The sequence below is a fragment of the Clostridium coskatii genome (genome assembly GCF_001675205.1).
GTDB classification, from domain to species: Bacteria; Bacillota; Clostridia; order Clostridiales; family Clostridiaceae; genus Clostridium_B; species Clostridium_B ljungdahlii.
This window is the reverse complement of the sequence record NZ_LROR01000045.1, coordinates 1-57,671: the sequence shown is the minus strand read 5'-3', so window position 1 is coordinate 57,671 and position 57,671 is coordinate 1. Positions and strand designations below refer to the sequence as shown.

43 protein-coding genes, 1 riboswitch and 3 other annotated features (1 of these 47 running past the window's edge) are annotated in these 57,671 nt (G+C 31.0%); of the genes, 36 read left to right on the top strand and 7 right to left on the bottom strand.

Going from position 1 to position 57,671, the window contains the following annotated elements:
• On the bottom strand, positions 1-122 hold the start of the coding sequence (cls, locus tag CLCOS_RS09565) for a cardiolipin synthase (protein WP_023162942.1). The gene continues 1,402 nt to the left of window position 1, outside the view; the window shows 122 of its 1,524 coding nt (coding positions 1-122); its start codon is at positions 120-122; its stop codon lies off the left edge, out of view.
• 62 nt (positions 123-184) lie between these two features.
• The gene (locus tag CLCOS_RS09560; protein WP_013237555.1) at positions 185-571 is read right to left on the bottom strand and encodes a zinc finger containing protein; all 387 of its coding nucleotides are present in this window, start codon (positions 569-571) and stop codon (positions 185-187) included.
• A gap of 203 nt (positions 572-774) precedes the next feature.
• Between CLCOS_RS09560 and CLCOS_RS09555 the strand changes: the two genes are divergently transcribed.
• From CLCOS_RS09555 to cutA, 11 genes are all read left to right on the top strand, one after another.
• Positions 775-2,484, top strand: a complete 1,710-nt coding sequence (locus tag CLCOS_RS09555; RefSeq protein ID WP_192847891.1) for an ABC transporter ATP-binding protein — start codon at positions 775-777, stop codon at positions 2,482-2,484.
• 5 nt (positions 2,485-2,489) lie between these two features.
• The gene (locus CLCOS_RS09550) at positions 2,490-4,331 is read left to right on the top strand and encodes an ABC transporter ATP-binding protein (RefSeq protein ID WP_063600763.1); all 1,842 of its coding nucleotides are present in this window, start codon (positions 2,490-2,492) and stop codon (positions 4,329-4,331) included.
• 125 nt (positions 4,332-4,456) lie between these two features.
• Positions 4,457-6,601: a formate dehydrogenase subunit alpha gene (gene fdhF / locus CLCOS_RS09545; RefSeq protein ID WP_063600764.1), complete on the top strand. Its 2,145-nt coding sequence runs from the start codon at positions 4,457-4,459 to the stop codon at positions 6,599-6,601.
• Between the two features lie 352 nt (positions 6,602-6,953).
• Positions 6,954-7,037, top strand: a riboswitch (cyclic di-GMP riboswitch).
• A gap of 70 nt (positions 7,038-7,107) precedes the next feature.
• Positions 7,108-8,118 (top strand): galactose ABC transporter substrate-binding protein, encoded by a 1,011-nt coding sequence (locus tag CLCOS_RS09540; protein WP_023162946.1) that lies wholly within the window; start codon positions 7,108-7,110, stop codon positions 8,116-8,118.
• A 23-nt stretch (positions 8,119-8,141) separates the two neighbouring features.
• Positions 8,142-9,845 (top strand): methyl-accepting chemotaxis protein, encoded by a 1,704-nt coding sequence (locus CLCOS_RS09535; protein WP_063600765.1) that lies wholly within the window; start codon positions 8,142-8,144, stop codon positions 9,843-9,845.
• 78 nt (positions 9,846-9,923) lie between these two features.
• Positions 9,924-9,982, top strand: a sequence feature (sodium ion sensor (DUF1646 type); this cis-regulatory element may regulate processes involved in with the transportation of sodium ions).
• A 47-nt stretch (positions 9,983-10,029) separates the two neighbouring features.
• Positions 10,030-11,220, top strand: coding sequence for a cation:proton antiporter (locus CLCOS_RS09530; RefSeq protein ID WP_063600766.1), 1,191 nt, complete (start codon positions 10,030-10,032; stop codon positions 11,218-11,220).
• Between the two features lie 44 nt (positions 11,221-11,264).
• Positions 11,265-11,708: a GNAT family N-acetyltransferase gene (locus tag CLCOS_RS09525; protein WP_023162949.1), complete on the top strand. Its 444-nt coding sequence runs from the start codon at positions 11,265-11,267 to the stop codon at positions 11,706-11,708.
• Between the two features lie 21 nt (positions 11,709-11,729).
• A complete protein-coding gene (locus CLCOS_RS09520) occupies positions 11,730-13,157 on the top strand; it encodes a transglutaminase domain-containing protein (RefSeq protein ID WP_063600767.1) in 1,428 nt (475 codons plus the stop codon).
• Between the two features lie 364 nt (positions 13,158-13,521).
• The gene (locus CLCOS_RS09515; RefSeq protein WP_023162951.1) at positions 13,522-14,046 is read left to right on the top strand and encodes an FmdE family protein; all 525 of its coding nucleotides are present in this window, start codon (positions 13,522-13,524) and stop codon (positions 14,044-14,046) included.
• A gap of 401 nt (positions 14,047-14,447) precedes the next feature.
• Positions 14,448-15,317 (top strand): DUF1002 domain-containing protein, encoded by an 870-nt coding sequence (locus CLCOS_RS09510; RefSeq protein ID WP_013237566.1) that lies wholly within the window; start codon positions 14,448-14,450, stop codon positions 15,315-15,317.
• Positions 15,318-15,683: 366 nt separating this feature from the next.
• A complete protein-coding gene (gene cutA, locus CLCOS_RS09505) occupies positions 15,684-16,019 on the top strand; it encodes a divalent cation tolerance protein CutA (protein WP_063600768.1) in 336 nt (111 codons plus the stop codon).
• 41 nt (positions 16,020-16,060) lie between these two features.
• Here the strand turns inward: cutA and CLCOS_RS09500 are convergent, their stop codons facing one another.
• The gene (locus CLCOS_RS09500) at positions 16,061-18,175 is read right to left on the bottom strand and encodes a methyl-accepting chemotaxis protein (protein WP_063600769.1); all 2,115 of its coding nucleotides are present in this window, start codon (positions 18,173-18,175) and stop codon (positions 16,061-16,063) included.
• 255 nt (positions 18,176-18,430) lie between these two features.
• Positions 18,431-18,624: a binding site (T-box leader), on the top strand.
• A 50-nt stretch (positions 18,625-18,674) separates the two neighbouring features.
• Positions 18,675-18,872 (top strand) — a binding site (T-box leader).
• A 103-nt stretch (positions 18,873-18,975) separates the two neighbouring features.
• On the opposite strand from CLCOS_RS09500, the gene CLCOS_RS09495 reads away from it, so the two are divergent.
• The 4 genes from CLCOS_RS09495 to leuB are packed head-to-tail and all read left to right on the top strand — an operon-like array spanning position 18,976 to position 23,366.
• Positions 18,976-20,511 (top strand): 2-isopropylmalate synthase, encoded by a 1,536-nt coding sequence (locus tag CLCOS_RS09495; RefSeq protein ID WP_087877532.1) that lies wholly within the window; start codon positions 18,976-18,978, stop codon positions 20,509-20,511.
• Positions 20,512-20,545: 34 nt separating this feature from the next.
• The gene (leuC, locus tag CLCOS_RS09490; RefSeq protein WP_023162955.1) at positions 20,546-21,811 is read left to right on the top strand and encodes a 3-isopropylmalate dehydratase large subunit; all 1,266 of its coding nucleotides are present in this window, start codon (positions 20,546-20,548) and stop codon (positions 21,809-21,811) included.
• Positions 21,811-22,305, top strand: coding sequence for a 3-isopropylmalate dehydratase small subunit (leuD, locus tag CLCOS_RS09485; RefSeq protein ID WP_023162956.1), 495 nt, complete (start codon positions 21,811-21,813; stop codon positions 22,303-22,305). Before leuC ends, leuD begins: the two co-directional genes overlap by 1 nt.
• A complete protein-coding gene (gene leuB / locus CLCOS_RS09480) occupies positions 22,302-23,366 on the top strand; it encodes a 3-isopropylmalate dehydrogenase (RefSeq protein WP_023162957.1) in 1,065 nt (354 codons plus the stop codon). The genes leuD and leuB overlap by 4 nt, the downstream gene beginning before the upstream one ends.
• Positions 23,367-24,155: 789 nt before the next feature.
• Here leuB and CLCOS_RS09475 read toward each other — a convergent pair.
• Genes CLCOS_RS09475 through cooS form a run of 3 tightly spaced genes read right to left on the bottom strand, consistent with a single transcriptional unit; the run spans position 24,156 to position 27,770 of the window.
• Entirely contained in the window at positions 24,156-25,418 is a 1,263-nt protein-coding gene (locus tag CLCOS_RS09475; protein WP_063600770.1) for an NAD(P)/FAD-dependent oxidoreductase, read from the bottom strand.
• Positions 25,415-25,870 (bottom strand): 4Fe-4S dicluster domain-containing protein, encoded by a 456-nt coding sequence (locus CLCOS_RS09470; RefSeq protein WP_063600771.1) that lies wholly within the window; start codon positions 25,868-25,870, stop codon positions 25,415-25,417. The genes CLCOS_RS09475 and CLCOS_RS09470 overlap by 4 nt, the downstream gene beginning before the upstream one ends.
• 19 nt (positions 25,871-25,889) lie before the next feature.
• Positions 25,890-27,770, bottom strand: a complete 1,881-nt coding sequence (gene cooS, locus CLCOS_RS09465) for an anaerobic carbon-monoxide dehydrogenase catalytic subunit (RefSeq protein ID WP_063600772.1) — start codon at positions 27,768-27,770, stop codon at positions 25,890-25,892.
• A gap of 337 nt (positions 27,771-28,107) precedes the next feature.
• Here cooS and CLCOS_RS09460 point away from each other — a divergent pair, with 337 nt between their 5' ends.
• The 20 genes from CLCOS_RS09460 (at position 28,108) to CLCOS_RS09365 (ending at position 55,121) form a co-directional block, all read left to right on the top strand.
• Entirely contained in the window at positions 28,108-29,256 is a 1,149-nt protein-coding gene (locus CLCOS_RS09460) for a DEAD/DEAH box helicase (RefSeq protein WP_023162961.1), read from the top strand.
• Between the two features lie 53 nt (positions 29,257-29,309).
• A complete protein-coding gene (gene corA / locus CLCOS_RS09455; protein WP_013237578.1) occupies positions 29,310-30,257 on the top strand; it encodes a magnesium/cobalt transporter CorA in 948 nt (315 codons plus the stop codon).
• 129 nt (positions 30,258-30,386) lie between these two features.
• Positions 30,387-31,094: a lantibiotic protection ABC transporter ATP-binding protein gene (locus CLCOS_RS09450; RefSeq protein ID WP_063600773.1), complete on the top strand. Its 708-nt coding sequence runs from the start codon at positions 30,387-30,389 to the stop codon at positions 31,092-31,094.
• Positions 31,095-31,099: 5 nt separating this feature from the next.
• Positions 31,100-31,864, top strand: a complete 765-nt coding sequence (locus CLCOS_RS09445; protein ID WP_013237580.1) for a lantibiotic immunity ABC transporter MutE/EpiE family permease subunit — start codon at positions 31,100-31,102, stop codon at positions 31,862-31,864.
• 1 nt (position 31,865) lies between these two features.
• A complete protein-coding gene (locus CLCOS_RS09440; RefSeq protein WP_063600774.1) occupies positions 31,866-32,639 on the top strand; it encodes a lantibiotic immunity ABC transporter MutG family permease subunit in 774 nt (257 codons plus the stop codon).
• A gap of 236 nt (positions 32,640-32,875) precedes the next feature.
• The gene (locus CLCOS_RS09435) at positions 32,876-33,535 is read left to right on the top strand and encodes a response regulator transcription factor (protein ID WP_063600775.1); all 660 of its coding nucleotides are present in this window, start codon (positions 32,876-32,878) and stop codon (positions 33,533-33,535) included.
• The gene (locus CLCOS_RS09430) at positions 33,526-34,899 is read left to right on the top strand and encodes a sensor histidine kinase (RefSeq protein WP_063600776.1); all 1,374 of its coding nucleotides are present in this window, start codon (positions 33,526-33,528) and stop codon (positions 34,897-34,899) included. The genes CLCOS_RS09435 and CLCOS_RS09430 overlap by 10 nt, the downstream gene beginning before the upstream one ends.
• A 165-nt stretch (positions 34,900-35,064) precedes the next feature.
• Entirely contained in the window at positions 35,065-37,014 is a 1,950-nt protein-coding gene (locus CLCOS_RS09425) for a DNA gyrase/topoisomerase IV subunit B (RefSeq protein ID WP_063600777.1), read from the top strand.
• 77 nt (positions 37,015-37,091) lie between these two features.
• Positions 37,092-39,956, top strand: coding sequence for a DNA topoisomerase IV subunit A (locus CLCOS_RS09420; protein WP_063600778.1), 2,865 nt, complete (start codon positions 37,092-37,094; stop codon positions 39,954-39,956).
• A 694-nt stretch (positions 39,957-40,650) separates the two neighbouring features.
• The gene (locus CLCOS_RS09415; RefSeq protein ID WP_013237586.1) at positions 40,651-41,640 is read left to right on the top strand and encodes a lipoate--protein ligase; all 990 of its coding nucleotides are present in this window, start codon (positions 40,651-40,653) and stop codon (positions 41,638-41,640) included.
• A 60-nt stretch (positions 41,641-41,700) separates the two neighbouring features.
• Positions 41,701-42,255: a DJ-1 family glyoxalase III gene (locus tag CLCOS_RS09410; RefSeq protein ID WP_013237587.1), complete on the top strand. Its 555-nt coding sequence runs from the start codon at positions 41,701-41,703 to the stop codon at positions 42,253-42,255.
• Between the two features lie 49 nt (positions 42,256-42,304).
• Positions 42,305-43,537 (top strand): M16 family metallopeptidase, encoded by a 1,233-nt coding sequence (locus tag CLCOS_RS09405; RefSeq protein WP_063600779.1) that lies wholly within the window; start codon positions 42,305-42,307, stop codon positions 43,535-43,537.
• A 48-nt stretch (positions 43,538-43,585) separates the two neighbouring features.
• Entirely contained in the window at positions 43,586-45,361 is a 1,776-nt protein-coding gene (gene recJ, locus CLCOS_RS09400) for a single-stranded-DNA-specific exonuclease RecJ (RefSeq protein ID WP_063600780.1), read from the top strand.
• Between the two features lie 55 nt (positions 45,362-45,416).
• Entirely contained in the window at positions 45,417-45,872 is a 456-nt protein-coding gene (locus tag CLCOS_RS09395; protein WP_013237590.1) for an arginine repressor, read from the top strand.
• A 314-nt stretch (positions 45,873-46,186) separates the two neighbouring features.
• Positions 46,187-47,560: an APC family permease gene (locus CLCOS_RS09390; protein ID WP_063600822.1), complete on the top strand. Its 1,374-nt coding sequence runs from the start codon at positions 46,187-46,189 to the stop codon at positions 47,558-47,560.
• A 374-nt stretch (positions 47,561-47,934) separates the two neighbouring features.
• Entirely contained in the window at positions 47,935-49,215 is a 1,281-nt protein-coding gene (gene arcA, locus CLCOS_RS09385) for an arginine deiminase (protein ID WP_082853522.1), read from the top strand.
• A gap of 88 nt (positions 49,216-49,303) precedes the next feature.
• A complete protein-coding gene (gene argF / locus CLCOS_RS09380; protein WP_013237593.1) occupies positions 49,304-50,305 on the top strand; it encodes an ornithine carbamoyltransferase in 1,002 nt (333 codons plus the stop codon).
• A 72-nt stretch (positions 50,306-50,377) separates the two neighbouring features.
• Positions 50,378-51,841 (top strand): arginine-ornithine antiporter, encoded by a 1,464-nt coding sequence (gene arcD / locus CLCOS_RS09375; protein ID WP_063600781.1) that lies wholly within the window; start codon positions 50,378-50,380, stop codon positions 51,839-51,841.
• Positions 51,842-51,891: 50 nt separating this feature from the next.
• A complete protein-coding gene (gene arcC / locus CLCOS_RS09370; RefSeq protein WP_013237595.1) occupies positions 51,892-52,857 on the top strand; it encodes a carbamate kinase in 966 nt (321 codons plus the stop codon).
• A 254-nt stretch (positions 52,858-53,111) separates the two neighbouring features.
• Entirely contained in the window at positions 53,112-55,121 is a 2,010-nt protein-coding gene (locus CLCOS_RS09365; protein WP_063600782.1) for a methyl-accepting chemotaxis protein, read from the top strand.
• Positions 55,122-55,217: 96 nt separating this feature from the next.
• Here the strand turns inward: CLCOS_RS09365 and CLCOS_RS09360 are convergent, their stop codons facing one another.
• Entirely contained in the window at positions 55,218-56,021 is an 804-nt protein-coding gene (locus CLCOS_RS09360) for a TrmB family transcriptional regulator (protein WP_063600783.1), read from the bottom strand.
• A 257-nt stretch (positions 56,022-56,278) separates the two neighbouring features.
• Between CLCOS_RS09360 and CLCOS_RS09355 the strand changes: the two genes are divergently transcribed.
• Positions 56,279-57,343 (top strand): undecaprenyldiphospho-muramoylpentapeptide beta-N-acetylglucosaminyltransferase, encoded by a 1,065-nt coding sequence (locus CLCOS_RS09355; protein ID WP_063600784.1) that lies wholly within the window; start codon positions 56,279-56,281, stop codon positions 57,341-57,343.
• The last annotated feature ends 328 nt before the right edge of the window (positions 57,344-57,671 follow it).

Sequence of the window (57,671 nt, the reverse complement as noted above, 5' to 3'; positions counted from 1 at the left end):
TAATATATTAAGGATATATTAAATGAATTGAAAACTAGTGCAATAGCTACAAATTGAAACATTGTCCAAAATATTAAAATTACAAATTTAAAAACTGCCACAAATATTCTTCTTTCACCCAATAGCAGCACCTACTTTTCAAGTTTTTATTCTATTTTATCATAAACTATGTTAATGAAAAAGATTAAGATTTCCTTTTAAAAGAAGTACCACAATTTTTACATGTTATGGTTATCTTTCCTTTGTGTCTAGGAACTCTTAATTTTTGGGAGCAATTTGGACACTTAAATATTTTATACTGTTTATGATTGTTCATAGAATAGGTAAACCCACTAAACCTTTTAGCTAGAGGTGAGATGAAATTTTCATAAGCCTCAAGTTCCTTGTATCTCCTGTATTTATTCCTTGAAAGGCACCTCCAGGTACTGTATATGAAAAATACAAACCCTAGTGTAGCTGTACGTCTAAATAAAGATAGAACAATTCCGCCAATATAAAGGTGGGTAGAAAGTTTATCAATACCATAACTTTCTCTAAAATAATAAGAAAGTTTATTTAAAAAATTTCTCAAAGTAATCGCCTCTTTAAATTAGATTGATATTCATAGGTTTACATAATATTCTATTTAACTTCTAGATAATTATACAGTATAATTAGTACTTTTGCATTAGACAAGAAGCTTAATTAATCTTATGTTCATAATTGAAATTGCAATTAAAAAGTAATATTATCAATAAATAAGATAAAATTTGGGGAGTGTGTCCATTGAAATATATGAAAAAATATATACATAAATACTGGAAAGGTTTTTGCCTTGCTATATTTTGTCTTGCTGTGGAAGCAATGTGTGATTTGATACAGCCTACTATAATGTCAAAAATAGTAGATATAGGTGTAGCAAATAAGAATATGGATTACATAGTTAAACACGGATTTATAATGCTGACAGTTACAGGATTAGGTGCTTTAGGTGCATCAGGACGTAATATTTTATCTGGAAGTGTATCTCAAAAATTTAGTAGGGATTTAAGGGAAGATTTATTTAAAAAAATTCAGAGTTTTTCACTTAATAGTATTGATAAATTTAAAAGCAGTTCACTTATAACACGTCTTACCAATGATGTAACTCAAGTTCAAAATTTTGTCAATGGACTTATGAGGATATTTGTAAAGGCTCCTATTGTTTGTATTGGAAGTATTATTATGGCGTCCAAGCTGAATTTACATTTAGCAGTGATATTGTTTATTATAATACCAATTATAGTTTTACTTATATTCTTAAATATGAAAATAGAATATCCCTATTTTATGAAGGTTCAAGTATCACTTGATAAAATAAATTCTGTTATGAGAGAATATTTGTCTGGAGTAAGGGTGGTAAAGGCATTTAACAGATTTAATTATGAAAGTGAAAAATTTGAAATTGCAAATAAAAATTTAGGAAAATTAACTACAACTGCAATGCGTATCATGTCTTTATTTTCTCCAGGAAGAAATTTGATTATCAATATAGGAATAGTATGTGTTTTGTGGATTGGTGGAAAGTATGTAGAGGCAGGAGATATTCAGGTAGGGAAAATAATTGCTTTTACTAATTATATGACACAAATACTTTTTTCTATTATGATGATATCTGCTATATTTAATGTATTTGCTAGATCTAAAGCTTCAGCAGTTAGAATTTTTGAGATATTGGATGAGGAGAATGACATAGAATTTAATGAAGTCTCTACAAATTTTACTGAAAAAGGGAGAATAGATTTTGAAAATGTATGCTTTTCCTATTCAGATGGACATCAAGTTATAAATAATATTAGTTTTAACTGTATGCCAGGAGAAACAATTGGTATTGTTGGACCTACAGGTTCAGGTAAAAGCAGTTTGGTGAATTTAATACCTAGATTTTATAATGTAACTTCTGGAATCATAAAAATTGATGGAGTGAATATACAGAATATAGATCAAAAAACTTTGATGGATAAAATAGCGTTAGTGCCTCAAAAAACAACATTATTTACTGGAACTGTTATTGAGAATATAAGATGGGGCAAAGAAAATGCTTCTCTAGAAGAAGTAAAAAAAGTTTGTGAAATTGCAGAAGCTAATGAATTTATAGATAGATTTCCTGAAAAATATGATACTAAAATTGGACAAGAAGGAATCAATTTTTCAGGTGGGCAAAAACAGAGGATTTCCATAGCACGTGCACTTATTAAAAGCCCTGAAGTACTTATATTTGATGACTGTACAAGTGCATTAGATGCAGTTACAGAAGCTAAGATAAGAGAAAATTTAAGAAAAGGTTTAGAAAATTTAACGTGTATCATAATTTCACAGAAAATATCTTCTATAATGTGGGCAGATAAAATACTTGTAATTGATGGTGGAAAATTAATAGGTATTGGAAAACATGATGAACTTGTGAAAACCTGTAAGACTTATGAAGACATATTAATATCTCAGTTTGGAAAGGAGAATATATAGAGGATATGGGAAAATATGATAGAAATAATATAACAGTTCCTTTAGGTGCTAGAAAGAGAGGAAGGGGAAGAAGACTTGGACCTGTAGAAAAACCAAAAAATTTAAGAAAAACGATTCTAAGACTGTGGAAATATTTTGGAAGTGAGAGAAAATTACTAGTTATAATACTCATATCTGTAATAATAGATTCTGTAGTAGGACTTATAGGACCTTATCTTATAGGAAGAGCTATTGATGCCATGTCAGAATCCTATGGAAAAGTAAACTTTAATATGCTTTGGATAATGATTATGTTGCTTTTATTAACTTATGTAGTGGATACTATTTTAACTTTTTTTCAGGGATGGATTATGTCAGGGGTAGCCCAGCGGATAATAATGGGTCTTAGAAAAAATTTATTTGGCAAACTTCAAAAGCTTCCACTATCTTTTTTTGATATGAATACTCACGGAGAAATTATGAGCAGACTTACAAACGATGTAGAAAATGTAAGTAGTACTATATCACAATCTACGGTTCAGCTTATGTCAGGAGTAATAACAGTTTTAGGATCTTTTGTAATGATGCTTATATTAAGTCCGTTTCTTACTTTTGTGACTTTAATTACAGTGCCTATGGTTTTTTTATTAACTAAGAGTATAGCAAAAAAAACAAATCCGCTGTTTAAAGATCAACAGATAGAACTTGGAAAACTTAATGGACATATAGAAGAAACAATATCTGGGATTCAAGTAGTAAAAGCTTTTAATCATGGTGAAAAGTGTATAGAGGAGTTTAATAAAATAAATTCTTCCCTATGTGAAGTAGGGTTAAAAGCTCAAATTTGGTCAGGGTTTTTAATGCCAATAATGAATGTAATAAACAATATAGGTTTTGCAGCTGTAGCAGGTGTAGGGGGAGTGTTAGCTTTAAAGAATATTATAACAGTGGGAATTATAGCTAGTTTTTTAAGTTACTCAAGACAATTTGCAAGACCATTAAATGATATAGCTAGTATATTTAATACACTCCAATCAGCAGCAGCAGGTGCAGAAAGAGTATTTGAAGTACTAGATGAAAAAGAGGAGTTGGAAGACATTTCTGATGCAAAGGTATTTGATCATGTAAAAGGACGGGTTAGCTTTGAAAACGTAAGCTTTTGCTATAGAAAAGGTGTTAAAATATTAAAAAACATAAGTTTTGATATAAGTCCTGGTACAAAAGTTGCCCTTGTTGGACCTACAGGAGCTGGTAAAACAACTATTGTAAATTTGGTCACTAGATTTTATGATGTATCAGCTGGTAAAATTTTAATTGATGGAGAGGATATAAGAAATTATAAGAGAGATAGTCTTAGAAAATGTTTTGGTATAGTTCTTCAGGATACGTATCTTTTTGCGGGAACAATACTTGAAAATATAAGATATGGTAAGTTAGATGCAGATTTTACTGAAATTAAGCAGGCAGTTAGGTTTGCTAATGCAGAGACATTTATTGAGAAACTTCCACAAAAATATAATACTTTAATTCATGAGGGAGGAAACAATTTAAGTCAAGGCGAAAGACAGCTTATAGCTATATCAAGAGCAATACTTTCAAATCCCGCAATACTTGTTCTAGATGAAGCTACTAGTAATGTGGATACACTAACAGAACTTAAAATAGAGGATGCTATGAATAAACTTATGAAGGGGAGAACTAGTTTTATTATTGCTCATAGATTAAGTACTATTAAAAATTCAGACATTATAATGGTAGTAGATAAGGGAGAAATAGTAGAGAAAGGAAGTCATAAAGATTTAATTAAAAAGAAGAGTATGTACTACAATATGTATAATAACCAATTTTACAGAAAAGAGCCACTATAAAAAATTTTAATACTACTAATAACAACGAATAAGTATTTCTTATAGTCTTTGAATTGCACACTTTTTTAGTGATATATTAAATATAGAAAGATTCAAAAAATATAAAAAATAATGGGGTAGTTATTATGGAGAATAAAGTATTAACTGTATGTCCTTACTGTGGTGCTGGTTGCAGACTGTATTTAGTGGTTGAAGATGGGAAAATTAAGAGAGCTGAGCCTGCTATGGGCAGAACAAATGAGGGAGAGCTTTGTCTTAAAGGTTATTATGGATGGGATTATTTAAATGATCCTAAGCTTTTAACTCCACGTATAAGGAAGCCTAAGATACGAAAAAATGGCAAGCTCGAAGAAGTTACTTGGGATGAAGCTATCAGTTTTACTGCAAAAAGATTGGGAGAAATAAGAGACAAGTATGGCGCTGATTCTATAATGGGTACTGGTTGTTCTAGAGGTCCTGGAAATGAAGCTAACTATATTATGCAAAAATTTATGAGGGCTGTTATTGGAACAAATAATGTGGACAACTGTGCTAGAGTTTGTCATGGACCTTCTGTAGCTGGACTTGCTAAAGTGTTGGGAAATGGTGCAATGTCTAATAGCATTCCTGAAATTGATAATGCAGACTTGGTATTTATTTTTGGGTATAATCCTGCAGAATCTCATCCTATGGTAGCAAGAAGAATAGTTAAGGCAAGACAAAAAGGTGCAAAAATAGTAGTAGTGGACCCTAGGGTAACAGAAAGTGTAAGAATTTCAGATTTATGGCTTCCGATAAAGGGTGGTACTAATATGGCACTTGTAAACGGTTTTGCCAATGTTCTTATTAATGAAGGTTTATACAATAAAGATTATGTAGAAAAATATACAGAAGGATTCGATGAATATATTAAAGTTATAAAGAAATATACACCTGAATATGTAGAAAAAATAGTAAATGTACCAGCAGAAAAGATTAAAAAAGCTATGGAAATGTATGCTTCAGCTAAAAACCCAATGATACTTTATGGTATGGGAGTATGTCAATTTGGTCAAGCTGTAGATGTGGTAAAAGGATTAGCTGGTTTGGCACTACTAACAGGAAATTATGGAAGGCCAAGTGTTGGAATAGGCCCTGTAAGAGGACAAAATAATGTTCAGGGAGCCTGTGATATGGGAGCACTTCCAAATAATTTTCCAGGATATCAGAGTGTTACAGATAAAAATGTGAGAGAAAAATTTGAAAAAGCTTGGGGAGTAAAAAATCTTCCAGACAAAATTGGCTATCATTTGACTGAAGTACCTAAAGCAGTACTGGAGGAACATAAATTAAAGGCATATTATATTATGGGTGAAGATTGTGTTCAAAGTGATCCAAATTCAAATGAAGTAAGGGAGGCTTTGGATGAGCTTGAATTTGTAGTAGTTCAGGACATATTTATGAATAAAACTACATTACATGCAGATGTAATTTTGCCAGCAACTGCCTGGGGAGAACATGAAGGGGTATATAGTGCTGCAGATAGAGGATTGCAAAAGTTTAACAAGGCAGTTGAACCAATTGGTGAAGCAAAACCTGATTGGCAGATAATTTGCGAGTTATCTTCAGCTATGGGATATAAAATGCACTATAATAATACAAAGGAAATATGGGATGAAATGAGAAGCCTTTCACCTAAATTTGCAGGTGCAACTTATGAGAAAATGGAAACTTTAGATGGTGTACTTTGGCCATGTCCTACAGAAGATCATCCAGGAACTCCTGTTTTGTATGAAAACAACGAGTTTAGTACTCCGAGCAAAAAGGGTATTTTATTTGCTTCAGAATGGAGACCTACAGAAGAATCACCAGATGAAAAATATCCGCTTAGTTTGTGTACAGTTAGAGAAATAGGGCATTACTCTGTAAGGACAATGACAGGAAATTGTCGTGCTCTACAGCAGCTAGAAGATGAACCTGGAAAAATACAGATGAGTATAGAAGATGCAGAAGAACTTGGAATTAAAACAGGAGATTTAGTTAGAGTATCTTCAAAAAGAGATTCTGTAGTAACAAGGGCAAATGTTACAGATAGAGTTTTAAAAGGAGCTACTTATATGACTTATCAATGGTGGATTGGTGCCTGCAATGAACTTACAGTAGATAATCTGGACCCTATATCAAAAACTCCAGAATATAAATACTGTGCAGTTAAGGTTGAGGCAATAGAAGATCAAGATAAAGCTGAAAAGTATATTGATGATACTTATAAAGCTTTGCGTGAAAAGTTGGGTATTGTAACTGCAAATTAACTTTTATCAAGTGATTCTTAGGTTCAGGTGTAGTTTGCTTGTAAGGACGACTTTATCCAGATGAACCTTATTAACAGTATTCTTAGTGTCTTTAGCACTTATAATACGTTATCCTTTAGGGGAAGAACTTATTCAGGCACGTAGCAGTACTTATCCCCCATTTTGGTAGAAAAGCAGATATTCCAAATCTTTGATTTGGCGATAGTCGCTTTCGTTGTGTGCGATGGGGGTGTTAGTAATGGTGGCGATTGGATAAAAATAGAGCCAAAAGTGTAAACTTTTCACTTTTGGCTCTATTTTATTGATTATTTTCAATTTTAGCAGTAAAATTAAATAATAATTTAGTATGTTTTTAAAAGTTGGAAACAATGAAAAATTCTCTATAATTGGGCACCTGGAGAGTTTGGAGTTAGTGGTGCAACCTGCCAATAATCGATTAATTTTAATCGATTATTGGCAGGTTGCATATAAGGGAAAAATTTAGATATTTTTAGGGGGCTTTGATTGTGAAGAAATGTATGAAATCAATTGCTGTTACTGGTCTATTAACTATTATTTTGGGGACAGGCTGTTCAAATTCTTTATCTTCAAATAAAAATGAACCTGTAATTGGTTTTGTTGCCTATGAGTTTAATAATACATGGATAACTGAACTTAAGAATGAGATGTATAAGGTATCTAATGGAAAAGCTAGAGTTGATATTTGGAATGGAAATAATATCCAAACAGTTGAAAATGACAAGATAAGTCTCTTTATAAATAGAAAAGTCGATGTACTTGATATAAATCCAGTGGATGTTAATGCTGCAGGGCAGATTATTGAAAAATGTAAAAAAGCAAATATACCTACAGTATTTGTAAATCGCCAGCCTAAAAAAGAAGATGTGGAAAAATGGAATAAAGTTTACTATGTAGGTGCTAAAGCAGAGCAATCTGGAACAATACAGGGGCAGATGCTTGTAAATTATTTTAAAGGCCATCCTACTCAAGATGGCACTATTAGATATATTATGCTAAAAGGGGAAATGAGAAATCAAGATGCTGAAAAGAGAACACAATATTCTATAAAAGCTCTTGAAGATTCAGGTTTTAAGGTGCAAAAGGTGGCAGAAGATACTGCTATGTGGGATCGTACAAAGGCTCAGGAAAAAATGACCTCGTTTATCTCGTCATATGGTCCAAATTTTGACTGTGTAATAGCAAACAATGATGACATGGCCCTTGGAGCTGTTGATGCCCTAAAAGCAGCTGGATATTTTAATGGAGGAAAATATGTACCTGTAGTAGGTGTAGATGCTACGGCACCGGCAGTTAAAGCTGTTGAAGATGGCACCCTTTTCGGGACTGTTTTAAATGATGCTGCAAAACAGGGAGATGCTGCTTTTGATTTATCATATATACTTTCCAAGGGGAAAATTCCTGATGAAAGTAATTTTAAGTATAAGATTACAGATGGAAAATACATCTGGATTGATTACAAAATGATTACAAAAGAAAATGTGCAGGATGCAAAATAGGATTATTAATGGGGGAGAGTATTGTGATAAAAAATGTAAAAGTTAAAACTAAAATTTTTGTAGGATTTAGTATTATTTTGATAATGATGTTTTTAGCTACAATAGGTGCTTTTTTTAATTTTAATCGCATTGAAAAATCTACAGATAGAGTTTCAAAAGATGTTATTCCAATAGGCAATATTATGTCCCAAATTAGCAGTGAACTGATAAATGAAGAGTCAGGAGTCAGAGGTTATATTGCAAGCGATGGAGATAACAGATTTCTAGAGTCCTACGATTCAAGTGAAGAAAATATTCAAAAGAATATAAAAAATATAAAAAGTTATTATTATGTAGATGATAATTTAGCCATTACTATAAAAAATGAAGTTATACCAAATATTCAGGTAATAGATAATTATTTTAGAGATCAAATAAACTTAGTTAAGTCGGGAAAAATTCAAATAGCACGAGATAGACTTCAAGATGGAAAAGTATATATGGATGATTATAAATATGTGTATACTAAACTTAGTAATATGATAAATGAAATTACAAATAATGCATGGACACAGACTAGAAATGCAGGCTCTAGAGCAAAATGGATTATGGGTATTATATTCTTAATAAGTATTGCAGCCAGTATTTTTGCAGCAATGAAAATTTCTAATAAAATTGTATTAAGGCTTGATAAGTGTGTAGATTCCCTGGGACAGATATCTGATGGAAATTTGATAGTTGAACCTATAAAAATAGAGGAAAAGGATGAAATAGGAGAACTGGCTACTTCAATTAATATAATGGCACAAAATTTAAAAAATATTGTAAGACTGGTTCTAAATGTTTCTAATGAGGTAACTGAAGCTTCAGAAGAACTTTATAATAACGCCCATCAGTTAAACGATACTGTAGGACATGTGAATGATGCCATTATCAAGGTGGCTGAAGGAGCTGAAAATCAATCTAAATCTTCAGGAGAAGCATCTGCAGTAGTTGAGCAAATTTCCGCAAGTTCTGAGGAAGTGGCTGCTAATTCTCAGGAAGTAGCAAATGCTGCAAGTAATGCATCTTCAGCAGCTAAAAAAGGCAGTGATGTTATATTACAGGCTGTTAGCCAGATGGAATCTATTAAAAATTCAACGGAAATAGTAAAAGATTCAGTGGAAAAGCTTAATCGTGATTCTATGGCTATTGGAGAAATTGTAAATACTATTTCAGATATTGCAGATCAAACTAATTTATTGGCTTTAAACGCATCTATCGAGGCTGCACGTGCTGGAGAGCAGGGAAAAGGATTTTCAGTTGTAGCAGAAGAAGTACGTGAACTTGCAGAGGAATCAGGTGAATCTGCAGATAAAATTGCAAAACTTATTCAGCAAGTTAAAGAAAATATTCAAGGAGCTACTGTTTCTATGAAGAGTAGTATGGACAATGTAAATGATGGGACGAAAGTAGTGAACAATGCGGGGAATTCATTTAATGAAATATTAAAGCTTGTAAATGATGTTTCTTTGCAAATTCAGAGTACTTCTGAAACTTTACAGCAGCTTGCAGAAGGTAGTGAACAAATTGTTTTAAATGTAGAGACAATTGATAAGATATCAAAGGACACTGCATCTCAAAGTCAAACAGTATCTGGAGAAACCGAAGAATTATATGCATCTATGGAGGAAATAACTTCTTCTAGTCAGAATTTAGCAAATTTATCTGAACAGCTTAAACGAGCTGTAAATAAATTTAAAATTTAATAAAACAATTTATATGTTGAGTAATTGACATAATTGTGATATTATGTCTATATTAAAATTAAAAATAGTGTATATTTCGGTTGGACAAATATTTATTTGTTTTCAAGATGATAATATGACTTTTGGGGTGGAAAGTCCTTTAGGGGGGGCTTTCCACTTTTTTAGCTAAAATAAGGAGGTTATAATGGAAAAAACTTTATTAGATATAGTGTTAATTCTTATATGTACAAAGATAGGTGGAATTATTAGTAGAAAGTTGAAGATGCCAGAGGTTTTGGGGGCACTCATTGCAGGTGTAATACTTGGTCCTGTTATTTTAAATGTTGTTCAGTATGATGATAATATAAAACTTCTCTCAAATTTAGGAGTAATTATGCTCATGTTTCTTGCAGGTCTTGAGACTAATATTGAAGAATTTAAAAAAGCAGGTTTATCTTCTTTTATAATTGCCATGTGCGGAATTATTTTACCTTTTATTTTAGGAACTTTAAGTGCCTATATGTTTTTTAATAATTTCTTAGAAAATGTATTTGTTGGAGTTATTTTAACGGCCACTAGCGTAAGTATTAGTGTGGAAACTCTTAAGGAACTTGGTAAGCTAAATACAAGGGCTGGTATAAATATTTTGGGAGCTGCTGTAATAGATGATGTTTTAGGGCTTATGCTCATATCTATAGTACTTGCAGTAGCCCAAAGCTCTGGTTCTGGGGCCTCAGCTTCCGGGATGATGTCACTTGTTTTTGTTTTTGTAAAAATAATTTTATTTTGTGGATTTTCTATATTGGGCATAGTGTGTTTACCTAAGTATATAAATAAATTTACCAGGGATGTAAAGCCAGGTAAAGAGATGCTTACTTTTTCACTGGCATTTGCACTTTTAATAGCATGTATTGCAGAGTATCTTGGAATAGCGGCTATTACAGGAGCATATATATGTGGACTTGTACTTTCTTCTATTGAGCATAAAAAGTATTTAGAAAGAAATATCAAAGCAATTTCTTCTGGATTTTTATCACTTATATTTTTTGCAAGTGTGGGCATTGAAGCAAATTTAAAGGGTCTCAATCTAGAAGTACTAATTATTACTTTAGTTATGTTTGTTATTGCAGTTGTTGGAAAAATAATTGGATGTGGTGGTGCGGCTAGAGTTCTTAAAATGAGTAAAAGTGAGTCTTTACAAATTGGAGTAGGTATGATCTCTAGAGGAGAAGTTGCTATAATTACTGCAAATATAGGATTACAAAAAAATATTATATCGGAGGAAATATTTCTTCCAACTTTAATGGTTGTAATACTTACGACAATTATAACTCCTGTGCTTTTAAAAGTGGCTTTTTCTCATAAAAGTGAATCTTTGTCTAAGCTAGATATTTAAAATTCACAAATTGTGAATTGATTATGATATTAGGAGATGTTGTAATGATAAGAAGAGGAAATATAAAAGATCTGGACACTATAGTAAAATACAATTATAATTTAGCTAAAGAAACAGAAAATCTGGAATTAGATAAAGAAATATTGAAAAAAGGTGTAAGAACTGCACTAGAAGACAATGGAAATGGAATTTATTTTGTATATGAAAAGGACGACATGGTAGTGGGACAGATCATGATAACTAAAGAATGGAGTGATTGGAGAAACGGAGATTATTGGTGGATACAGAGTGTATATGTAAACAAAGATTATAGAGGACAAGGAATATTTACACAATTGTTTGATTATGTGAAATATCTTGCTGAACGCAGCAATAATGTGTGCAGTTTGAGATTATATGTAGAAAAGAAAAATGAAAGAGCTAAAGATACTTATAAGTCCAAAGGAATGAAAGAAACGCATTATCTAATGTATGAAATTAAAAAATAATTGTTGTTGGGAGATGGTATTGTGTTTAAGAAAATAGGTAAATTTATTGTGGTAGCTGTGGTGTGTGGATTTCTATTTGTGGGTAAAGATTGCTATGCTGCAGAAAATTATAAAATTTGGAATAACGATGCCACCTCTAATGTAGCCAATAACAAGACATGGACAATAAGTTTTAATAAAAATATTGATATAAATTCAGCAAAAAACTCTATTAAAGTATATGAGCAGGACAATAATCAATCAGTAGCAGTTAATGTAGTGAGTTCAAAATCAGATGTTGTGCAGGTTTCACCTGAAAATCCCTACACTTCTGGCGAAAAATACGTTTTGGTAATAGATAATAACTTAAAATCTACTGATGGCAAGCAATTAAATGAAGGAGTAAAATATAATTTTACAGTAAATGGGCAAAATGGATCCAATGGTGAAATTTCAATACAAAATTATACTCAGTATTACAATGCTGTAAAGGATGCACTTTCTAATTATAAGGATACTTTAGTTTTAAACATAACAAACTATGATAGAAGTACTTATAATTTGGGTGTCATAGATAAGATTTTGAAAGACAATCCAAATTTAAGAGATTGGTATTCAAGTGCAGGAAGTAATGTTGAGAGTTCCAGTTCTACTAAAATGACTATAAATTTTAAGTATGACGATACTAAGCAAAATTTAATAGCTAAGGAAAATGCAATACAGCAAAAAGTCGATCAAGTAGTAAACAGTGTCACAACGCCTCAAATGAAAGACTATGAAAAAGAATTGGCACTTCACGATTATGTGGTAAATAATACAGAATATGATCAAAGGGCAGGTACAGCAGATATGCCTGATGATTCCTATACTGCTTATGGAGTTTTAGTGAATAAAACAGCAGTTTGTCAGGGTTATGCAGATGCTATGGACAGGCTTCTTACAGCTGCTGGTATAGAATGTAAAATGGTAATAGGACGGGGAAATGATGGAGATGGATGGATAAGCCATGCCTGGAATATAGTAAAAATACAGGGGCAGTATTATCAGATGGATTCTACCTGGGATGATCCTGTTACAAATGATGGATCCAAGCTCCTTTCACATTCTTACTTCAATATAACTGATTCTCAGATTGAAAAAAATCATGAGTGGGATAAATCAGATTACCCTGAATGTAACAGTACTGACTATAGTTTTGAAAAGTTAAATGTGACGGAGAAAGATAGATATGGTAATGATATAAATGTTGTAGATAATTATAATGACTTTTACAATGCATTAAAAAATTATGTAACTAGTCAGAGGCAATCTTTTAGTATTAAAATATTAAACTATAATTCTACAGATTATAATGTTCCAAAAACGTTAAAGCAAATAGTTATCAAATATAGCATTTATGGAGACTATAGTTTAACCTATTATTCGGATGAAATATCAGGTGCAGAAGTTTTCACAATAGTAAAATCTTAATTAAAGAAAGTAAGGTGGTCTCTGACTCCCTTACTTTCTTTAATTGTTACATATACTTGAAATGAATTATATTATTGTAAAGTTTTATATAAACAGAGTTCTTGGCTTCAGGTGGAGCTTTTTTCTCCATCTGAAACTTATTAACAGGATTCTTAGTGCTTCAGCACTTAGAAGGCGTTATCCTTTAGGAGAAATCGTTATCCAGGGGCGTAGCAGCCGTTATGCACAGCATAAGAACTCTAAATCGATGAAGCTCAAGAGTTCTAATATCCCCCACTTTATAAGAAGATGTGGTATTACGGCTGGTAGCCATCGGATAAATGACGTATAATTTATATAAACAATTTAGTCAGGAGGGAATAAAATGGATAAAGAACTATGGGAAAAATGTGTTGAATTTCATGGACATTTATGTCCTGGACTTGCAATAGGCTATAAGGCCAGTGAGGCAGCTAAAGAAAAAATGGATATTTCCTTTTCAAAAGATGAGGAAATAGTGTGCATAACTGAAAACGATGCCTGTGGAGTAGATGCAGTCCAGGTGATAACAGGGTGTACCATGGGAAAGGGAAACTTAATTTATAGAGACCGCGGTAAAATGGCATTTAGTTTTTTTAATAGAAAAAATGGTGATGCCCTGAGAGTGGTATTAAAAAATTGGCCGAGAAGTGGAGACAGACAAAAAGATATTGATTATTTGCTAAACTGCCCTTGTGAAAAATTATTTTATTATAAAAAACCAGGATTTTCTGTGCCGGAAAAGGCTAGGTCATTTAATAACATAGTATGTGAAAATTGTGGAGAAGATACAGCTGAACATAGAATTAGAATAATGAATGGAAAAAAGGTATGTTTAGATTGTTTTAAAGAGTATTCAAGGAAAGAATAAATATCTTAATAATATATTAAAATTTTATATTTGGTTATAATTTTATACTTCTTTTATTCATAAATATAGTATATTATATTTATAATATGTATTAATATTTATCTCAACTTTCGCAGTTTAAAAAAATTATGAAGCAAAGCTTCACAAGTTAAGAATTAATAATGAAAAATTAATAGTGAAGGATGATTTTTAGCTGTCGCAAAAAATCTTTAAATTTATATAAATCAGCAATGTTTCGCTTTAGCGAAATGAGTGGTGAAAAGCTTAATCAAAGATTTTTTGTAGTGTAATGGAAAAAATCTACATTAACTATTAATTTTTCATTCTTAACTATTAATTAAAAAAGTTTTATATGTGCGAGAGTTGGGTATTTATAAAACTAAAAAAAGGAGTTTAAACACATGAAATTTAAAACAATTTTTAGTAAGTTATTGATAGTGCTTATGGCTATAACTGTAGTTTTACCTATTTCAGGAAATAGAGTTTATGCAGATGCCTATAAAGTTGTAACCTTAGGAGGAGATCTAACAGATAGCCAAAAACAAGAAATGCTTAAGTATTTTGGGGTTACTAGACAGGATGCTAATGTAATAGATGTCAATATAGATGAAGAGAAAAAATATTTAGGAGATGTTGCAAGCAGTGATAAAATAGGTACAAAATCTATATCCTGTGCTTATGTAGAACCAACGTCCAGTGGTGGATTAAATGTATCTACAAATAACATATATTGGGTAAGCAGCAGCATGATAAAGAATGCACTTATTACTGCAGGAATAAAAAATGCAAATGTTAAGGCATCAGCTCCTTTTAATGTATCTGGAACAGCAGCTCTTACTGGAATTTTAAAGGGGTTTGAAAATAGTGCAAACGGCGGCAAAATTGATGAAAATAAAAAGAAAGCTGCCAATGACGAATTGGTTACTACAGGAGAGTTAGGTGACAAGATAGGGAAAGACAAAGCTGCTGGTGTAATGAATGATATAAAAACACAAGTAGTTAAAGATAAGCCTAAAACTGAAGCCGGGGTAAGAAAGATAGTTGAAAATGTAACTAATAACTATAATTTAAATTTGAGTACCGGAGATATTGATAAAATAACTAATGTTATGAATAAAATAAATGGTTTAAATTTGAATTTTGGAGATATAAAAAGTCAGTTAGGTAGTGTTGCAGATCAGTTAAAGGGTACTTTATCTAGCGAACAGACTCAAGGATTTTTTGCTAAAATTATTAATGCAGTTAAAAACTTTTTTTCTAATCTATTTTAGTATAGTTTAGAATTGAGAGTGGATAATTGAAAGCTATCATTTACTTTCAATTATCCACTTTAAACTTCTAACTTAAGGTATTTGAAAGAAAATAACAAGTCAAAGATGCGACGAATATTTTTTATCCGATGACTAACCCGCTCTAATACTCACACTTTTTCAAGTGTGAGTAAAGAGCGGTTATGTCCCTGGATAACAATTTCTAAGCATCAGTTGCTAAGAACTTTGTTTATCAGACAAGGAGGCAGGCTCCGCAGATAGTGAATCCTATCTAAGGGTTCTACCGACGCAGTATGATAAAAAATAGGCTAGTATACTGACTAGTTATTTCTTTGAAAATGCCTAAACATAATTGGGGGAATAATTTTGGAATATAAAAATTATAAGATGGAAACTTTTATACCTGAGGAATATGTGACAAAACTTCGGGAGAGTTTGAACGATATAGGAGCATTAACTATAGGTGGAAATTATGACAACTGTATGTCAGTTTCTAAAGTTACAGGGTATTGGAGACCACTTTCAGGAGCAAATCCATTTAAAGGAGAAAAAGGCGAAGTAAGTGAAGAAGAGGAATGTAAAGTAGAGTTTTGCTGTAAGAGTGACATAGTAGAAAAAGCTATAAGCACTATAAGAAAGGTTCATCCTTATGATGAACCGGTTATAAATGTAATACCACTTTCGAATTTTGTAAAATATTAAAAAGCATGAAGTTCTAGTAACTTCATGCTTTTTGATATATATCATATTTTTAATTTTGAAACTAATCCTTTAAGATTTTCATTTCTTTCTTTAGCATATTCTGAAAGATGCTTAGCTTTCTCTGATTTTTCTACTATTGTGTTAGTTTTTTCAGCAATGGTAGTAGTTCCATTTGCACCTTCATTTGCAGCGGTTGTTACACCATTTATTATTTCCGATAAATTTTTAATTGAATCAAGAATTTGGTTTGATGCATCATCAAATTCTGAAACCATGTTTTTAATTGAATTTGCATCTAAACTGTACTTATCTGCTGCGTCAAGCATAGTTTGGTAATCTAGTTTAACGTTATTTGTCATATAATCCATCATACCATTTGCACTTTGCGCAAGATTATTTACTGAAGCTATTACTTTTTCTGTTATTTGTTTAATTTTTGAAACTGCATTAGAAGAATCATCTGCAAGTTTTGCTATCTCATCTGCAACTACTGAAAAACCTTTACCGGCTTCTCCGGCTCTTGCGGCTTCTATTGCTGCATTAAGAGCTAGAAGACTAGTTTGTTCGGTTATTTCCATTATAGTGTTTGAAAGAACAGTAATTTCATCAACAGATTTTGATTGTTCTAAAGCATTTTTAAGTTTTTCACTTGTTTCTTCATAAATTTCAAGTCTTTTTTTCTCTGATTCTAAAAAGTTTGCCTTCAATTTTTTAGCAGTATCATCAATTTCTTTAGCTGATACCGCACCTTCTTTAGCCTTGTGGGCTATAACTTCCACTGATTTCTCTATTTCGTTTGATGTAGCATTCATTTCTTCTGTAGATGCTGCTGTTTCTTCCATAGTTGCTGATAACTCTTCAGTAGTTGAAGCAACATCTTCTATATTTGAATTTAATTCTTCCATATGTTTTACAGTATCTATAACTGCACCCTCTACATTTGAGGACTCTTCTTTGACCCCTAGAACAAGCTCTCCAATGGAACCTTGCATTTTATCAATGGATTTTGCAAGTATACCTATTTCGTCTTCCTTATGTAAAAATTCTTCTGGTATTTTTTCAGTAAAATCGGCATTTGAAAGTACTTCCAGGTGATTACATGCCACAGTTACAGGATAAATATTTCTTTTAATAAGAATAAACATTAATGCAATTACTGCTAGGGTAATAATTATAGTCATAAGCATTATTATCCTGAAAAGTTGGGTATATTCAACATACATTTGTTTGTCTGAAATCATTGAGGCAAAGGTCCATTTGTTAGCTACTCCATTTAAAGTTATTGGAGAGTATGCTTTTAGTGATAAAGTTCCTGTAGCTATAGCTTTTTTGTGCGTTTGAAAGCTTTCACCATTAGAAATTTTATCCAAAATGTCTTTTTCGCTTTTATCCAAATCAACTATATTTTTATTCACTAATTCTTGATTGTTACCATTTGCAACAATTTTACCTGTATTTGTAATTATTGATGCATAACCACCCATAGGTTTTGCTTTGTTGACAGTTTGTTGTAGATTTTGGAGTTTAATATCTGCTCCTACCACTCCTAAAAAGTTTCCACTATCATCAAGTATAGGCATTGTTAGCGAAGTGATTAAAGTGTCTTTGCCATTTATTTTATATGTATATGGTTCTATTAAACAAGTTTTTTTCGTTTCCTTTGGAAGAAAATAATAACTTCCACTACTTTCATCATTATAACCTGTGCAAGGTTCTAGTTTTATGCTTCCATTTTCTCGTACGAGATAGGGAACGAATCTACCAGTAGCATCATGACCATCCTTATTTATATAGGAACTATCTTTACCGTCAAATGTATTAGGTTCCCAAGCTGTGTATAATCCTAGTATATCGCTATTTTTTTCTAGTGTAGTTTTTAAAAGTTCAATTACTTGTTCTCTGCTTAAACTTCCTGATTTTTTACAATATAGGACAGTATTCCTTATTCCTTCCACAGTGGTCTGTGATACTTTAAAGTCTACTTGTATATCTTTTGCGAAAGCATTTGACACCTGCTTTGCTTGTTCACTGGCTTGGTTATAAGAACTTTGTTGAACTTTTTTTAGTGTAACTCCTTCAATAATAGCAATTCCTAAAAGCACTACTATGCCAAGTGTAATACTTAATTTAGTTGCTAGATTTAATTTTTTAAACATCTGTGACTCCTTTCAAATTTTATAGGATAATTAATAACATAATTATCCTATACTTCTGTATTTTTCTTTTACCTATATTTATTCGTTATGTATGAGTGAAAAAATTAGTGTAAATATTAAATTTTGTGTAAAATTTTGTAGATAATTTATATGTTATGTATTGTATATACTAAAAAAATAGGTGAACATAAAAATGAAATTAACAGTTGACAACAAAAATGAATTGTACTATACTTACAACATAATAATTTTTAGATAAAAACTTAGATAGGGATCAGTAGATTTGTATTATATTTTAAGAGAGTGGTGTAGGGTGTAAATCCACATATAGTATATTTTGAACTCGCCCTGGAGTTGTAGGCTGAATTACAGTAAGCTGAGCCGGCGAAAGCCGTTATTAAATTGAGTATAAATTTGGATGGTACCGCGACAGACTTCTCGCTCCAAGAGAAGTCTGTTTTTTATATTATAATTTTGCGGTATATAAAAAATTGAAAATAAGAAAACTGTGATAGGAAATAGTAAATGTAAATTATATTTTAAAGAGAGTGGGAAAAGGTGAAAACCCATAGATGTTGTACATTGAACTCATCCTTGAGTTATAGGCTGAAATTACAGTAAGCTGTATCGGCAAAATGCCGTTATTGAATTGAGTAATAATTTGGGTGGTACCGCGAACAGACTTCTCGCCCCAAGAGAGGCCTGTTTTTTTATACCCCTCAATATAAAAAAATTGAAATAGAAGTTTTTTTACTGGCCAGCAAAAAACTTGTGTTATATAAAAATTTTAGGAGGTTTTAATCATGAGTAAGATAAATATATTTGATACTACACTTAGGGATGGAGAACAGACACCAAATGTCAGTTTAAATATAAATGATAAACTCACTATTGCAAAACAACTTCAAAAATTATCAGTAGATGTTATAGAAGCTGGGTTTCCAAGAGCCTCGGAAGGAGATTTTGAAGCAGTTAAGGCTATTGCACAAAATATAGAAGGACCTGTTATAGTTGGTCTTGCAAGAGCTGTAAAAGATGATATATGTGAGGCTTGGGAAGCTCTTAAATATTCTAAAAAGCCTAGAATTCATGTTTTCATTGCTACATCAGATTTGCATATGAAATATAAACTTAAAATGGAACCTGATGAAGTTTTAAAGCAAGCAGTGGAAATGGTAACCTATGCTAAAAGTTTGTGTCCCAGCATAGAATTTTCTCCAGAAGATGCTACAAGGACTAGACCTGAGTTTTTATATAAAGTAGTAGAAGCTGTTATAGATGCAGGGGCAGATGTGGTAAATATACCGGATACAGTGGGTTATACTACTCCAAGTGAATATGGAGCACTTATAAAAGGAATTAAAGATAATGTGCCAAATATAGACAAAGCCACAATAAGTGTTCATTGTCACAATGATCTAGGTCTTGCCGTGGCAAACTCCCTGGCAGCTGTTGAAAATGGAGCACAGCAAGTTGAATGTGCAGTAAACGGCTTAGGGGAGAGAGCAGGAAATGCAGCACTTGAAGAAATAGTAATGGCAATTAAAACCAGATCTGATTGTTTTAATTGCGAAACAGGTATTGTAACAGAAGAAATAACAAGAACTAGTAATCTTGTAAGTCATATAACTGGGATGCAGGTTCAAAATAATAAAGCTGTAGTAGGTGCAAATGCCTTTGCCCATGAATCAGGTATACATCAACATGGTGTTTTAAATTGTAGGGAAACCTATGAAATTATGACACCTGAATCTGTAGGACTTAAGAAAAGCCTTATAGTACTAGGAAAACATTCAGGAAGGCATGCTTTTGTAGAACGTCTTGAAGAATTGGGATATAAGAATTTAAGCAAAGAAAAAATAGATGAAATATTCAAAGAATTCAAAGATTTAGCTGATAAGAAGAAACATGTTTCAGATGAAGACATAGAAAGTCTTGTAAAAAATGAAATTTTCCAGGTTCCTGAAGTATTTAACTTAAAATACTATCAGGTTTCTACAGGAAATACAGTAACATCAACTTCTACTGTGGAAATAGAGTATGATGGTAAAAATATAAAGGAAGCTTCCTGTGGTGATGGTCCTGTAGATGCTACTTTTAAGGCTATTGAAAAAGCTATAGGAATAGATGTTACATTAAATGACTATTTTATAAAATCTGTAGGATATGGTAAAGATGCACTAGGAGAGGCTACTATAAAGATTGAAAAAGAAGGTAAAATTTTTTCTGCTAAAGGAGTAAGTACAGATATAGTGGAAGCAAGTGGCAAAGCATTTATAAATGCTATGAACAAAATTCATTATGAAAATTCTCTAAAAAAAGTTGAAGAATGCTAATATATAATATAAATTTTGATAGGAGTTGATAAACATGGGCATGACCATGACGCAAAAAATACTAGCTCACCATGCGAAAATGGATGAAGTAAAGGCAGGACAATTAATAAAAGTTAAATTGGATTTAGTACTTGGAAATGATATAACTACGCCAGTAGCTATAAATGAATTTAATAAAATTGGTCTTAACAATGTTTTTGACAAAAATAAAATAGCAATTGTCCCTGACCATTTTACACCAAATAAAGATATAAAATCTGCAGAGCAGTGTAAATATGTTAGAGAGTTTGTAAAGAAGATGGAAATCAAAAATTATTTTGAAGTTGGAAGAATGGGAATTGAGCATGCTTTAATTCCAGAAAAAGGTCTTGCAGTTTGTGGAGATGTAGTAATAGGTGCAGATTCTCATACTTGTACTTATGGAGCTTTAGGTGCATTTTCTACAGGAATTGGTAGTACAGATATGGCAGCAGGTATGGCTACAGGAGAAGCTTGGTTTAAGGTTCCAGAAGCTATAAAATTTGTTCTTAAAGGAAAGCTTACTAAATGGGTAAGTGGAAAAGACGTAATACTTCATATTATTGGCATGATAGGAGTAGATGGGGCACTTTATAAATCCATGGAATTTACTGGTGAAGGAGTAAGTTCACTTACTATGGATGATCGTTTTACCATATGTAATATGGCCATTGAAGCAGGAGCTAAAAACGGAATTTTCCCTGTAGATGAAAATACTATAAATTATGTAAAAGAACATTCAAAGAAAAATTATACTGTATATGAAGCAGATAGTGATGCTGAGTATAGCCAGGTTATAGAAATAGATCTATCAAAAATTCGTCCTACAGTGGCATTTCCACATATACCTGAAAATACAAAGACCATTGATGAGGTAGGAGACATAAGAATAGATCAAGTTGTCATAGGTTCCTGTACTAATGGCAGAATAGGAGATTTAAGGGCAGCCGCTAGCATTTTAAAAGGAAGAAAAGTTAATGAAAATGTAAGAGCTATTATTTTCCCTGCTACTCAAGCTATATATCTTCAGGCAATGAAAGAAGGACTTATTGAAATATTCATAGAAGCAGGGGCAGTGGTAAGTACTCCTACCTGTGGACCTTGTCTTGGTGGACATATGGGAATATTGGCAGAAGGAGAAAGGGCAGTTTCCACTACTAATAGAAATTTTGTAGGTAGAATGGGACATGTAAAGAGTGAAGTATACCTGGCAAGTCCAGAAGTAGCAGCAGCTTCAGCAGTAACAGGTAAAATTTCATCACCAGAGGAGGTAGTAAAGTAATGATAAAAGGAAAGGCAATTAAGTATGGAGATAATGTAGATACGGATGTTATAATTCCAGCTAGATATCTAAACACCAGTGACCATAAGGAGCTTGCTTCTCACTGTATGGAGGATATAGATAAAGATTTCTCAAAGAAAATAAGTAAAGGGGATATAATGATAGCTGGTAAAAATTTTGGATGTGGTTCTTCTAGAGAACATGCACCTATAGCTATTAAAGCTTCTGGAATAAGCTGTATTATTGCTGAAACTTTTGCTAGAATATTTTTTAGAAATTCCATAAATATAGGACTTCCTATAATGGAATGTGAAGAAGCTGCAAAGGACATAGATGAAAAAGATGAAGTATCTGTAGATACAGTTTCTGGAGTAATAACAAATATAACTAAAAATAAAACTTATAAAGCTGTTCCTTTCCCTGAATTTATGCATAAGATTATAAAATCAGAGGGACTTATAAACTATATAAAAGAAGAGGTGGAAAACAAGTGAAGATAGCTATAATACCAGGAGACGGAATTGGAAAAGAGATAATTGAACAGGCAAAAAAAGTATTAAAGGCAGCCTCTGCAAAATATAATTTTGATTTTGAATGTGAGGAGGTACTTTTAGGCGGTGCAGCAGTGGATGCCACAGGAGTTCCTCTTCCAGATAAGACTGTTGAAGTTTGCAAAAAAAGTGATGCTGTACTTTTAGGTGCAGTAGGTGGACCTAAATGGGATAGTTTGCCTAGCAAACTTAGACCAGAAGCTGGTCTTTTGGGTATAAGAAAGGCCCTTGGGGTATTTGCAAATTTAAGGCCTGCCATACTATTTCCAGAACTTATAGCAGCTTCAAATTTGAAGCCAGAAGTACTTGGCGGCGGTCTAGATATTATGATAGTAAGAGAATTAATAGGTGGGGCGTATTTTGGAGAGAAAAACAGAATAGATATTGAAGGTGGAAAAAAAGCTTGGGATACTATAAGTTATACCAGCTTTGAAATAGATAGAATTACCAGAAAGGCTTTTGAAATTGCAAGAAAGAGGAGTAACAGACTTACTTTAGTAGATAAGGCAAATGTACTTGAAAGTTCCAAGCTGTGGAGAGAAGTAGTGGGAAACATAGCAAAGGAATATGAGGATGTAGAAATAAATTATATGTATGTGGACAATGCTTCCATGCAGCTTATAAGAGATCCTAAACAATTTGATGTAATTTTAACTGAAAATATGTTTGGAGACATTTTAAGTGATGAAGCTTCAATGCTTACGGGTTCTCTTGGAATGCTGCCTTCTGCAAGTGTAAGGGGAGATTCCTTTGGATTATATGAACCTGTACATGGCTCTGCACCAGATATTGCAGGACAAAATAAGGCAAATCCGATTGGAACAATCATGAGTGTTGCTATGATGCTTAAGTATAGTTTTGATATGGAACAGGCCTATGTGGATATAAAAAATGCCATATCAAAAGTGCTTAAAGAAGGTTACAGAACAGGTGATATAGCAAAAGAAGATTCAAAATTAGTTGGTACAGAAGAAATGGGAGACTTAATAGTTAAGAATTTATAGGTCATAGAGTTTCTAAGTAAAAAGTTTACTTATACCAGCCATATACTAACAAAAATCATCACACTAAAAACTTTTTATAAGTCTAAAGTTCGGTATTTTGAAAATCTAAAGAAGCTTATATAAACTCGTACCTCAGACACATATAAGCTTCTAAGATTTTCTAAAATACCTCACTAAGACTTATAAAAAAAGTTTTTAAGTGTGATTTCAATTTTGTTAGTATATTTTATGTATAAGTTAAAATTTTATTAGAATTACTATAGAATTTATAAATTATGTTCCAATTATTAAAATAAATGTATATTAAATATTCTATGTGTGATTTAATTTTTCACGATGTTATTGTATACTGGAAAGAATAAATATCATTAACAGTATGAAAATTATTTAAATAGGTAGTAGCTCTACAATTAAACTTACCCAAATTGCCAATTTGATTTAAATGCTAAATGTATCAATTCAGCCGAGATTTATAATTAACAATTTTGAGTAATTATGAATTTAATTTTTAATTTTATGATCTATAGCGTTTCTAACTTAAAAATAAAACTTATACGTAGAAATATTTTACAATAAACAAACACATTTAAATATTTTGTGTATAAGTCTTAGTAGAAAATTTGTAAAAAAACTTAGACCTTTTGAATTGTCTGAGGTACGAGTTTTCAAAAGGCCTTAGTTTTTATAAATTTTCTTCTTAGACTTATCAAAATATTTAACCGTGTTTGTGGTTGTAAAAATATTCGGAGTATAAGTTTTATTTTTTGCTTAGAAACTCTATAAGGTAATTTACCTCAATTGATAACTATATTGTCCATCTTCTTCAACATTGTAAAAATCAGAATAATCTATGTCAAAAATATTTTTATGGATATTGCTTATATTTACTTTATTTTTTATGAGATATCCCAGTACACCGCAGTAAGATATATCTCCAACTAGAAGTGCGCCGTAGATTACTCCATCTTTGTGAACTATTTTTTGATAAACTCTATCTCCTTCTAATGTATCCACAGCATAACTTTCATCTGCTATATTTACATTACCAAGGGATACACATGGAAGGTTAAATAAATTCATTGAGTTCTTCATGCCAAAAGTGTCATTTAACTCTCTATTTATACCTACCATGTTGTAGGCAGCAGTCATTCCCTGTTTTACAGCTATAGGCCATATAGGAGCAGTAAAAGTAACATCTCCGGCAGCATATATATTATCTACAGTGGTTTTACAATGTTTGTCTATGACAATGCCTTTTTCAACTTTTATCCTGCTGTCTTTTATAAAGTTTACATTTGGTCTAACACCAGCAGCAACTATTATCATATCGCAATCTATAGCAGTTGAATTTGATAGTACGGCTTTACTTACAAAGCCATCTTTATTTAAAACTACCTCTTCCAATTTAACTGAAGTAAATACATCTATACCTTTTTCTTTTAACAACTTTTCATATATAGAGGATGCGGCTTTATCCAGTTGAAGTGGGAGAATTCTATCTCCCATTTCTACAACTGAAATCTTTATATTTTTTACCATAAGCCCTAAAAGAGCATCAATTCCTACAAGACCTGCACCAAGTATTACTACTCGTTTTGTGCTTTTAAGTTTGTCTTGTATAGCAGTTACATCTTCAAAATTTCTGAGGGAGTATACTCCTTTAGCTTCTCTTAAATTTTTAACTGGGGGAATAAAGGAGGAAGCACCAGAAGCTATAAGGAGTTTGTCAAATTTGAAGCTGCTGTTGTCTTGAAGTAAGACTTTTTTCTTGTCAATATCAATATTGCTTACATCTGCATCTTTTATCCATTCTATATTATTTTTTTCAAAGAAATCTGCATCTACAAAATTTATAGCCTCTAAATTTCTACTTCCTTCAATTACCTTGTGGAGCATACATCTTGAATAAACTGCATCATCCTTTGAAATAATAGTTATTTTGGAGGACTTATCTAACTTTCTTAAAGTTTTAGCAGCATTTATTCCAGCAGCACTGGCTCCTATTATTACATATTTTGTATGAAAAAATATTTTTATCGTTAAACCACTCATAGGAGATCTGCCTCCTTTTCAATATAAATTGCTCCTGTTGGACAATTTTCAACGCATCTAGGTGTATCTCTGTCACCACATAGGTCACATTTAACTACTTTACTTTTGGTCTGAGTATCTGGTTTCAATACTCCGTAAGGACAGGACATGACGCACATAAAGCAGCTGGCACATTTATGCTCATCATAGGATACTATACCGCTTTCAGGATCTTTAGTCATGGCACCACTCATACATGTCATTACACACTCAGGTTCGTCACAGTGACGGCAAAATATAGGAAGCTTGTTTCCATTATCATCTTTAGATATATGATTTCTACTTTCAAGAAATTTGTTGCTGAGATCAAGATCATAAAAAGATTTCCCATCTTCATTGTGCTCTGCCATACAAGCTAAAGTACAATTTAAACATCCGGTACATAAATCCTTATTTATCATTATTCTTTTCATAAAGACCACCTTCTAAATTTTAATTAAGACCTAAGCTTTTCCTTCTTGCAAGTATGGTTTCTTCTAATTTATCTGCAGCTTTTATTATATCGTCTTCTATTATAAGCTTGCCGCCTGTTAGATTTTCCATGTCTTCACATAAAACTTTTGTTACCACTTTACTTCCACCAATAAAAGGAGATATAGCAAGGTGAAGTGGTAATCCAAGGGCAAGACCAAAACTTCCATCTGCTAATGCTTGTTCTTCAAGCCATTGAGGTGCAGAAAGTACAAGTGGAAGCTGTGGAATATCTATTTTTAGATATTCTGCTAGTTCTTTTGCTACAATTTCCAATCTTCCAATAGCAAGACATGGACCAAAATTTAGTACAGGTGGTATTCCTAGGCTCTTACATACTTCTTTTAAGCTATCTCCTGCAAGTTTAGCAGCTCCTGGAGACATAAGTCCTACATTTTCAAGTCCACCACTTGAACAACCTGCAGAAAGCACAATTATATTTCTCTTTATAAGTTCTTTTGTAAGTTCTACTGTAAATACATCATGACCTTTGGCAGTTAAGTTTGAACAACCTACTATTCCAGCAACACCTTTAATTTTTCCAGCAGCAATTAAGTCTACTAGAGGTTTCCAGCTGCCACCTAAGAAAGATTTTAAGGAACCTTCACTTACACCTGTTATGACGTCATCAAAGCCATGGTTTTTAGGAATATTCATTGTAACTTTAGATCTTCTGTTCTTATAGCTTTCAATAGCTGTATCTATAACATGGTTGCTTATTTTTTCTCTATCTTTAAAGGAATATTCTACATATTCTGCATTTGATTTTTTAGAAACGTCATCTAGGCATATCATTTTAACCATGAACTTATCAGCTATTGGCTCGATGCCAGGAAGAGTACAGTTGAATTCAGATACTATTGCATCTATACCTCCAGTTGCTATTAAGGCTTCACTTGTAAAATTATTTCCTGCATGGCCGGAGAAAACATCAGTATAGTATTTACCTCTTAACTGTAAATCCTGTCCTACACAGGTACATCCAACTAGTTTGAATCCTTTAGCACCAACTGCTTGGGCCTTTTTTACAGCTTCAGGTTTTACAAGTTCTTCTTGAAGATGGGCAATCATGGAGTGCTGGTGGCCTGTTATCATCAAATTTATATAATCCGTATCTACAACTTTAAAACCAACTTTTGCAGGTCTTATAGCAGGTTCACCTAAAACTATGTCATTTAATAAATTTGTAAGGGTAAGTCCATAAATTCCAGTGGATATTCCAAGTTTTAAACAATTTAGAAGCATATCTACAGGGTCACTGTTTAGATTTGTAGAAGTTTTTACTACACCATCAAAAACTTCTGATTTTGCACCGCCAGGCATTATATTTAATTTGTTCCAATTTTCTAGTCTAGGTGCATAAGCTAATTTATTTATAACTTCCATTTTTTCAAATTTTGGTTTGTATAAGTCCTTTAATACGGCATCAGCTACTAGTACAGCTTTTTTATGTGGGTCAGATTCTGTTATACCTAATTTTTCTGCCAGTGTATTGAGAGCATTCATTCCTTTTATCTCGCCGCCGGTTTCACCTATGGATTTTACGTTTCTAGCTGTATTTTCGACTATATGAATATAACATCCACTGCCGGCAGCTACAGCTCTAAGAAAGTTTCTTGCAACCATGGTATCAGCACTAGCACCACATACTCCTCTTGGAGCTTTAGGTGTTATCCTACAGGGACCGTTTGCACAGAGTCTACAGCAGACTCCTAGCTGACCAAAACCACATTTAACACTTTGGCTTTCTACCCTATGATGAGAAGTTTCTACACCATCTAGAGAACCTATAAACTTTTCAAGTACCTTATCTGCTGATTTACAAATTTTGTTATTTGACATAATAAAACCTCCAAAATATACTATTTAAGTATACTATTAAATTATTAGAACTACTGATTAGGATTATTCTCCTAAAGGATAACGTATTCTAAGTGCTAAAGATACTAAGAATACTTATACTAAGAATCAAAAACTGCAATAGTTTAATAATATTAATTAATACTATTTATTTACAAGTACGACTAACTAAAGAATAATTGTTATCCAATAACAATAATATAAACCTTTTCGGTTTCCTTGTCAATATAAAATATAAAATAATTCTTATTTGATTGAAAATTATTTTATATTGATATAATAGAAGAATAGATGTATTAAAAATTAAGGAGAAAAATATATGACAAAAGTTTTGTTTAATGAATTAGGTATAAATGGAGAAATAACAGAAGGACTAAAAAAAGAAGGCATTGAATATGCTGCAGAAATACAATATAAGGCCATTCCAGAAGCTCTTTTAGGTAAAGATATAGTAGGAGAATCAGAAACAGGCAGTGGAAAAACTTTAGCTTATATTGTTCCTATATTTCAAAAAATTGATTTCGAAAGTAAAGATGTTCAGGCATATATACTTGCACCTACACATGAACTTGTAATTCAAATACATAATGTAATAAAAGACTTAGCTTGCAATTCAGATATTCCAGTTAGATCTGCAGCTATAATAGGAAATGTAAATATAAAAAGACAGGTGGAAATTTTAAAAAATGAAAAGCCGCATATAGTAGTGGGTTCCACAGGAAGAATACTTCAACTTATTAAAATGAAAAAACTAAAATCCCATAATGTCAAAATCATTGTAGTAGATGAAGCAGATAAACTTCTAGATAAGAACAACATAAATGATGTTAAAGCTATAATAAAAACTACATTAAAAGAAAGACAATTAATGTTTTTTTCAGCTACAATAGATGATAGAACTTTAGATATAGCAAGGGACTTAATGAAAGATTACAAATTTATAAAGGCAGAACAAAAAACTTCTATGAATGAAAATATAAAACATATGTGTTTTATGTGTGAAAGAAGAGATAAAATATTGATTCTAAGGAAACTTGTGCATATATTAAATCCAAAGAGGGCCATTGTATTTGTAAATAAGCCAGATGAAATAGAAATACTTACAGAAAAATTAAAATATCATGAATTAAGAGCAGAAGCTATATATGGAGCAGAAGACAAGAAAGATCGTAAAAGAGCTTTGGAAAGTTTTAAATTAGGTAAAATTAATTTATTAGTAGCTTCAGATATAGCAGCAAGAGGACTTGATATAGAAGATGTAGATTATGTTTTCAGTTATGATATACCAGAAGATGCCGACAATTATTTACATAGAGCAGGGAGAACAGCAAGAGCTGGCAAGGAAGGTACGTCTATATGCATAATCACAAATAAAGAGCAGAAATTATTAAAACAATATGAAAAGGCATTTAATATAAAAATAAATTTAAAAGATATGTACAAAGGAAAAATAATAGAGCATAGATAAAAAATTGTTTTATAGCATACTAAAAATTTTTTATACACAGGGGGATTGTAATATTGGTTACATTAATTAAAAATACATTAAAAGAATTTGAAAGTTTAGAAAAAGCTATATTTGAAGCTGAAAATACTAAAGAACCTTATTGGATTGATATAAATATGCCGCAAGAACATGAGTTTTCAATATTAAAAAAACATTTTCATTTTCATCCTATTACAATTCAAAATTGCACGCAAAAAATTAAAAGATCTAAAATTCATGATTATAATGAATATCATTTTATAACCATTACATCAAGTGGAGATTTAGTAAAAGGATTTTTTCCTTATAAAAATATACATATATTTATAAATAAAGACTTTATAATAACGATTCATTATAATGAAAATAAAATAATTAAAAAAATATTTACTGAATTAAAGAAAAAATCAAATGCATGCATTAAAGGTACTGATTTCATACTATATAATATTTTAGATGAAATTGTGGATCAGTATTTTATATTGACGGATAAGCTGGAAAATCATATAGATATTTTAGAGGAAAAAGCAATGATGAGACCTGTTCAACAAACAGCAGCTGAAATAATGAAATTGAAAAAAAACATTATGAAATTAAGGCATACAGTATCTCCAATTAGAGAATTGTTAAGTACATTATTGAGACATGATGATATAATCTCTGAAACTAATAGAATATACTATTCAGATATATATGACCATATTTTAAGAATATATGATTTAATAGAATCAGAGCAAGAAATGATAACATCCTGTTTGGAATTGTATTCATCACAGCTTTCAAATTCCATGAACAAGGTAATGAAACTTTTAACCATTATTACTACAATTATGATGCCTCTTACAATAATAACAGGGGTGTATGGAATGAATTTTGAATACATGCCTGAATTACATTGCAGGTATGCTTATTTTATAGTTTTATTTGTAATGGCACTTATTACAATATGTGAGATAATATTCTTTAAGAAAAAAGGTTATTAACTATATTAAAGTTTGCAAAAAATGATCTCAGTGATGAAAAGTCACTGAGATCATTTTTTTAAATCCTTATAAAATCCTTAAAATTAGTATTTACAATTAACGTGAATTGATAAGGGAGGATTTATAAAGATGGAAAAATACATTTTACAAACAAAAAATTTATGTAAAAATTTTAAGGGACAGCTAGCGGCAAATAATATTTCGCTTGCAATAAAAGAAAATTCTGTTTATGGATTGCTTGGTCCTAATGGTGCCGGAAAATCTACTACATTAAAAATGATTACAGGGATACTTAAGAAAACTTCAGGTGAAATTATTTTTGAAGGACATCCCTGGAGCAGAAAAGATTTAAAGGATATTGGGGCACTAATTGAAGCTCCTCCACTATATGAGAATTTAACTGCAAGGGAAAATCTAAAGGTCAGAACTACACTACTTGGACTTAAGAAATCACGTATTGATGAAGTACTCCAAACGGTTGATTTAACAGACACAGGTAAAAAGCGTGCAGGTCAATTTTCCATGGGTATGAAGCAGAGACTTGGAATTGCTATTGCACTACTTAATCATCCTAAACTTTTAATTTTAGATGAACCTACTAACGGACTAGATCCTATTGGTATTCAAGATTTGAGAAATCTTATTCGTTCTTTTCCAGAGCAGGGTATAACAGTTATTTTATCTAGCCACATATTGTCTGAGGTAGAGCTTATTGCAGATCACATTGGAATTATTAGTAATGGAATTTTAGGATATGAAGCAAAAATTAATCCGGGTGAGGATCTAGAATCACTCTTCATGGAAGTAGTTAAAAAATCTAAAAGGGAAATGAGGTAATTAAAATGAGTTCATATTTGAAGGCAGAGAACTTAAAGTTAAAAAGGACGATGACTAAAAAACTTGTTTTGATTTTCCCAATTGTCACACTTTTTTTTGGTTTTATGACAGGAGTTTATTATCAATTAAATACATTTAATTGGTGGTACATGCTTATGCTGCCGGGAGGTGTTTCACTTTTCTGTGCACTTGTAAATCAAAAAGAAGAGAAAAAAATTAAATATAGAGCGGTTTTCTCTATGCCTATTGATTTAAAAAAAGTTTGGATTTCAAAGGTTATTCTTATAGCTGTTTATGTTTTATTTTCTTGCATTCTTTTGGCGTTAGGAGTTGGTATAGTAGGAAAATATGTCTTGCCAAAAGTTATTTCAAGTTTTGCTTTAAATTCTATAGTTACTATTCCAGGTATAAATGCAATTACAGCAGCTATTGTTATTGCAATAACGTCACTATGGCAAATTCCACTTTGTCTATTTTTAGCTAAGAAATTTGGGTTTTTTGTACCGGTTATTTTAAATGTTGCAGTAGGTATAGGCCTTAATGGAGCGATGGCTGTGAAATCCATCTGGTGGCTGTGTCCGTATAGTTGGACGAGTCGTCTTATGTGTCCTATACTCGGTATACTTCCAAATGGGCAGTTGCCAGTAGGAAAAGATACAATAATGCTTAGACCAGATGTTATTCCAGTAGGAATTGTGTTATCTATTTTACTATTTGTTGTACTACTTACTGTTACATCAAGTTGGTTTAAAAATCAGGAGGTGGTATAAAATGCTGTCATTATTTAGAGCTTTACGGGCTGACTTTCAAAAGTTAAAACATACTCAAATATTTTGGATTCACATTGTAATTCCAATAATAGGTGCATTATTTTTTCTGTTCTGTTACAATTTATTTAACAAGGTAGAGACTATTGAAAAGCACGTACTTTATTTTGAATTACTTGGCATGGTTTTTCCACTTCTAATTGGAATAATTTGCAGCATGGTTGTTTCACAGGAAGAACAAGCAGGTCAATTTCAAGTATTGCTCGGCAGCACAAAATCAAGAAGTATTTCATGTTTAAGTAAGCTAATTACCTTGATTTTTATGGGAATGTTTTCTTTATTTTTAGCTCTTGGTATAGTACTTTTGGGATTAAAATTGTTTTTACATGTATCCAACGTTCCTTATTTATTATATTTTCAGGTGTTTGGATGGCTTATTTTTAGTAATATATTTATTTATATATTAAGTTTTTTTGTCAGTTTAAAGTTTGGCAGGGGAGCATCTATTTTTTTAGGAATTGCAGGTATGCTCATTGCTGCGCTAATGATTACAGGACTTGGAGATAGATGTTGGATGTATCTTCCATGGGCATGGGGTGTAAGGTTTTGTGATTTTGCTACTTTGAATTTTATGTCTTCAGCTATGCATAAAGAAATTCCTTATCTTTTACATAATATTCAAAAAGCATCGTGCATTAAAGGTGCATATACTTTGGGAATATTGATGCTGCAACTTTTATGGTTTGAGTTTTGGGAAGGACGTAAGTCTGAAGAATAATATTTTTATACAGATTAAAAATATTGCAATGCAATATTTTAAATAACAAAGTACAAAGTTCAAATATCAGATAAGGATAATTTTCTTTCTGACGTTGGAAAATATTAAAATTATAGGTTTCCTGAGGTACGAGGGAAATCATCTTTATCTGTTCTTTGCTATTTTTACTTTGTTATTTAAAAAAATTTGTATATTAGAAAGTTGAGTTCTTAACTAATTCGAGGGGGGGTAGCTGTATGGCCAAGATTCTTGTAATAGACGATGAAGAGGACATTTTAGTGCTTGTGAAAAATGTTCTTGCGAAAGATGGACATGTTGTTACAATTGTCAATAATCCAAAAAAAATTCTGCTTAATGAGTACGCAAAATATGATCTTATTTTATTGGATGTTATGATGCCGGATATAGATGGTTTTGAATTATGTGAGAAAATTCGTGATATAGTAGACTGCCCAATTTTGTTTTTAACTGCTAAAACTATGGAAAATGACGTAATGTTTGGACTTGGAATAGGTGGGGATGATTATATAAAAAAACCTTTTAGTACAGGAGAACTTCGTGCTAGGGTAAATGCCCACCTGAGGAGAGAAAAAAGAGAAAAGCACAGTATGATTTCTATCTCTGGTATGAAATTTAATTTGGCAAGCAAGGAAATTATTATAAAAGATAAAAAAGTACCTATGACAAAAAGTGAATATGCTATTTGTGAATTTCTTGTACGCAGTAAGGGACAGGTATTTACAAAAGAGCAAATTTATGAAGCTGTATACGGATATGAAAGGGAAAGCGACAGCTCAGGTATTGCAGAGCATATAAAAAACATAAGGGCAAAGCTTGCTATTTTTGATTTATCTCCAATTAAAACAGTTTGGGGGATTGGCTATAAATGGGAATAAATAAAAAATCAGTTACAATGAGAGGAGTTTTTTTTAGATATTTAGTAACTTTAGCTGTTACATTTATTGTTGTTTCAGCATTGTATCTTAAATTTGTTTTTTTGCTTATAAAAGGTAATGTATTTTTACCTGCAAATTATAGTGAAAATTTAGCTTTAAATGTAAAATCTAAACTTCAATCAGCACAGACTATAACAGAAAATATGATCCCTAAAGGATGTAAATTTGTTGTTTTTGACAAAAGTTATAGAGTAGTCAAAACAGATTTAAATTCTAAAGATTTAGATGAAGCAAAAAGGTATGCGAAGGGGCAGGGATATAATAACCATTGGGCGACGAAGCAGTATTATATCATACAAAGAAAAGATGGTTTATGCATACTTCAGTATTATATTATAATGAGGTACAGCTCTGACTTTTTAAATAGTAATTTACCTAATCCTCAAGGAATGTTTGTTTTAATGTATATCTTTTTATTTGTTACCATCATTTTTATAATTTCAACAATTTATGCACGAAGGCTAAAAAAGCAGTTAAATCCCTTACTTGAAGTATCAGAAAAAATCAAGGAACAGGATTTGGATTTTGATATAACTCATTCAGGTATAAAAGAATTTGACAGTGTTTTATTGTCGCTGTCAGATATGAAAGAAGAATTAAAAAAATCCCTAAAAGAGCAGTGGCATATTGAACAGGATAAAAGAAAGCAGGTTTCAGCTCTTGCCCATGATATAAAAACACCACTAGCTGTTATTAAGGGCAATGCAGAATTATTAATAGATTCACCTTTAAATGAGGAACAGAAGGAATATACAGCATTTATTCATAAAAATTCCAATCAAATTGAGAAATATATAAAAATGCTTATTGAATTATCTAAAGCAGAAGAAGGCTTTTGCATACAGCTAAGTAAAGTGAACACAGAAAAGTTTGTAGAAAATATTCATAATCAATTAAATGCACTTGCATGTACAAAAAAGTTACAAGTTGAATTTGAGAAAGAGTGTTTGCCGCAAGAAATTATAATTGATCAAAGTTTACTATACAGAGCAATTATGAATGTCATTTCTAATGGTGTGGATTACTCACCAGATAACGGTAAAATTTGTTTTAAAGCCGCAGGTTTTCAGGATAACATATGCTTTACTATTACTGATAGTGGTAAAGGCTTTTCAAATAGAGACATTAAATTTGCTACAGGACAATTCTATATGGGTGATAATAGCAGAACGTCTAAAACACATTATGGTATGGGATTATTTATTGCCTGTTCTATCTTAAAACAGCATAAAGGAGAGATCCATATTGGTAATTCACCTATTACAGGAGGAGGGCAAGTTACTCTTAAAATTCCAGTAGAATGAAATTTATATGACATTTTTTGAAAATAAATTTGCATAATTTAAATATTACTTATATAATAATTTTGAAGTTAGCTACCTTCTTTTTTGAGAAGGTTTTTTTTCGTAAATATGATGGAAATGTAGAATTATTAATTATGAATATAAATATTTGAAAGGGGAAATTTTATGGAGGGCAAAGAAAGAAATGTCTATGATGTAAACTCCTTAACTTCATTGGAGAAACTTGAACCAGTACGTGTTAGACCGGGAATGTACATAGGATCAACTGGCAGTAAAGGTCTCCATCATTGCATATGGGAGCTTTTGGACAATGCTATAGATGAAATTTCCAATGGATTTGGAGATAGGTCATATGTTACCTTAAACAAGGATGGCAGCGTGTCTGTGCAGGATAATGGAAGAGGAATACCTACTGGAATTCATCCTGTAAAGAAAAAAAATGGAGTGGAAATGGTGTTTACCGAACTTCATACAGGAGGAAAATTCAATAATTCAGTGTACAAGACTTCAGGAGGTCTTCATGGTGTAGGGGCAGCAGTAGTGAATGCTCTGTCTACTTGGATGGAAGTAGAAGTCAAGCAAAATGGACATATATATAAGCAGAGATTTGAATATGCCTATGATAAGTCACTAAAGAAAAATATGCCAGGTACACCAGTAACACCTATTAAAGTAATAGGAGATACAAGTGATACTGGTACAAAAGTAACATTTATGCCTGATAATACGGTATTTTCCACAACTGATTTTAAAATTGATATAATAGATGAAAGGTTAAAAGAGTTAGCCTTCCAAAATAAAGGTATAACTTTAAAATTAATTGATAATACGGGAAAAGAAAGCATAGAAAGGGAGTACCATTCAGAAAGGGGACTTCTAGATTTTATAGATTATTTAAATGAGAGTAAAACACCTATTCATAAAGATCCAATATTATTTGAAGGAGAAAGAAAGATAAATGATTTAAGTATGCATGGAGAGGTGTGCATGCAGTTTACGGATTCTACTACCTACCATATAGCAAGTTATGTAAATAATATTCCTACTACAGAATCGGGAACTCATGAAAGTGGATTTAAAACAGGTATGACCAGGGCTTTCAAAGAGTGGGCTAAAAAATTAAATTTGCTCAAAGAAAAAGATAAAGAATTTGAAGGGGATGACTTAAGAGAAGGGATGACAGCTATAGTTAAGATAAAAATAACTAATCCTATATTTGAAGGTCAAACAAAGACAAAGCTTGGAAATACGGAAGCCTATACTATGATGAATGATCTTGCCTATACAAAGCTTTCAGAATGGATAGAAGATAATAAAGAGATAGCATCTGCTATAATAAATAATGCTCTTCATGCTGCAGCAAGAAGAGAGAAGATAAAAAAGATAAATGATGCGGAAAAGAAAAAGATAGGTAAAGGTGCGGCCCCTCTTGCAGGAAAAGTTGCCGTATGCACATTAAAGGATTCTTCAAAATGTGAATTTATAGTAGTTGAAGGTGATTCTGCTGGAGGCTCTGCAAAACAGGCTAGAGATAGAAGATTTCAGACTATAATGCCTTCTAAGGGTAAAATTATGAATACGGAAAAACAGAAGCTTGAAAACGTACTTGGAAGTGAAGAACTTAAGATATTTAATACTGCTATAGGTACTGGAATACTTGAAAATTATAATGAAAGTGATTTGAGATATGATAAAATTATAATTTTAAGTGATGCAGATGTAGATGGATATCATATAAGGTCCCTTTGGATGACCTATATATATAGATATATGAGACAGCTTATTTCAAATGGGCACCTTTATATAGCACTTCCACCTCTTTATAAAGTATATAAGCAGAATAAAGGTAAAGAGGTAATTAAGTATGCTTATAGTGATGAGACACTGCCAGATGCAAAAAAGAAAATAGGAAAAGGTGTGCTTGTACAGAGATACAAAGGACTTGGTGAAATGAATCCAGACCAGCTTTGGGAAACTACTTTAAATCCTGAAACGAGAACACTGCAGCAAATAACTATAGATGATGCTGCTAAAGCTGAAAAGATGGTATCACTTTTAATGGGAGATGTAGTTGCACCTAGGAAAAGATATATGTATAAATATGCACAATTTTAGATAATGCATAATTCACAGTTAATGAAAGTTTATTAGATAACCTATAGCCTAAAGTGAAAGAATCGGAGGAAATGGATTTGGTTAAGAACACAGTAATTCCAAAAGATAACAATATAATAAAAATTCCTATAGAAGAAGCTATGCCGGACAATTATCTTCCTTATGCAGTAGAAGTTGCAAAGGACAGGGCACTTCCTGATGTCAGAGATGGGTTAAAACCTGTACATAGAAGAATAATATATGGGTCATATATGTTAAAGGCGTTTCCAGACAAACCATATTATAAGTCTGCCAGGATAGTAGGAGACATTCTTGGAAAATATCATCCTCATGGAGATACTTCTGTATATGACGCCATGGTAATACTAGCCCAGGATTTTACAACTAGGATGCCAATTATAGATGGTCATGGAAATTGGGGAAGTCAGGATGGAGATAGTGCAGCCGCCATGCGTTATACAGAAGCAAGACTTACACCTATTGCTATGGAAATGATAAGAGATATAGAAAAAGGTGTAGTAAATATGGTGGATAATTATTCTGGATCTGAAAAGGAACCGGAAGTTCTTCCTGCAAGATATCCCAACTTACTTGTAAATGGAGCTTTTGGAATAGCTGTAGGTCTTGCCACTAACATACCCCCACATAATTTGAGAGAAGTAATAGATGCTACTGTAGCATATATTGATAATAGAGATATAACTGTAGAAGGACTTATGAATTACATAAAGGGACCGGATTTACCTACAGGAGGAATAATTATAGGTAAAAAATCTATGATTTCAGCCTATGAAACAGGAGAAGGAAAAGTTACATTAAGGGCCAAGACTTCCATAGAGAAATTGGACAGCGGAAGACTTGGAATAGTTATTACAGAGTTTCCTTATAGAAGGAGTAAGGCAAAATTACTTCAGGTAATTTCTGAAATGACTGCAGACAAAAGGTATGCAAGGGCACTAGAGCCTATATCAGACATAAGAGATGAATCTGATAGAAGTGGTATAAGAGCAGTAATAGAATTTAAAAAATCTACAGATATGAAATTGGCTCAGAAGATTTTAAAATATTTACTGAAGAAAACGGACCTTCAATGCAATATATCTTTTAACATGGTAGCATTAGGAGATGGAAAGCCAATAACTATGGGATTAAAACTCATATTGAAATATTATGTGGAATACCAAAAAGAAATCATAACAAAGAGAACTAAAAGGGAATTGGAAGAAGCAAAAAAGAGATTTCATATTGTAGAGGGATTTATAAAAGCTCTGGGAATAATGGATGAAATTATAAAGACTATTAGAAGTTCTAAATCGAAAAAAGATGCGGCTTCAAACCTTATGGAACAGTTTGATTTTACATACCCCCAGGCGGAGGCTATACTGGAGCTTATGCTGTACAGGCTCACTGGACTTGAAATAGATTCTTTTGAAAAAGAACATGAAAAACTTTTGAAAGTTATAAAAAAACTTACTAAAATATTGGAAAGTGAGAAGGAAATTCTGAAAGTTATAAAAAAAGAACTTATTGAAGTTGGAGAAAAATATGGAGACGATAGAAGAACTGCTATTGTTGAAGAAGATGAGAAGGCAAAAATAGATGTAGATGAAATTATAATAGATGAAGATATAGTTATTACTATGTCAAAAGAGGGATATATAAAGAGGACCTCTTTAAAAAGTTATAATCGCTCTAGTGGAAAAGTTGAAGACATAGAATATAGAGAAGGAGATTTTAACGAGTATTTCATAAATTCCAGCACAAAAGATACCCTTATGTTCTTTACAGATTCCGGTGATATGTATAGGATTAGAGGAATGGATATCCCTGAGTTTAAGTGGAAGGAAAAAGGAGAAAAGCTGGATAATTTAATAAAGGGAATTGATTTAGAAAAAAATCATATAACTGCAGTATATAGTATAAAAGATTTTAATTTGCAAAAGGATTTTGTGTTTTTTACTAGCATTGGTGGAATAAAGAGAACAGGAATTGAGTCATTCGTCACAAATTATACAAAACTTATGGCATTGAAATTAAAAAATGGGGAAAAACTTATAGGGGTAGAACTTGTTGATAGAAGTGCAAATGTAGAATTTATAAAAGTAGAAACTAAGTCCGGACTTGAGTTTACAGTAAGAAGTCCAGAAATTAATTTAGAAGATAGAAATATAGTTACTACACCACTTGTTACATTACAAGGGGAAGATTTTGCGGTAAAGATGGATTTTTCAACAGAACCAGAATATAAAGAGTTTTACATAAACATAAATAAGTCTGGAATAATTAAAGTTTTAAATTCAGGAAAATCTTCTAAAAGTGTGTTTACCAATTCTTCAAGTTACATATTGATATTTACATTAGATGGAGAAGTTCTTTCTATACCTGCTTTTATGCTTCAGAACGTAGATAATAGTGGCATAGATATTAAGGTACTTATGAAGAATATAGACGTAGGTAACATATTAAAGATAATTTCTGTGGAAGACTTTGATTGTGGATATGTATACTTTTTTACCCAATATGGTATGGTAAAAAAGACCGCATTAATGGAATTTAAGCAGATTGCTGGATGTTCTACTGCTTATAAATTTAAGGATAAAAAAGATTCTCTTGTAAATGTAGAATACAGTGACAAGGAAGAAATAGAAATATTTTTAATAACTGAAAGAGGGATGGGAATAAAGTTTAAAGCAAATACCGTAAATACTATGGGAAAATTAGCTGCAGGTGTTACAGCTATAAGTTTAAAGGAAGATGATAAGGTAGCATATTGTTTTCTTATAGATGGTAATGATAGTAAAGATTATAAGCTAAATCTAATTTCTGAAAAAGGAAACAAAGAGCAGATAAATGTAAAAGATGTAGTTCTTCAGAATAGAGCAGGAAGGGGAAAAAGCATTATGCTCATAGTTATGGATGATAAGGTTAAAAAAGTTTATTAAATACTCAACTTTCGCACATGAAATTAACTTAATATAAAAATAATGCGAAGCAAAGCTTCGCAAGTTAAGAATTAATAATGAAAAATTAATAGTGAAGGATGATTTTTAGCTATCGCAAAAAATCTTTAAATTTATATAAGTCAGCTCTTAGTAATGTTTTGCTTTAGCAAAACGAATGGTGAAAATCTTAATCAAAGATTTTTTGTAGTGTAACGAAAAAAATCCACATTAACTATTAATTCTTCATTCTTAACTATTAATTGAAAATATTGCTTTGCAAAATTTTTAAACTGCCAAATTTAAAGAGAGTCATACTTTAAAAGAACTAACATAACTGGTTCTTTTAAAGTATGACTCTTTTCTGTGAGTTTTAAAATAAATAAGATAAAGATATTAAATACTCAACTTTTTAATAATAAACTATATATAGTATAATTGAGTTATAGTAAAAAACTATTAAATAGGTATTCTATTTAATAGTAAATTTATGCTTAGAAATATTTTTACAATAATGAAGCACATTTAAATATTTTGCATATAAGCCTTAGTAAAAAATTTGTAAAAAACTTAGAATTTTTTACTTAGATTTATCAAAATATTTAACTGGCTAAAGGTTGTAAAAATATTCGGAGAATAAATTAATTTTCAATCTAGAAATCATTATGTATTACATATGCGAAAAGGAGAAAAAATAATGATAAACGTTGTTAATAACTCAAATAATCCATATTTTAACCTTGCCCTTGAGGAATATTTTGTGAAATATAAAGATTTAGGGGAAGATATATTAATATTGTGGCAGAATGAACCAGTTATAGTAGTTGGCAAAAATCAAAATACTTATGAAGAATTAGATCTGGAATATGTAGATAAAAACAATATTAAAGTTGTGAGAAGATTGTCTGGTGGAGGTGCAGTATACCATGATCTTGGCAATTTGAATTTTACTATAATAAAAAATAAATCCAAACTGCATAAAAACGATTTCTCTTTCTTTTCACTGCCAGTAGTATCCTGTCTAAATAAGCTGGGAGTTAAAGCAACTTTCAGCGGCAGAAATGACATTTTAATAGATGGAAAAAAGTTTTCTGGTAATTCACAGTATTTTCATAAGGAAAAGTTATTGCATCATGGAACTATTTTATTTTCAAGTGATTTAACTATATTGTCAAAGGCATTAAAAGTAAAAAAAGAAAAATTTGAATCTAAGGGAATCAAATCGGTAAAAAGCAGAGTTACAAATATAAGTGAACATATTGATAAAGGATTATCTCTTATAAAATTTAAAGATATGTTAATTCAATGCTTTTTTGAAAGCAGAAAAGAAAATCCTAAAACTTATGTTTTAAGTGAAGAAGATACGAAAAATATAAATGAACTTGTTAACAATAAATATGGCACCTGGGAATGGAATTTTGGAAAATCTCCTAAGTTTAATTATAATAAAGAAATGAGATTTGATGCAGGAAGTATATGTGTAAAGGTAAATGTAATTGATGGAATAATGAAAGAATTTAAAGTAGAGGGCGACTTCTTTGAGGAAAATCCTATAAAGGAAATGGAAGATCTATTTATTGATAAAAAGTTTAATATTGAAGATATAAAAAATATTATAGAAAAAAATGATGTGTCAAAATATATTTTAAAACTAACTAATGATGACTTTATGAAATTATTTTTATGATTTTACATGTATAATTATAAATTTAATACTGTGTTATAATTTATTTGAGGTGGTTGTGTTATGAAAAAGGCTATAGTTTTACTTGCAAGAGGTTTTGAAGAAGTAGAGGCTTTAACTTGTGTAGATGTTTTGAGAAGAGGAGGGGTACACTGTATAACTTGTTCTATAAATTCTGAAGATGATGTAATGGGTACCCATGAGATACATGTAAAAGCTAACAGCTTATTAGAAAAAACAAATACTGATAAATATGATGCTTTAATAATACCTGGTGGAATGCCTGGAGCAGCTAATTTGAGGGATAACCCTGAGGTTATACAAGTTGTAAAAGACTTCAATAATTCTAACAAGATAGTAGGTGCTATTTGTGCAGGACCTATAGTATTAAAAAAGGCAGGTATTATTGAGAATAAAAAGGTAACTTCCTATCCAGGATATGAAAATGATATAGCACCTGTAAGCTATAGTGAGGATGTAGTGGTTCAAGATGGAAATATTATAACAAGTAGAGGTCCTGCTACTGCCATGCATTTTGCTTTTAAAGTTTTAGAAAATTTGGCAGATAAGAGGACTGTGGAAAAATTAAAGAAAGATATGCTTTTTAATTTAGTTTGACAGTATTATAATGTAAATAGAAAATATGAAATACATATGGAGGCAAAACTTGCAAGAATATATGCTGGATAATGGGTTGAAATTGTTATATGAATATAGAGAAGGAAAAGTAACTTCCCTCTGTATAGGTTTTAATGCAGGGGCACTGGAAGAAGAAAAAAAATTTCATTTAGGTACAGCTCATGCAGTAGAACACCTTATATCTAAGGGAAGTAAAAATAGAAGTGAAAATCAGATAAATTCTGAACTTGAAGGTATATTTGGATTTGAAAATGCTATGACAAATTATCCCTACACAATTTATTATGGTACATGTCTCTCAGAGGATTTGGAAAGAGCAGTTGAACTTTACAGCGACCTGCTCTTGAATCCTCTTTTTTCAACTAAAGGTTTTAGGGAAGAGATAAATGTAATACTTCAGGAAGTTAAAGAATGGGAAGACGATATGTATAGGCATTGTGAGAGTACTCTTTTTAGAAATTCCTTTAAAAAAAGGAGGATAAGAGAACTTATAGTAGGCAATAGAAGCAGCATAGAATCAATTACTTTGGATGAAATAAAAAGTTTTTATGATGATTTTTATTTTCCTGAAAATTGTACCATTTGTGTATGTTCGCCTTTAAATATTAGCTTTATAAGGGACATAATAAGCACGTATTTTGGATTATGGAAAAGTGATTTAAAAAAATATGTGCATGAAAAAAGTTTGTGCGAAGCAGTGAGAAATGGAGTGTTTGAAGAAATTGTACCAGGTATAACTGGAGCTAAAATTCAATATATATTTGATATACAAAAATTAAATCATAAGGAATTCAAAGCGCTGCTTCTTCTTAATGCTGCTTTTGGACAGGGCACAGATAGTATTCTTTTTAATAAGATAAGGACAGAAAACGCACTGGCCTATGAGGTTAGAAGCAGCATAAAAAATGAAAGGGGAATAAAACTTCTTTCTATAAATATGGGCACTTCTTTTGAAAGTGTAAAAAGAGCGATTTCTATAACTTCAGACACAATAGACAGATTGAAATGTTTAAAAGGGTACTTTACTGGGACTAAAATAAAGGCTTTAAGTAAAAGTATAAATTTAAAAAGAGAAATAAAATTTGAAAGATCCATTGAATTTTGTAAAGAAGTTGTTACTTCTGAACTTATGCAAAGAGGGTGCAGGTATGATGGTTATTCAAATATATATAATTTAGATGATGTTCGGGAAGAAGATATAATTGAAGTTGCAAACAAGGTTATGGTTAAACCCTCTATACAGATTTTAACTGGAAACTAAATTAATTCACAAATTGTGAATTGATTACTAAAAAAGGGGGTGTTGTTATTGCAGGCAAGGTGGATGTTAAAAAGGTGTAAAAAAGATGTAAAAGCTATTGCCAAAATGGCAGGAATAAGTGAAGTTGTAGCTTCAATTCTTGTAAATAGGGAAATAGAAACACAGGGAGAGATAAAAAGTTTTATAAATCCCTCTATGAGAGATCTCCAGAATCCGCTGCTCATGAAAGATATGGAAAGTGGTGTGGATATAATATATAGTGCTATAAAAGAGAAAAAAAATATAGCAGTATATGGAGACTATGATGTAGATGGAGTAATGAGCACCTATATATTATACTGTGGACTTTTAAGGTGTGGTGCTATGGTAAAATATCATATTCCAGACAGAATTACAGAAGGCTATGGAATAAATATTCATAGTATAGAAAAACTCAAAGAAGATGGAATTCAGCTTATAATAACTTGTGACAATGGAATTTCGGCACTAGAGCAAATTAAAAGGGCTATGGAATTAAATATGCAGGTAGTCATAACTGACCATCATGATATACCTTTTTCAGATGATGAAGATGGGAAAAGAAAATTCTTAATTCCTGAAGCAGATGCTGTTATTGACCCAAAACAGGAAGACTGCAAATATCCTTTTAAAAAACTTTGTGGAGCAGGGGTTGCCTTTAAATTTATTCAGGTGCTTTATGATAAATTTAATATAAAAAAGGAAGAGGCACTTAAATTTATCGAGTATGCAGCTATTGGAACTATATGTGATGTGGTGGATCTCATAGGTGAAAATAGAGTTATAGCTAAAAAAGGACTTGAAATGTTAAATAACACAGAAAATTTAGGAATAAGGGAACTTATAAAAGAGACCTCATTAGAAGATAAAACCTTGAATTCTTATCATATAGGATTTGTAATAGGACCTTGTATAAATGCTACGGGAAGACTTGAAAGTGCAGCTTTAGCACTGGAACTTTTACTTTGCAAAGATCCGGACAGGGCACATGAACTTGCCAAAAAACTTCATGAATTAAATATTCATAGGCAGGATATGACGATTAACAGTTTAAATAAAATAATAGATAAAGTTGAAAAGTCAGATTTGAAAAAGGACAAAGTACTTGTGGTATATGAAAAAGGAGTACATGAAAGTATAGCAGGAATAGTTGCAGGAAGGCTTAAAGAAAGATATAATGTACCATCTATTGTAATAACTAATGGAAAAGACTTTTCTAAAGGCTCAGGTAGATCTATTGAAGGCTATAATATGTTTGAAGAACTTGTAAAATGCAAGGAGTTAATGTTCCAATTTGGAGGTCATCCTTTGGCAGCAGGGTTGTCTATAGAAGAAGAAAATATAGATAAGCTTAGAGATAGATTAAATAAAAATTGCAAACTTACAGATAAGGATATAATACCTAAGATTAGAATAGATAAACAGGTTCCCTTAAATAGCATATCTTTTAAAATGATAGAAGATATAAAGAGATTAGAGCCTTTTGGCAAAGGAAATTCTACACCTGTATTTGGAGAAAAAAATGTGGATGTATTTAGGGTTTATTTCATAGGCAAGGACAAAAATACTTTAAAACTATTCTGCAGGCTGAAAAATAGTTTAAACAAAATTGATGCACTGTCTTTTGATGGAGGCGAAAAGTTTAGACAATTGATATTTAAAGCTTATGGAAGTGGGGCAGCCTATAAAATTTTAAATAATGATTTTAAAAATCTAAAAATGGATTTTATATATTTGCCTTCTGCTAATGAGTATAAAGGGAATAGGAATATACAGCTTATATTGAAAGATTTTAGATTAGCATGAAGTAGAAATAAAGCTTGATTTATATTTTTAAAATTGATAAATGGAGAGATTATATATGAAAACTGAGAGACATACAAAAATACTTGAAATTATTAATTCAAAGGATATAGAAACACAGGAGGAGTTAGTAGAAGAGCTTAAGAGTGCGGGAATAGAAGTAACTCAAGCCACTGTGTCAAGAGATATAAAGAAATTAAAAATTACAAAAGTAGTGGGCCAAAATGGGAAATCGAAATATTCTGTTGTAAGGCATACAGGAAAACTATTTCCTGATAAAATAGTAGCTATATTTTCACAAACAATTATTGATGTACAAACTATGAAAAATTTTGTTGTAATAAAAACTTTATCTGGTTCAGCCAAGGCAGCAGCAGAAGCTGCAGACTCTTTAGCTTTCAGCGGGGTTATTGGCACTGTAGCTGGCAATAATACATTATTTGTAATAACAACAGATGAAAAAGCAGCCTTGAGTTTGGCTAAAAAAATTAAAAACATGATTTCTAATCAATAATATTTCTTAGAAAGCTCAATTCATAAAATAAGACTTTTTTTGACTTTTATCATAGTAATTTTTAAAATATTTGCTAAAAAATGCTCTGTAAGGTATAATTATTCTGTAAAATATGATAACTACTGTAGTGGTTATCATATTTTACAGAATAGTTGTATATTGGTAATGTTCAAATATAGTAAGAGTGTTACAGTAGGTAGCCATAATATGAATATTTTAATATTATCAATAATTAGGAGGAGTATTCTGTGAACTTTATTAAAAAAAGAAGTGAAAACGATTTTAGAAATTCCAGTAAAAGTTATGGATATTTTATGGGCTTATTTCGAAAAAGAAATGTAAATAATCTTGAAAATTCTGTAGAAGCCAATGGATTAAAAAGAAAATTAAATGCTATTGATATAGCAGCGCTTGGACTTGGAGCAGTAATTGGAACTGGAATATTTGTCGTAACTGGACAAGGGGCGCATATGGCAGGACCAGCAGTTGTAATTTCCTACTTAATCGCAGCAATAACTAGTACTTTATGTGCACTTACTTATGCAGAACTTGCTACTATGTTTCCGGTTTCAGGAAGTACATATTCTTATTGTTACGTTGCCTTTGGAGAAATAATAGCATGGATTGTAGGGTGGAATTTAATACTTGAGTACCTAGTATCTGCAGCTATAGTAGCGTCAGGATGGTCCTCAGTATTTGTAGGAATTTTAAAATTATACAATATATATTTGCCCGATAGTATTACCAAATCTCTTCTGTCAGGTGGCATAATTGATTTGCCATCTGTACTTCTTATTATTTTTATAACATATGTGTTGTATAAAGGTGTTTCAGAGAGTAGTAAAATAAATAATATTACTGTAATTATTAAAATTGCTGTAATCGTTATTTTTATAGCATTAGGTGTACCACATATAAATGTAAAAAATTATCATCCATTTGCGCCATTTGGATTAAAAGGAATAATGACAGCTTCTTCTGTTATATTCTTTGCTTATATAGGTTTTGATACAGTTTCAACTTCTGCAGAGGAAAGTATTAATCCTAAAAGAGATGTTCCAATTGGACTTATGATTTGTATGACAGTAATTGTTATATTATATTTGGCTATTTCCTTAGTATTGACTGGAATAGTTCCATTTATGAAAATAGATGTAAACAATGCGCTCCCTTTTTCATTAGCACAAATAGGAATTAATTGGGGATCTGTATTAGTTAGTGTAGGAGCTGTGGTAGGTATGGTTTCAACATTACTTGTAACATTATACGGTCAAATTAGAATATTTATGACTATGTCAAGAGATGGATTAATTCCTAGTGCATTTTCTAAGATAACAAGTAGAAATGGGATACCAGGTATATGTACAATACTTACAGGTATTATAACGGGAATACTTTCAGGTTTTTTGCCATTCAATATACTTATGGATTTATGTAATATAGGGACATTATCTGCATTTGTTATGGTATCTATAGGTGTAATAATTTTGAGAAAAACAATGCCAAACGCTGAGAGAAAGTTTAGATGTCCAGGAGTTCCATTTACACCAATTTTAACAGTAGCTTTTTGTTTGTATTTAATGGCTGGTTTACAACCTTTAACATGGATGAGGTTTCTAATTTGGACAATAGTTGGTTTAGCAATTTACTTTTTATATGGAATTAAGCATAGTACTTTAAATTATTAAAATATGTATAATTTCTAAAATAAAATTTAGGAGGATATCTTAAGATTATCTTCCTAAATTTTATTTTTTTATAAAAAATTTTTTGAATATTTATAAAAAATATGCATATGAAAATCCAGTAGGAATAATAAATGTCATTTTTATGAATAATAAACATTCAAATACATGTATAAGTATGTCAAAAAATCAAAAAAAATAGAAAAATAAGGATTGACAACGTTATCTTATTAACATACAATAATAACCGTAGTAACCACCTAGATGGTTACTAATGCGATTAGTACTATAGCATTATTAAATGAGACTTTAATATACATACTTTGAAATTAAGTAATGTTGAGTTATCCAAATATTAGATGGGAGGAAAAATTAAGATGGAAACTAAAGTTTTAAGAAAAGATTCAGAAGTTAATTCTGAAGGCGGAACTTCAAAAACAGCTTTAAATGTTACTTCAGAAATAGGAAAATTAAAAACAGTTTTATTGCATAGACCAGGCCAAGAGATAGAAAATCTTACTCCAGAATTATTAAATAGGCTATTATTTGATGATATTCCTTACTTGAAAATAGCCCAGCAGGAACATGATGCATTTGCTGATATATTAAGAAATAAAGGTGTTGAAGTTCTTTACTTGGAGAATTTGGCAGCAGAATCTCTATATGACACAGATACTAAACTTAATTTTATTAGCGAATTTATAGATGAAGCTAAAGTAGAAAGCCCTGCATTAAAAGAGGCGCTTACAGAGTATTTTTTAAGATTATCTAATAAAGATATGATTGATAAAATGATGGCAGGAGTTAGAAAAGAAGAGCTCAAAGATTATAAGAGGTTTTCCTTATATGATCAAGTAAATGATTCATATCCATTTATATGTGACCCAATGCCAAATCTATATTTTACAAGAGATCCATTTGCAACTATAGGAAATGGTATTACATTAAACCATATGAGAACAGAAACTAGAAATAGAGAAACTATATTTGCTAAATATATATTTAGATATCATCCTAGATTTAAGGATTGTAATATACCACTTTGGTTTGATAGAGACGAAAATACATCTATTGAAGGTGGAGACGAATTAATATTAAATAAGGAAACTTTGGCTATTGGAATTTCTCAGAGAACTGATTCTGCTTCAATAGAAAAAGTTTGTAGAAAATTGTTCTGTAAAGGAAATAGCTTTAAGACAATTTTAGCATTCCAGATTCCTGTATCGAGGGCATTTATGCATTTAGATACTGTGTTCACTATGGTTGATTATGATAAGTTTACTGTTCATCCTGAAATTGAAGGACCTTTGGTTGTTTATGAAATAACAAAAGATAAAGATAGTTCAAGTGGATTAAAAGTAGTAAAACAAAATATTGAATTAGAAGAAGTATTGGAAAAATATCTTGGAAGAAAGATTACGTTAATAAGATGTGGCGGTGGTGACAAAATACATGCTGCAAGAGAACAGTGGAATGATGGTTCCAATACATTAGCTATTGCCCCAGGTGAAGTAGTAGTTTATTCTAGAAATCATGTTACAAATAAGCTGCTTGAAGAGTATGGAGTAAAACTTAATATTATGCCATCATCAGAGTTGTCAAGAGGAAGAGGCGGCCCAAGATGTATGAGTATGCCACTTTGGAGAGAAAATTTATAATTTCAATAGTTAATATAGTATAACAAGATAAGTTATAACAAATTAGAAAATAAAATTTAAAACAATTACCGAATAAGGAGAAATTGACATGGGATTTAATTTAAGAAATAGAAGCTTTTTAACATTAATGGACTTTTCACAGAAAGAAATAAACTTTATGCTTGATCTTGCTAGAGATTTAAAGAGAGCTAAATACCTAGGAAATGAAGAACAAAAGTTAAAGGGAAAAAATGTAGTTCTTTTATTTGAAAAAGATTCTACAAGAACAAGATGTTCATTTCAGGTTGCTGCACAGGATCAAGGAGCTCATGTTACTTATCTTGGACCAACAGGAAGTCAAATGGGAAAGAAAGAGTCCGCTGCAGATACTGCAAGAGTTTTAGGAAAGATGTTTGATGGTATAGAATACAGAGGATATGCACAAGAAACTGTTGAAGATTTAGCAAAATATTCAGGAGTTCCAGTTTGGAATGGATTGACAGACGCAGATCATCCAACACAAGTTTTAGCTGACTTTTTAACAGCTAGTGAACATTTAAATAAGCCATATAATAAGATGACATTTGTTTATTCTGGTGATGGAAGAAATAACGTTGCAAATGCACTTATGATTGGTGCTTCTAAAATGGGAATGGATTTTAGAATAGTAACACCAAAAGAATTATTCCCAAAAGAAGAATTAGTAAATAAATGCAAAGAAGAAGCTGCAAAGAGCGGAGCTAAAATAACAATAACTGATGATGTTGCTAAAGGTGTAAAAGGTGCAGATGTCCTTTATACTGATGTTTGGGTATCAATGGGTGAACCTGATGAAGTTTGGGAACAGAGAATAAAACTATTGAAACCTTATCAGATTAACATGGATATGATAAAGATGACAGGAAATGAAAAAGTTATATTTGAACATTGCCTTCCTGCATTTCATGATTTAAAAACTAAAGTTGGAAAACAAATACATGATAAATTTGGTTTAAATGAAATGGAAGTTACAGATGAAGTATTTGAAAGTAAATATTCTGTAGTATTTGATGAAGCAGAAAATAGAATGCACACAATAAAAGCTGTCATGGTTGCTACTTTAGGAGATTAATAAAATAGTTTATGAACTATATTGTTATAAAAATAACAATATAGTTCATAAAACAATTAGGAGGTTTTATTTGTGGAAGATAATAAACTAGTAGAAGATAATGAATTGTCAGAAAATAATAAATTGGGGTTATTTTCACTTATAGCATTAGTTATCGGCTCAATGATTGGTGGAGGAGCGTTTTCGCTACCAGGTGATATGGCAAAAGGAGCTAGTGCAGGTGCAATTATTATAGGATGGTTAATTACTGGAATTGGTATGATAGCATTAGCTTTTGTATATCAAAATCTTTCAATGAAAAGACCAGATTTAAATGGTGGTATATATAGTTATGCTAAAGCTGGTTTTGGAGATTACATGGGATTTAATTCAGCTTGGGGATATTGGTTAAGTGCATTAATTGGTAATGTATCTTATTTGGTAATGATGTTTGGAGCTGTTGGATACTTTTTTCCTGTATTCGGAAAAGGAAATAATTTAGCATCTGTTGTTTGTGCATCTATTATGTTGTGGCTTATTCAAGGTTTGATATTAAAAGGAGTAAAACAAGCTGCTATAGTAAATGTTATCACTACAATTGCAAAGTTAGTGCCAATATTCCTATTTATAATTATAGCTATCATAATGTTTAAAGTTAATATATTTACCTTAGATTTTTGGGGTGGTTCTACTCCTAGCCTAGGGGGAGTTGTAGCTCAAGTTAAAAGTACCATGTTAGTAACATTATGGGTTTTTATAGGAATTGAAGGAGCTGTAGTTGTTTCAGGTAGAGCTAAAAGAAGAAGTGATGTAGGAAAAGCTACAGTAATAGGCTTGGTTGGAACATTAGTCATATATATTTTAATAACACTATTATCTTTAGGAATAATGAATAGGGCTCGCCTTTCTGCTTTAGACACTCCATCAATGGCATATGTACTTGAAAGTGTTGTTGGAAAGTGGGGAGCAATCGTAATAAATTTAGGATTGGTAATTTCTTTGTTAGGAGCAACTTTAGGTTGGACTCTTTTGGCAGCAGAAATTCCGTATATAGCTGCAAAAGATGGTATGTTCCCGAAAGTATTTGCTAAAGAAAATAAAAATGGATCAGCAGTAAATTCTTTATGGATTACTAATATATTAGTAGAAATTTCACTTATACTAACACTGTTTTCTAGTAGTACCTATCAAATACTATATTCAATAGCAAGTGGAGCTATATTAATTCCTTATTTTCTTAGTGCACTGTTTGGGCTAAAATTTGAATTAATGAGTAAAGAAGAAAATGGAAGAACTAAAAATATTATAATTGCATCAGTTGCAACTATATACACAGCATGGTTAGTATATGCAGCAGGGTTAAAATACGTTTTGTTAGAAACTATACTTTTTGCTATTGGCATAGTTGCATTTACAATTGCCAGCAAAGAGAACAATAGTAATAAGAAGAAAGATTATATTTTCTTATCATATGAGAAAGTGATAGCACTAATTTTCTTAGTAGCAGGAATAGTTGCAGTAGTTATGCTAGCAACAGGTAAATTGTCAATAAGTTGATAAATAAAGAGACGTATTGTTAAATATATTTTGATTTAGGAGGAGTAATAATGAAAATAGTAGTAGCTTTAGGCGGAAATGCACTGCAAAAAGAAGGAGCACCAGCTACAGCTGAAGCACAATTGGATGTAATAAAAAAGACAGCAGTTTATTTAGCAGATATGATTGAAGAAGGACATCAGATTGTAATTGTCCATGGTAATGGGCCACAAGTTGGGAGAATAGTTATACAAAATGAATATGCTAGTAAAGTAACACCAGCTATGCCTTTTGATGTATGTGGAGCCATGAGTCAGGGAATGATAGGATATCATATTCAACAGGCACTAAGATGTGAATTGGTAAAGAGAGGTATAAGTAAACCAGTTACTTCTGTAGTTACTCAAGTTGTTGTGGATAAAGATGACGAAGGATTTAAAAATCCAACAAAACCAATTGGACCTTTCTATACTAAAGAAGAAGCTGAAAAAATTGTTAGTGAAAAAGGATATAAGATGAAGGAAGATGCAGGAAGAGGCTATAGAAGAGTTGTAGCATCGCCACAACCTAAGGAAATAGTAGAGATTAGTACTATTAAAAAGTTATTTAACGATGGACAAGTATTAATTACCGTTGGTGGCGGTGGAGTACCTGTAGTTAAAAATAGAAATGATGAACTAGAAGGAGTAGCAGCAGTTATAGATAAAGATTTTGCTGCAGAAAAACTTGCAGAAGATTTGGATGCAGATGTACTTATGATTTTAACAGCAGTAGACAAAATTGCAATTAATTTTGGCAAACCAAATCAAATTGATTTAGATACGATGACAATAGAAGAAGGAAAAAAATATATAGAAGAAAGCCAATTTGCTCCTGGAAGTATGCTGCCTAAAGTTAAAGCTACCATGAAGTTTGTTTCTTCTAAAGAAGGAAGAAAAGCTATAATAGCATCACTTGATAAAACAAAAGATGCGTTAAATGGAAAAAGTGGAACAACAATAAAATCAACAGATAGAGTATTATGTGCTAGCATATAGGCATAACAACGTATAAAAAATCTTTTGGATAAAAGGCTTATTTAAATGAAATTTAAACACATCTTTTATATTTTTCACATTCCTATGAGTTCATTTTTCTAAATATATGTGTACTTTTAGGAATTTCAAAATCAAATTTAAAATTGAACTACTAGGATACAATTTTTGGGAACATTTCTACATTGGGGCTATAATTATACAATTTTAGTATACCAAAAGAAATGTTCCTATTGTTTATAGAGGGGATATGAATTTTGAAAATTAAGTTAAATTCTTTAAAATTTAAGGGAACTGCTATAATTATTATAGTGTACTTTATTTGTTTACTACTAAGTTCTGTCATAAGCTTTAATGTATGCGAAAAGATATTATACGACCAATTTAATCAAAAGGCTTCTATATCATGTAGCAATGTTTCTAATAATATAAATAATTGGATTGAAGGTCAAGGAAAAGCTATAGAACAAATGGCTGAAGATATACAGTTTTATAATAATTTTGATGCAACCAATATGAAAGATTATTTACATATGAAACAACAATCGCAAAAATATGTTATTGCTTATTACGTTGGCCTTAGTGATAAAAGATATTTTGGAAGTGATAATTGGATACCACCACAAGGTTATGATGTGACAAAACAAAAATGGTATAGCCAAGCTGTGAATGAAAATAAGCTAGTGTATACAAAACCATATATAGATGAAGCTACCAAAAAAAGTATTATTTCTATTTTGATGCCTATCAAAATTAATGGGAAAATTGTAGGCGTTATAGGTGAGGATTTATATTTGGACTACCTTATGAATATTACACAAAAATATAAAATTGGTGAAAATGACTATGTATTTTTAGTTGATGCAGATAATGATTTTATTATTCATAAGAATAAAAATTTTTTGCCATCTTCAAATAAGAATGTAAATATGGGTAGTGTAAAAAATTATACTTATACAAGTATAGCCAATAAATCTAAAAATGAAAGTAAAGGATTAATTAAAGGAAAGGATTATGATTCACAAAACAAGTATTTTGTCTATGATAAAATAAGTTCTACAGGATGGCTTCTTGTGTTATCTATTCCTGAAATAGAAATAATAAAGCCTTTATCAAAACTTATCTTAGGATTTATTATTTCGTTTATTATTTCTATCATTATAAGTTCTTTAATTTCAATATATATTATTAATAGAATTTTAAAAGCAATATTTAGATTTAAGGAGCAAACTAAATTATTAGCTGATGGAGATTACAGAGAAACGCTAGATATTAAAGCTAAAGATGAAATAGGTGATCTTGTTGGCAGTTTTAATACCATGATTACTAAACAGCAAAAATTTATAAAAAATGTAAAACAAATGATTTACAATTTACAGACTGAAAACGATGAGTCAGATAAAAGCATATGTGAAGTTACAGAGACAAGTAAAATTGTTACAGATTCTATGGAGGAAATATCAAATGGAAGTGTAGAACAAGCTAAAAATATGACAATTACCTTAGAAAAAGTTAATTCTCTAGGAAAAAGCATAAATAATATAGATAGTAATGTGAGAAGTATGGTTAATGAAACAAATAAAAGCAAAGATAAAAATGAACTTGGATTAACTGCTGCTAGAGAACTTAAAGCAAAATTTGAGGAAAATAATAATTCCATTAGGGTTATGAGTGAAAAAGTAAAGGATTTAACAGAAAAATTTAAATATCTGGAAGATATTAATCAAGTTATAGAGTCCATATCTAAAGAAACTAACCTTTTGTCATTGAATGCTTCTATTGAAGCTGTAAAAGTAGGAGATGCAGGTAAAGGTTTTGGAGTAGTGGCTGATGAAATAAGAAAATTGTCTAATGATTCTTCAGATTCATCAAAAAAAATAAAAAGTGCTATAAATGAAATTGATGATATAATTAATTTGGTAAAAGTTCAAATGGCTAATACTACCGCTATATCGGAAAGTACAAATGTAAAGCTAAAAAGTACAATTAATAATTTTGAGGATGTAATAAGTTGTTCTAATAATTTAATACGTCAAATCAATTTGCTAAATGATGAAACTGATAATATGAGAAAGAGTAAAATAGAAGTAATTGAAAATATGGAGAATGTATCTAATATTAGTGAGCAGCAATCAGCAGCATCGGAAGAGGTAAGCGCCTCAATGCAGGAACAGTTTGCTAGTATGGAAAAGATATCTAACAATATAAGAAAAATTAATAATATGAGTAAAAAGTTGTTAGAAACAATCCAGCTATTTAAAACGTGATGAAATTGAACAAAGAAATTGTCAAAGCAATGTTATGTAACAGTTGAAGTGCATTCACATGGTATAATTAAGGTGATAATTGGAAATAAGATAATGTTAGCCTATTTCCAGATTATCCCTTATACTTTTTAGATTAGGACCAAATTCTTTATCAAGTTCTTTTTTGTGCTTGGAATATATTTCTGAAATAAATATATCATGAGTTATAAAACATTCAGTTACAAGCATAAAAGGCTTATTTTGGGTCCATATACAGTAGCTTGTGTTGTCGGCTTGAAATATTGAAAACAAACATTCTTTATGATCTATTACTAAGCTAAGCCATCTTCCATTTAATGCAGCATCTTCTTTCATGCCATCCATTTCATGATAAAATACTTTTCCTATTTCATCAACTTTACCATATAGTACGGAAACTATTTTAATATTTCTTTTTTTAGCATCTAATAATTCATCATATAAATTATTGTAATCTTTACTCCAAATATCCAGATATATTGATTCATTTGCGTTTCTTATCATAGATGTAATTTTATCTTTTATTTGTTCTGTATCATTGAAGTGCCACAGGTAATTTATGGATTCTAAATCATTTATACTATTTAAATTATCTTCTAGATAACTTATTGTAGATTTAGTATCTTTTTTATATATATCTAAGAATTCTTTTAAAGACAACGCTATGTATTTACAAGGGTTATAGCCATTTTTAATAATTACATTTTTATTTAAAAGCGACTTTACTGTATCGTATACCTTTGATTGAGGAACGCCTGATCGCTTGCTAGCTTCATAAGCTGTAATTTCTTGATTTCTCAATAAAGTTAAATATATCATAGCTTCATATTTGTTAAATCCTATTTTTACTAATTTAGCGATAAGTTCTTTTTCTAATTCCATTAGTTTGACCTCCATGCAAGATTTTCATTTATTATTATACACATTACTGTTAAAGTTGTCACTCTATTTTTTTAATGGTAATTAAATAGAACTATGTTAAAATAGTAGCTTGTACGATGTTGAACTAAAATTTTAATATACATATTTATAAGTTTTAAGTAATAAATATGTATATTGCTTCTATTGTTGTACAAAGTATAAATAATTACTATAATAAATCTAGGAGTTGGAAAAATTGTACGAGGAGGAAATAGAACTTGAAAAAAATAATACTTACAGGTGGAGGCTCTGCTGGACATGTTACGCCTAATCTGGCCTTAGTTCCAAGATTAAAAGAACTAGGATATAACATACAGTATATAGGAACCGAAAACGGAATTGAAAGAAAAATAATAGAAGATCAAAAAATAGAATATCATATAATATCCAGTGGTAAACTTCGAAGATATTTTGATATAAAGAATTTTACTGATCCATTTAAAGTTTTAAAGGGAATACTTCAAGCTATACTTATAATAAGAAAGGAAAAACCTAACATAGTGTTTTCAAAAGGTGGATTTGTTTCAGTTCCTGTAGTAATTGCTGCACATATAAATAAAGTACCTGTCATTGCCCATGAATCAGATATAACTCCCGGACTTGCAAATAGATTGTCTGCACCTTACTGCACTAAGATTTGTGCTACATTTCCAGAGTCTTTAAAAAACATAAAGGGTAATAACTCAGTTCTAACAGGAACTCCTATAAGGAAGGAACTTCTAGATGGAAGTAGGATAATAGGCAGGAGAATGTGTGGATTTGATAATGAGAAGCCAGTACTTCTCATAATAGGTGGAAGTCTAGGGTCTACGTTTATAAATAATACGGTTAGAAATTCACTAAATGAGCTTTTGAAAAATTATAATATAGTTCACATATGTGGAAAGGGGAATTTAGATAAGTCCCTTAAAGAGAGAAAGGGATATGTACAGTTTGAGTACATAAATGAAGAATTGCCGCATATAATGAATGCAGCGGATATAGTTATATCTAGAGCTGGTGCAAATGTAATATTTGAATTACTTGCTTTAAAAAAGCCAAACTTGCTAATTCCACTATCTAAAAAATCTAGTAGAGGAGATCAAATTTTAAATGCAGCCTCTTTTGAAAAAAGTGGATATAGTATGGTCCTCCAGGAAGAGGAACTTACTTCTCAGGTACTTTTAGATAGGGTTTTTAAACTCTATAGCTCTAGAAATGAATATATAAACAATATGGAGGCAAGTCCTGTGCAGGATGCAGTAGGTAAAATCATAAATTTAATAGAGAAATACAGTATATAAGGTTAATGTTAAAAATTTATAGTATAACTTTAAAAAACTGTCTTAAAAAGTTGTTATATAAAAAATGTTGACAATTAAACAGCTATTTAGTGCAAAACAACCATAAAAATTTAAAAAATACCATAAATTACTTGAAAAATAGTTGATAATAATGTAGAGTTATAAACAAAGGTGAAAAGCATTACTTGTATTCTTTTTTATATATTATTATAAATTAAAATGAAGCTGTATTAGAAAAAATACACACCTGTAATATAAAATTTTAAATTAATTTTTAATTTTTTCAAAATGTATTTTACATGTTTAGAATTTTGATGTATATTAAAAT

Bases quoted from the DNA above. Each gene is read 5' to 3' on its own strand.
- arcC (WP_013237595.1), top strand. From the start codon at position 51,892: ATGAAAATAGTAGTAGCTTTAGGCGGAAATGCACTGCAAAAAGAAGGA.
- CLCOS_RS09445 (WP_013237580.1), top strand. From the start codon at position 31,100: ATGAGTTCATATTTGAAGGCAGAGAACTTAAAGTTAAAAAGGACGATG.
- CLCOS_RS09510 (WP_013237566.1), top strand. From the start codon at position 14,448: ATGAAATTTAAAACAATTTTTAGTAAGTTATTGATAGTGCTTATGGCT.
- CLCOS_RS09390 (WP_063600822.1), top strand. From the start codon at position 46,187: ATGGGCTTATTTCGAAAAAGAAATGTAAATAATCTTGAAAATTCTGTA.
- CLCOS_RS09410 (WP_013237587.1), top strand. From the start codon at position 41,701: ATGAAAAAGGCTATAGTTTTACTTGCAAGAGGTTTTGAAGAAGTAGAG.
- CLCOS_RS09415 (WP_013237586.1), top strand. From the start codon at position 40,651: ATGATAAACGTTGTTAATAACTCAAATAATCCATATTTTAACCTTGCC.
- argF (WP_013237593.1), top strand. From the start codon at position 49,304: ATGGGATTTAATTTAAGAAATAGAAGCTTTTTAACATTAATGGACTTT.
- CLCOS_RS09550 (WP_063600763.1), top strand. From the start codon at position 2,490: ATGGGAAAATATGATAGAAATAATATAACAGTTCCTTTAGGTGCTAGA.
- CLCOS_RS09425 (WP_063600777.1), top strand. From the start codon at position 35,065: ATGGAGGGCAAAGAAAGAAATGTCTATGATGTAAACTCCTTAACTTCA.
- CLCOS_RS09395 (WP_013237590.1), top strand. From the start codon at position 45,417: ATGAAAACTGAGAGACATACAAAAATACTTGAAATTATTAATTCAAAG.
- cooS (WP_063600772.1), bottom strand. From the start codon at position 27,770: ATGTCAAATAACAAAATTTGTAAATCAGCAGATAAGGTACTTGAAAAG.
- CLCOS_RS09360 (WP_063600783.1), bottom strand. From the start codon at position 56,021: ATGGAATTAGAAAAAGAACTTATCGCTAAATTAGTAAAAATAGGATTT.
- CLCOS_RS09530 (WP_063600766.1), top strand. From the start codon at position 10,030: ATGGAAAAAACTTTATTAGATATAGTGTTAATTCTTATATGTACAAAG.
- CLCOS_RS09460 (WP_023162961.1), top strand. From the start codon at position 28,108: ATGACAAAAGTTTTGTTTAATGAATTAGGTATAAATGGAGAAATAACA.
- CLCOS_RS09525 (WP_023162949.1), top strand. From the start codon at position 11,265: ATGATAAGAAGAGGAAATATAAAAGATCTGGACACTATAGTAAAATAC.
- CLCOS_RS09430 (WP_063600776.1), top strand. From the start codon at position 33,526: ATGGGAATAAATAAAAAATCAGTTACAATGAGAGGAGTTTTTTTTAGA.
- CLCOS_RS09475 (WP_063600770.1), bottom strand. From the start codon at position 25,418: ATGAGTGGTTTAACGATAAAAATATTTTTTCATACAAAATATGTAATA.
- CLCOS_RS09470 (WP_063600771.1), bottom strand. From the start codon at position 25,870: ATGAAAAGAATAATGATAAATAAGGATTTATGTACCGGATGTTTAAAT.
- CLCOS_RS09440 (WP_063600774.1), top strand. From the start codon at position 31,866: ATGCTGTCATTATTTAGAGCTTTACGGGCTGACTTTCAAAAGTTAAAA.
- CLCOS_RS09500 (WP_063600769.1), bottom strand. From the start codon at position 18,175: ATGTTTAAAAAATTAAATCTAGCAACTAAATTAAGTATTACACTTGGC.
- CLCOS_RS09515 (WP_023162951.1), top strand. From the start codon at position 13,522: ATGGATAAAGAACTATGGGAAAAATGTGTTGAATTTCATGGACATTTA.
- fdhF (WP_063600764.1), top strand. From the start codon at position 4,457: ATGGAGAATAAAGTATTAACTGTATGTCCTTACTGTGGTGCTGGTTGC.
- CLCOS_RS09555 (WP_192847891.1), top strand. From the start codon at position 775: ATGAAAAAATATATACATAAATACTGGAAAGGTTTTTGCCTTGCTATA.
- leuC (WP_023162955.1), top strand. From the start codon at position 20,546: ATGGGCATGACCATGACGCAAAAAATACTAGCTCACCATGCGAAAATG.
- leuD (WP_023162956.1), top strand. From the start codon at position 21,811: ATGATAAAAGGAAAGGCAATTAAGTATGGAGATAATGTAGATACGGAT.
- CLCOS_RS09435 (WP_063600775.1), top strand. From the start codon at position 32,876: ATGGCCAAGATTCTTGTAATAGACGATGAAGAGGACATTTTAGTGCTT.
- CLCOS_RS09450 (WP_063600773.1), top strand. From the start codon at position 30,387: ATGGAAAAATACATTTTACAAACAAAAAATTTATGTAAAAATTTTAAG.
- arcA (WP_082853522.1), top strand. From the start codon at position 47,935: ATGGAAACTAAAGTTTTAAGAAAAGATTCAGAAGTTAATTCTGAAGGC.